The sequence below is a fragment of the Acidobacteriota bacterium genome (assembly GCA_016184105.1).
Lineage (GTDB): Bacteria > Acidobacteriota > Vicinamibacteria > Vicinamibacterales > 2-12-FULL-66-21 > JACPDI01.
This window is the reverse complement of sequence record JACPDI010000040.1, coordinates 115,343-173,013: the sequence shown is the minus strand read 5'-3', so window position 1 is coordinate 173,013 and position 57,671 is coordinate 115,343. Positions and strand designations below refer to the sequence as shown.

The window sequence follows — 57,671 nt, the reverse complement described above, 5'->3', positions numbered from 1 at the left end:
CGCGATCAGTCCAGCCGCCGTGGCGAACAGCAAGAGCGCCGACCACAGCATGTTCCCGACGAGGTCGATCCAGCGGACCACGAGGAACGACAGCGCCATGCCGACGCCCACCGCGAACAGCCGCAGATCGTCGATCCGGATGCCGGCCCGCAGCAGGACGACTGACATCGCGATCGCCAGCGCGCTGAACGCAATCGCGAATACGAGCCGCTGGGATGCCGGCAGGCCATCCGGCGAGCGGACGGCCACCACGGCGAGCACCGCCGGAACGATCGCGGCCGCAAGCAGCACGGGCAGCGCCTCACGCACGACTCGCCGTCGTGCTGCGGCCAGCCACGCGTAAGCGAGGAGCAGAGCGCCGAGGACCAGCAGTGGCCGGCGCGGGCCGCCGTCGGAGGGCGGGATACCCAGCACCTCCTTGATCATCAGCGGCAGAATTCCGACCGCCATGTAGATGGCTCCCATGCGGAGCCACGTCGGCCGGAGCCGTGAGCGCTCGCCGTGCAGCAGCCCGGTCGCGAACGCCGCACCGCCGGCGACGTACACCAGGCCGACCGCCGCAAGCGGCCACGCGTGGGACGCGATCAGGCTTTGCACGAAGAACCAGAACAGGACCACGGCGCCCCACACCGCCAGCAGCGTCGGCACCGCGAAGCGGTATGTGAGTCGCAGCGCCCCGGCGGCAAAAAGCGGGAACACCACCCCCGTGTCGCCGCTGAAGGAGATGCCCTCCATGCCTACCCACATGGCGAGGAGCACGAGGCTGAGCGCCAGTGTCAGCGGGCTGTCCAGCAGATGGGCGGTGAGGAGCGCGCCGAGCATCCACCACATCGCGGCATCGGGGTAATGGCCGCTCATGTGGAACACCTGCGCGAGGAGCCAGATTGCGTTGCCGTACAGCAGCACGCCCATGAACCCGAGCAGCTCGCCGGCCAGGGGGTGCCGGCGCGAGTACGCGAGCGCGGAGCCTCCGAACGAGGCGACGACCGCCGCGATGATCAGCGCCGCCTTCACGGCGCGCGGCATGTCGTCCCAGTTGTATCCGATGACGAGCAGCACGCCGACAGCGCCCATCAGGATCGCCAGCGCCCACAGCGCGAACTGCGTGGCGTGGCGGGCGAACCAGGTCGGCTCGTACCGATCGGCGATCCGTTGCGCCTGTTCGCCGTTGATCAGCCCGGTGGCACGCCAGGCCGCGAGCTCGCCCCGCAGCCACTCCAATCGCCGCCCCGAAAGTGGTTGTCGCGTCCCTTCTGGTCCTGCCATGGGATCCTCCAACCGCGCGGCTTCTCACGACGGGCCGCGGCGCTTCCGTTCCAGCTCTCTCTCTGCGTTCAACCTCTCGAGTTCGACCGCGGAATGGTCGGCGAACTTCATGGCGGCGGCAATCGCGTGGTGGCCGGCCTGGTCCGCGATCAGGCGATGCATCGCCTGGCAGATGCGGCGGTACGAAGGGTGTCCCTGCGGCGCCGTGCGCAGCTCGATGACGTGCATCGCTTCGCGCGCGTTCATGTCCATGTAGAAGCGCACGCGGTACGCCATGGCGACGGCGTAGGCGGCGACGGGCTGGAGCCCCTCGGCCACGATCGCGTCATACAGCGATGCCGACTGGTCCATCACCCACTGCCAGTCCTCGAGCGCGCCAGCGGTGCGGATCGCGTCGGGCTCGACGTACCCGTGGCGCGTGCTGAGGGGCTGCCATTCCAGCGTGAGCATGCGGTGGCGCTGCAGGTCGCGGAAGGCGCCGTAGTCGGCGAGCACGTCGAAGCGGTACCGCGTCCGCTCGAACGCGCGCCCCGGCTTATGGCGGCGGTTCGCGCGGTGGCCGATGTACGCGCGCAGGATCTCGGCGCGATTCTCTGCCGGCATGTCGCGCGCGATCGCCAGGAGCTGATCGTCCGGCAGATGCGACGCGGCGTACAGCGCCGAGGCGACGACCTTCGTCTCGCCGTCGGGGTCGAACTCCGAGAGGGTGACCTCCGCGCGCTCTTCGGCCACCGCATCGGCCAGCGCGTCGCGTGCCGCCCCCGCGGCCGCCTCGCGCGCGCACGCCAGGAATTCGCTCCAGCGCCCGCCGCGATCCGGCTGGTCCACGCGGGTGAGAAACGCCGGGATCACCTTGCGAAGTTCGGCGAGCATGAGGCCGGCATGGACGCGCACCTCTTCCAGAGGATGCGCGCGCATCCGGAGCAGCAGCGCCTCGTAGGCCTGGCCCGTCGCATAGATGCCGACGTTCGACCGGGTGGCGGCGGGCAGCATTCCGCGCAGCGTGTCCAGCGCCTTGGCGCGGATCGCGGCGCGATAGACGGCGTCCGAGTCTGCCTGCGCCTTCGGGTAGCGCGCCCGGAAGTGCTCCTGCATGGGGTCGATCCACCGCGCGTATCGTTCGAACGCGCCGTCGAGCGTCGACACAAACATCTGGCGCAACGCGGGACGCTGTTCGATTTCAGCAGGGACGTGGTAGCGCCAGTGTCCGTCGCGCTTCTGCGTGTAGGGGATATACCGGGTGGACTGCTCGAGATACGCCATCAGGCGCCCCCACTCGAGCACCTTCGTCAGGATGTTGGAGACGTCCTCGCAGGCGAGGTGCACGCCGCCAAGCTGCGCGACGGAATCGTCGCCGTAGTCATTGAAGACTTTCGCGTACAGCTGGTCGGCGCGCGCCGATCCGACCGATCCAGGGGCCGCGGCCTTCAGCGCGTCCCCTTCCAGGAACTCGTCCAGGAAAAGCCGCCGGAGCGACTTCGGCGACCGCGAGTAGCGCGCGAACAGCGCCCCCTTCACGGTTTCCGGCAGGTTGACCAGCGCGAAGACGGGGCCGTCGAGATTCGTGAAGTACGGTTCGAGCGCGCGGCGTTCGTCGGGCGTAAACAAGCGTTCGGATTATAGTGGTAAGAAGGTGGCAAATCACGTCTTCACCCATCGCCTCGACGTCCGCTTCCGCGACTGCGACGCGATGGGGCACGTCAACAACGCCGTCTATCTCACTTACATGGAGCAGGCGCGCTTCAAGCACTGGCGCGCGCTCTGGAACTACGCCGAGGATCGCTTTCCGGATCCCGGCGTGATCCTCGCCCGTGCCGAGTGCGACTACAAGTCGCCCGCGCGACTCGGCGAGGCCATCGAGGTGCGGCTCTCCGTCGCCGCGATCGGGCGCACGAGCTTCCAGTACGAATACGAAATCGTGAGCGGCGAGGACGGCCGGCTCATCGCGAACGCGAAGACCGTCCAGGTCGTCTACGACTACGCGAAGAACACGCCGGTGCCGGTGCCCGAGCGGTGGCGGGAGCTGCTCAACAAGAAGCTCGTCTGACAGGTGTCTTGCTGGTGCCGCGCACGGCGGCCGTCACACACCTCAAGTTCCGCCGTCGAAACCGATCGTGACGCTCGTGCCCTCGACGATGACGGGCACGCGGCGCTCGCCGTGCGAGAACTCGAGCATGCGCGTGAGCGCGGCCTTGTCCTTCTTGACGTTCAAGTACTCGAACGGGACCTTGCGCCGCTCGTGGTCCTGCCGCGCGGCCTCGGTGTACGGGCAGCCGTCCTTGCCGAAGATCAACACCATGCGGGAATGATAGCGCGAGCTGGCGCCCGGAAACAGCGCTCCGCGGGCGGCGCATCGCGGGATCCCCACGGTCTGAGATACGATCGATGCCGTGCCCCTCAAGGCGATGCGATCGCTCGGAGCGGCTCTGGTTGTCTGCTTCCTGCCTGGAGGTGGGGCCGACACGGATCCCCTGCACGCGCAGGGCAAGGTGACCGGCGAGTGGGTGGCGCGCCAGATCCAGGATCGCGATACCGGACGCGATTCCCGCGGCACGCTCCACCTGACGCTCTACGATCGCCACGGCCGCGCGCGCGAGCGCACGCTCACCCTGCTGTCCAAGCGAGGCGCCGGACGGGAAGGGGACAAGGTCCTGACGCGCTTCACGCGCCCGGAGGACATCAGGGGCACCAGCTTCCTCGTCTGGGAGCATCCGGCGGCGGAAGACGAACGGTTTCTGTACCTGCCCTCGCTCGGCCGGGTGCGACGGATCGCCGGATCGGAAGCGCAGGAGAGCTTCGTCGGCACCGACTTCAGCTACGAGGACATCGGCGGGCGCGAATTCGACGACTATACCTACGCCTTGCTCGGCAGCCCGGCGGACAACGCGACGTGGCGCGCCCCCGACGGTACCACGCAGCCCGCCTATCGCCTTGAGTCGAAGCGCAAGGACGCGAGCGCGAAGTATCCGCGAGTGGTATCGGTTGTCACAACAGATTTCGTGGTCGTAGGCGCCGAAGTGTTCAATCGCCGCGACGAGGGCGAAAAGGTGTACGCGGTCACACGGCTCGACAAGATCCAGGGCATCTGGACCGTCCTCGAGGCCGGGATGTCCAACCTGCTCGATCGGACGCGGACGCGCCTGCGGGTCGAGCGCATCGAGTACAACGCCGGGCTCTCCGACGCGCAGTTCTCGCGCCGCGAGTTGGAGCGCGGCGCAGGCCGATGAGCGATCGTCTCGCCGTCTTCCTCTATCGCTGGCGGAAACCGCTGTCGGCGCTGATCGTGCTGGGCGCCGTCCTGTCTCTGCCGTCGCTCGGCGTCATCACCAGGATCGACAACGACATCACCGCGTGGTTCTCCCGCGACGATCCGGTCTTTCAGCAGTACGAACGCTTCAGGAAGGAATTCGGCGGCACGCGCACCCTGATCGTCGCGCTGAAGGCGGAAGAAGGGACCGTATTCACCGCCGAGCGCTTCCAGTTCCTGGAACGCGCCACGGCGGACATCCAGCGCATCCGGCTCGTGCAGCGCGCCGACAGCCTCGCCACGACGAACATCGTCTCGGGTGCCAGCCAGGTCGGAGGGACGGGCGTTTTCGCAGGCGGCCGTGATCGTACACCGTCAGTTTCGGCCGCCGGCGAAAATGCTCGCCCCTCCGACCGAAGTTCCGACGACGACGCCACGCTGCTCGTGCGGCCGCTGTCCGACGTCTTCCGCGAGCAGGGCATCGCTGCCGTCCGGCGGCTCGCGATGCGGGACGACTTCATTCGCGGCGACCTCGTATCGGACGACGAGCGGGTCGTCGCGATCGTCGTGGGCTTCGACGAGGACCGGGTGGACGAGGTGCGGGCGCAGGTGGTCGACGCGGTGCACCGCGCGGTGACCTCGCGGCTGCCGGCCGGCCTGACCGCGCACTTCAACGGCAGCCTGGAGATCAGCGAAACCTATAACCGGATCACCCTCGACAACACGGCGAAGTTCACCCCCCCGATCCTTCTCCTCACGCTGGCCGCCATCTACCTGATGTTCCGGTCGTGGCGGCGCACCGCGCTGGCGATGTTCGCGGTGCTCGTCAGCGTGTTCTGGACCCTCGGCCTCTACACGGTGATCGGCTTCACCTACAACGTGCTCACGAGCATGCTCGTGCCGCTCATCATCGTCCTCGCGATCGCCGACGACGTGCACATCATGCAGCACTTTGAGCACGAGCGGCGCCACCGGGACGCGGAAGCCGCGTTCAAGGCCACGGTCAGCCACTTGTTCGCGCCGCTGCTCGGCGCGAGCGTCACCACGGCGCTCGGCATGCTCTCGCTCGCCACGAGCGACGTTGTCGCGGTCCGGCAGTTCGGGATCGGGTCGGCCGCCGGCATCATGATCGACTTCGTCATCTCCCTCGTGCTCGTGCCCTCGCTGCTCGCGTGGGTCCGCCGCGACACTGCATCGGCGGCGCCTCACGAGACGTATCTGGTCGAGCCGCTTCGGCGCGTCGCGAGGCTCTCCGCCGGCCGACCGAGGCTCGTGCTGTCGATCGCCGCCGCGATCGGCGCCGTCACGATTGCCGGCACGAGCCGGCTGTACGTGGACACCAATCACATCAATTTCTTCAGCAAGCGTCACCCGCTGAGCACGTCGGCGGCCGTCATCGACGAGGAGCTGTCCGGCATCTACAGCTTCAACATCCTGCTGGAAGGTCCGCCGGATTCCCTGAAGTCGCCGGACGCGATGCGCCGGATGGAGCGCGTGTCGGCGGAGCTGCTGCGGCTGCCGTACGTGAAGAAGGCGACGTCGGTCGCCGACTACGTGAAACGCATCAACCGCGAGCTGCACGATGGCCGGCCGGAATCCGCGGTCCTGCCGGCCGACGCGCCGGCCATTGCCCAGGAGCTGTTTGTCTTCGGCCTGTCGGACCGCGGTCGCGGCGAGCTGGAACGGATCGTGGCGAGCGATTACTCGCGCGCGCAGATGTCCGTGAAGCTCGCGTCGATGAGTTCGGACCTCGTCTTCGCGCAGATTGAAAAGGCGGAGCAGATCGCGGCCGACGCGTTTGCCGGCACGACCATCACGCCGACCGTCACGGGGTCCGGCCGGCTCTTTTCCACGCTCGACCATTACCTGGTGACCTCGCAGCTGAGCAGCTTCGCGACGGCCTTCGTCACCGTGTTCGGCGTGATCTTCCTGGTCTTCCGGTCGGCGCGTTTCGGCGTGCTCGCGATCTTCCCGAACCTCTTTCCGGTGCTGGCCGTGCTGGGCATGATGGGATGGCTCGACATCTCGATGAACGTGGCGACCATCATGGTCTCGAGCGTTGCGCTGGGCGTCGTGGACGACGACACGATCCATTTCATCAACCGGTTCCGCAGGGACCGCGCGCACGGCGCGACGGTAGACCGCGCGATCGAGGCGGCGACAGTTTTCGAAGGCCGCGCGGCGCTCACCACGGCGATCATCAACAGCGCGGGATTCGGCGTGCTGCTGGCGTCTGAATACCGTCCTACCGCGTGGTTCGGCGGCCTGCTCGGTCTGACGATGGCCACCGCGTTCCTGGCGGAGGTGTTCGTGCTGCCGGCGATTATCAAACTTGTGCCGTGGTTCCAGGGGGAGCGGGCACTCACCGCGGAACGCGCGGAAGCCGCGGGAGCATGAACACCAACGTGCGCGTCGTCCTGCCTGTCGTCGTCTTCAGCGTGTTCTGCGCGTCTTGCGGTGAGCTGACCGCGCAGACGCGCCCCAGCGGCTATGTCTGGCTGGCTGTGGATCGTCTGCCGAACGCGCCGGTCCCCGTCACCGAGCTGCGGGCGCGGCTCTTCGCCGAGGAGAAGTTCGGCCTCGGCCGCCTCACAATCCATCTGGCCGGCTTCGTGGAGGGACTCGTGGCCGACAGGGGCCGCGGCCAGACGGCGCGCGACGTCACCGCGCGGCCGCAGGAGGCGTACGTCGAGGTGGCCGGGGCTCGGGCGGACCTGCGCGCCGGCTACACGCGCGTGGTATGGGGCCGCCTCGACGAGATTCAGCCGACCGATATCGTGAATCCCCTGGACCTGGCGCGGTTCTTCCTGGAAGGCCGATCGGAGGCGCGGCTCGCCGTACCCCTCGTCCGAGGACGCCTCTTTTTCGGCGAGCGCGCGACGATGGATGCCGTGCTCGTGCCGACCTTTACGCGCGGATCATTCGATCTGCTCGACGAGCGCGCGTCACCCTTCAACCTGGAAGCAGACCGCATCGTCTGCCTGGGCATCGGCGTGTGCCGGCCGCTCGACCCCGCGGTGCTCGAGCCGCCAACGTCCCTGCGAAACGTGCAGGGAGGCGCCCGCGTCTCCGCGACGGCGGGGCGGTGGGACTGGTCAGTGGCCGCGTACCGAGGGTTCGACGCGTTCGGGACCTTCAAGGTGCAGCCGCCCGACCCGCTGGCGCTCGCGCCGCTGATGCAGGCGGCGCGGACCTTCCCGCGTTTGACGATGGTCGGCGGCGACTTCGAGACCGCGCGGGAGAACTGGGCGCTGCGCGGCGAGGTCGCCGCGATTCACAGCGACGTCGATCGGGTGGACGTGGGCGCCGGTGTCGACCGGCGGGCCGGTCGGTTCCACGTGAGCGGCACGTTGCTCGTCCATCGCGAATCGGCCGCCGGCGAACCTTCGCGGTATACAACATGACGGATCGGTCGGCGTTTGCCCGGAACATCACGTCGATGGAGCTTGTGGAAGATGTCGCGATTGAAGGGTCGGTGGGATGGTTCATCGGCAGGAGCGCCGACGCAATCGGGCGTTTCGCCGACCGCGATTTCCTCTACGCGCGCCTGCGAGTACACTTCTGACTTTTCCTGAACCCTGAACCCAGACAGTGCACTTCACTCCTCTCCCAGCCAACAACCCCAGCATCTATACCGGCCGCACCGGGAACAACACGTATCTGCTGCCCGGCGCAGAACCGGCGCTCATCGACGCTGGTGTGGGCAACGCGGCGCACGTCGCTGCCATCGAGGAGCAGCTTGCCGGCGCGGCGCTCGCCCGCGTGATTGTCACGCACGCGCATTCCGATCACGCTTCCGGCGCGCAGGCGCTCGCGGCCCGGTGGCCGTCGGCGGAATTCCTGAAGGTGCCATGGCCGGACCGCGACGTGAAGTATCCCGTGCCGTGGACGCCGCTCCGCGATGGAGATCAATTGCGCGCGGGGGGTGCCGTGTTGACCGTGGTGCACACGCCCGGCCACGCGCCGGACCATGTCTGCCTGTGGCACGAGGGCACGCGCTCGCTGTTTTCCGGCGACCTCGCCGTGCGCGGGATGAGCGTGGTGATTCCGGGGGGACGAGGCGGCAGCGTCGCCGAGTACCTTCGGTCGCTCGAGCGCGTCATGGCCATGAAGCCGTCCGTGCTGCTTCCGTCGCACGGGCCGGTAATCCGCGACGTCGAGGGGCTGCTGCGGCAGTACATCGCGCACCGGATTGAGCGGGAGCAGCAGATTGTCGAGGCGCTGGCCGCGCGGGCGCGCAGCGTTGACGACCTCGTGGCGCACCTCTATCCCACGCTCCACCCCAAGCTGAACGATGCGGCCCGCGGCAGCGTCGTCGCGCACCTGGAGAAGCTTCAGTCGGAGGAACGCGCCCGCGAAAGCTCCGGGGTGTGGATTGCCATCTCGCCCGGCTCGATTTGTTGATCCAGGCGATGGCGAGCGCACGACTCGCCTGTCGAGTCCACGAGACGCACGACGTGCCCGCCGTACGTCTCGTAGATACCGATGAGGCAGCCGCAGGGCTGTGCGTCGCTGCCCAAGGCTTTGAGGATCCGCATCACGGTCCTGACTGGAGGCGCTGGTTTGCTGCGCCGTTCGGGCGAACGGCGCATGCCGGTAAAGACTATCGGCGGGGCCGGATCGTTTAGTTTGTCGGTGTTTGTCCTACAAACCGGAAAGTGTGACTGTCACACTTATTAAGTGTGACTGTCACACTTACTTACGACCTTACGACTCAGCCGGCATCCAGCCCGGCGGGAGCGATGGGAGCCGTTCGGGTCGCCTGGTCGCTCGCGGCAACGCGTCCTTGACCACCTTCTCCAGCTCTTCCAGGTACTCGACGAATCGCCGGCGCCCTTCGGGCGTGAGCCGGCAGAGCGTCTGGGGGCGCCGTCCCTCGAACCCTTTCCAGATCTCGACCAGGCCGGCGTCGCGAAGCACGTCGAGATGACGGCTCAGATTGCCGTCGGTCAGGCCGCACAGGTGTTTCAACTCGCCGAACAGGAGCCCCTCGGTGCGCGTAACCAGCGAGGTCATGATGCTGAGCCGCGCCCGCTCGTGCATCACTCGATCGATGCCGTCGTAGGCAAACCTGCCAGGCTCGTGGTCGCTTCGCTTCTTAGTCATGGCGTTCGACATTCCAGTAGAGAACCAGCGCGGCCAGCAGCTGCCCGCCTCCGAACGTCCCTCCGACCGACCACGGCGATCGCGCGACGGGGGTTGGCGAGAGCCAGAGCAGTCCGACGCCCGCGGCAAAATAGAAGAGCGCCACCCAGCCGCTCGCACGAGGCAGGTAGGGTCGCGAGGCAAAGATTCCCAGGCCGAAAAAGAGCGACCAGACGCCCGGGAGGGTCGCCACGAGCGCGGGGCTCACGCGCAGAAACGTGAGGGTGACGAGCGCCCCTGCCACCATCGCGGGAAGGAACTGCCCGACGACCCGGCGCGTGCGGCGCCGTTCGGTCGTGCCCTCGTGCACGAGGTAGTTGTGGACGATCTCGCTGCTCGCGATCAGGCCGCAGACGATGGCGACGCCCGACCAGTAGAGGACGAAGCCGATCGGGTCGTGCCATCCGAGTGCGGGCGGCTGCATTGCCGCCGCGGCAATTCCGGCCACGCCCGAGCATGCCATCGGCAGAGGCCGGTACCCGCGATACACCTCCCCCTTGGCGAGGTGCTGGTGGATCTCGGCGATCTGGTCGAGCGCGCGGCCGACGTTCATCGCTTGTACTTTGCACTGTAAAGTGTCTCAGCGTCAACACCCCCGCTCTCGCTGTGCCTCAAGGGCCCGCCGCCCTGGTCGGCAACCCGCGGAGCGGTGGGCGGCACCGCACCCGGCCGCGCCGCTCCTGGTGTACGATCGCTCTTCTGTGACCGACCATCCGAACGCACGCCTGCTCATCGGCCCCGCCGAGCTGCAGAAGCTCGACCGCGTCCAGGTGATCGACACGCGCCCGGCTGAGCGGTTTGCCGCCGGCCGCATTCCAGGCGCCATTCACCTCGAGCTGTGGGGTCTCAGCCTCAACGACACCGACCCCGCGCCGATGCGGGCATTCCTCTGGACCATCAGCCACTACCTGACCACGCGCGGCATCGATCCCAAGCCTCCCGTCGCGGTCTATGAAGACAGCGAGACCGGCATCCGCGCGGCACGCGCCTTCTGGTTCCTCGAGTACTTCGGCCACCCGGACGTGCGCGTCCTCGATGGCGGCTTCCAGGCGTGGAAGGGCGCCGGCCTGCCGATTGAAACCGGTGAAGCGAAGACGGCGCCGAAAGGCACGTGGCCCGACGATGGGAGCACCGGGCGGCGGGAGGACACGCTCGCCGGCTGGCGCGATGTGTTCGCGGGTGCGGGCGCGCCGGGGCATCGGCACGACCTTGCGATACTCGACACCAGGTCCGAGCAGGAGTATCGCGGCACCCTGAAGCGCGCCAGTCGCGCGGGCGCGATACCGAACGCCATTCACGTCGAGTGGAGGGACAACCTCGACGCGACCGGCCGCTTCAAGTCCGCCGCCGACCTGCGGAGGCTGTACGAAGCGAAAGGCATCACGCCCGATCGCGACGTGATTTCCTACTGCCAGGGAGGCTACCGCGCCGCGCACGGATACCTCGCGCTGCGGCTGCTCGGCTACCCTCGCGTCCGCAACTATGTCGCATCGTGGGCCGAGTGGGGGAATCGGGAAGAGCTGCCGGTCGAACAGGTAAAAGGGCAAAGGTAAGAGGGAAAACGCAATGAATCGCGTGATTGACTTCATCAACACGAACCGCGACCGCTACATCGACGAGCTGAAGCAGTACCTTGCCATCCCCAGCATCTCCGCGCTGCCGCAGCACCAGGGCGATCTGCGGCGCTGCGCCGAATACACCGCCGAGGAGCTGAAGCGCATCGGCCTCGAGAACGTCCGCCTGATCGAAACCCCGGGCAACCCGGTGGTGTACGCCGACTGGCTGCAGGCCGCCGGCGCGCCGACGATGCTCTTCTACGGCCACTACGACGTGCAGCCGGTCGATCCGCTGGAACTCTGGGAGTCGCCTCCCTTCGAGGCGACGGTGCGCGAGGGGGAGTTGTACGCGCGCGGCGCCGTCGACGACAAGGGACAGATCTTCATGCACTTCAAGGCGATCGAAGCGCACGTGAAGCAGAACGGCCGCCTGCCCATGAACATGAAGATCATCCTCGAGGGAGAGGAGGAGGTCGGCTCCGCCAACCTCGATACCTTCGTGCGCGACAACAAGGATCTCCTCTCCGCCGACGTCGTTGTCATCAGCGACTCGCCGATGTTCGAGCGCGGCATCCCGTCGATCTGCTACGGCCTGCGCGGCCTCATCTACTTCCAGATCGACCTGCGCGGCACCAGGAGCGACCTGCACTCGGGCTCGTTCGGCGGCGCGGTCGCGAACCCCGCGTTCGTGCTCGCGCAGATCCTCGCGCAGATGAAGGACCGCGGCGGCCGCATCAAGATCCCCGGTTTCTACGACGAGGTGGTGCAGCTGACGGAGGAGGAACGCAACGAGTGGAAGCGCCTGCCGTTCAACGAGACGAAATACAAGAAGGACCTCGGCGCGCCGCGGCTGTTCGGGGAGACGGGCTACACCACGCTCGAGCGCGTGTGGGCGCGTCCCACCTTCGAGGTGAACGGGATCCTCAGCGGGTTCACGGGCGAGGGGGCGAAGACGGTCATCCCGGCGGTCGCGATGGCGAAGGTGAGCATGCGCCTCGTGCCGAACCAGGATCCCGACAAGATTGCGACGCTGTTCGAGGACTACCTGAAGAAGGTCGCGCCCAAGACGGTGGAGTTGAAGATCACGCGGATGCACGGAGGGAAGCCGTGGATGGCCGCCTTCGACAACACGTTCGTCCAGGCTGCCGGCCGCGCCATCGAGCAGGGCTTTGGGAAGAAGCCGGTGTTCAACCGCGAAGGGGGCTCGATTCCCGTCGTCTCCACGTTCCAGGAAGTGCTGGGGCTGCCCTCGGTGCTGTTCGGCGTGGGCCTGCCGGACGAGAACTCCCACGCGCCGAACGAGAAGCTGGATCTTTCCAACTTCCACAACGGCGTGATCTCGGCGGCTTATCTGTATGAGGAGATCTCGAAGCTGGGGTAGTGCGTTCAGTATCAAACATGCAACATCTGTCTTGACTCTTCCACCAACGGATGAGATTATTCCCATCTACCTCGACCTTTAAGCAGGCATCCTTGGCCTTGGGCTCGCGGCGCCTTTGGCCTTGAGTCAGTATGGACTCGCATTCCCGCGTTTACGTCGCCGGGCACAGGGGCCTGGTGGGCTCGGCGCTGGTTCGTAAGCTCGAGGCGGACGGCCACCGGGACCTGCTCCTTGCCACGCGCGAGCAGCTCGACCTGCGCGATCAGGCGGCGGTGAACTACTGGTTCAAGGCGAACCGGCCCGAGTACGTCTTCCTGGTGGCGGGCACCGTTGGCGGCATCCTCGCCAACTCCACGCGCCCCGCCGAGTTCATCTACGACAACATGCTCATTCACGCGACGGTGGTGCACGCGGCGCACCTGTTCGGCGTGAAGAAGCTGCTGTATCTCGGCAGCTCCTGCATTTATCCGCGGCTCGCGCCGCAGCCGATGACGGAAGACGCGCTGCTGAGCGGCCCGCTCGAGCCCACCAACGAGTCGTACGCCATCGCGAAGATCGCGGGCATCAAGTTGTGCCAGGCGTATCGCGCGCAGTACGGGTCGAACTTCATCTCGGCGATGCCGACGAATCTGTACGGCCCGAACGACAACTTCGCTCTTGCCAGCTCGCACGTGCTGCCGGCGCTCATCCGCAAGTTCCACGACGCGAAGGAGGCCGGCGCGCGCGAGGTGACGATCTGGGGCACCGGCGCGCCTCGACGCGAGTTTCTGCACGTGGACGATCTCGCGGACGCCTGCGCCTTCCTGATGGAGCGGTACGACGAGAGCGCGCACGTGAACGTCGGCACGGGCGAGGACGTGACCATCGCGGATCTGGCGGGGATGGTGCGCGACGCGGTGTATCCGGACGCGAAGATCGTGTACGACACGACGAAACCGGATGGCGCTCCACGCAAGCTCCTGGACGTCTCCAAGCTGCACGCGCTTGGCTGGCGCCACCGGACGCCGCTCCGCAGGGGCATCGCGTCAACTTACAGGTGGTTCCTCGAACATCAGCGCGCGTTCAGGGACACGGACGCCGTGCACGCATGAAAGCACTCCCTCGACTCGTGACGTTCCAGTCCGCTCGCGCCAGGGCCGGCGCCGGTGCTGGCTGGACGCTTGGGCATTTTTGCTGCCGGCGTAGGAAATGGTCCGTGTCCCGCTACTCAGCCGCAGCGTTGGTGCTCGTTGGCGCGGCGATGTCCGCCTGTGCCCCCGACCCCGAAAAGGAGCGGCTCGAGGCGACCACCAGAGCCACCTACGACCCGCAGACCGGCCGCCTCCAGCGTCTGACCTACGACAGCAACAAGAACGGCACGATCGACACGTGGACCTATATGGAGGGCACCCGTATCCTCCGTGCGGAAGTCGACACCAACGAGGACGGGAAGATCGATCGCTGGGAGATCCACGGCACCGGCAACACGCTCGAGAAGATCGGCTTCTCGCGCGCGGACGACGGCAAGGCGGACGCCTGGGCGTTCCAGCGTGCGGACGGCAAGATCGATCGCGTCGAGGTCTCGACGAAGCGCGACGGCGCGGTCGATCGCTGGGAGTGGTACGTGGCCGACGCGCTCGCGCGTGCCGAGGAGGACACCAACGGCGACGGCAAGGCGGACAAGTGGGAGACCTACGCCGCCGGCGCGCTGGAGACCGTCGCGTTCGACGAGAACAACGATGCGAAGCCGGACCGGCGGCTCACGTACGCCGCCGGCGCATTGAAGCTGATTGAAACCGATCCGGACGCGGCCGGCAAGTACACGAAACGGATTACTCCGACGCGATGACGCAGCGATTTCCGCGGACTCTGCGGTGAATCTTCGCAATGAAAGTCATCATTCTCTCCGCGGACTCCGCGGACTCCGCGGACCCCGCGCGCATCGCCGAATGGCTGGGCGCGCGCGGCTACAGCGTCATCACCGTGGGCACCGCCGCCAAGGCGACGGACGCGCTCCCGGAAGGTCCGGCGTTCGCCCTCGTCGATCTCGCCCTGCGCCAGGAATCGCTGAAGTTCCTGCGCGCCCTCGTGACGAACAACCACAGCGCCTGGACCATCGCGATCGCCGACCGCCGCGACGCCGGCAGCACCGCCGAGGCGCTCCGTCTGGGCGTCGTGGACATCATCACCCGGCCGGTGCGGGAAGCCGACATGCTGTCGGCGCTTGCCAACGTCCGCGAGTTCGCCGGACTGGCCGGACGCAAGCCGCAGCCGGTTGCCGAGGCCGCGATCGACGGCCTGTTCACGCTGTCCCCACGCATGCGCGATGTGTACGAGATCGCGCGCCGCGTGGCGGCGAGCCGCTGCCCGATCCTCCTCGTCGGGGAGCGGGGGACCGGCCGCGAGACGGTGGCGCGCGCCATCCACCGTTACGGGCCGCAGCGTGACGGCGAGTTCGTCAAAGTCGTCGCGGGCGCCGACTGCACGCGGGAGCTCGCCCGTGCGATCGAGCACCACCGGGGAGGCACCCTCTACATCGAAGACGTCAGCCTGCTGCCAGAGCCGGCGCAGGCGCGGCTCGAGAGATGGCTGCGCGGTGCGCAGGACGCGCCCGTGCTGGACAACGGCCATCCCACCGTGCGCACGGTTGCTGGAGCGCAGCCGCGCATTGACGGCTTTACCGATCGCCGCACCTTCCGCCGCACCCTCTTCGAGGCGCTCTCCGTCGTCCGGCTCGAGCTGCCCACGCTTCGCGAGCGGTCGCAGGACATCCCGCTGCTCGCCCTGCTCTTCATGAAAGAGGCCTGCGCGCGCCACGACATGGCCGCCAAGAGCTTCTCGCGCAGCGCGCTCGCGCTGCTCTCGTCCCTCCCCTGGCGGGGCAACGCCGCGGAGCTGCGCGGCCTGGTCGAGCGCCTCGCCGTCATGGTCCCGCGTGGCGTCGTCCTTCAGGAGGACGTCCTTCAGCACGTGCGGTTCGACGGTGCCAGCGCCCGGGGGGGCACCGTCGGGACCCTCCGGGAGGCCCGGCATCAGTTCGAGCGCGAATTCATCGCCTCCGCCCTCCAGCGCCATGGCTGGCGGATGGAAGCGGCGGCCTCCGAGCTCGGGATCGAGCGGACCAACCTGTATAGAAAGATGAAGCAGCTGTCCATAATTAAAGGCGAGGGAAGGGCTTAGCGGCGCGCGTCTCCCTACAACATCACGTTGCAGTTTCGATACAGATCGGCTTTCGTTCTATTGACCCAACCGCAGAGATAAACCAGACTCTGCAGCGCGAAACGCACAGAGGCTCCATGCGAAAGATTCTCTCGGCGTTGACGTGTCTCGCGGTTGCGGTTTCGGCCATTCCCGTCGGCGCGGCGCGCGTCGTGCCGCGCCAGGATCAGACGGGAGGGGTGCAGGGCGTCGCCCGGAACGCCCAGCAGCAGACCCTCGCGAACCACACCGTGCAGATCCGCAACGTGCAGACGGGGCAGCTCGCCGGCACCGGCACGACCAACGCCTCTGGGCAGTTCACGTTCACCGGCCTCAATCCGGGGAACTACGTGGTGGAAATGGTGAACGCCGCCGGCCAGATCGTCGGCACCACTGTTCCGATCAGCGTGGCGGCCGGCACGATGGCGACAGTGGCGGTGACCGCCAGCGCGGCAGGTGCCCTCGCGGCCGCCGGCGGCGCCGGCTTCGGGATATTCGGCCTCGGCTCGGCGGCCAGCGCGGCCATCATCGGCGGCGTCGCGGTGGGGCTGACCGCGGGAGTGGTTGCGACCACGAACAACGCGAGCCCGTCGCGGTAGGTACGGTTCCAGGCGGGCTGCGGCCGGAGACACTTCGACAAACCGCTCGCGCGTCGGACGCGGCTCTCGCGCCCCGGTGCGGGGTGTTCCCGCAGCGGGGCCGGTTATGAAGAGATGAGACTCCTGCGCGTTGCCGTTCTTGTGGCCGCCTGCGTGACCTGCTCGCGTCCGGCCTCCGGCCAGGCAGAACCGGACCCGCGGGCTGATGCACGCTTTCACGTCGGACCGTTATACCTGACGCCGACCATCTCCATTACCAACCTGGGCGTCGACAACAACGTGTTCAACTCGGCGGAAGCACCCGAGTCCGACTTCACCTTCTCGCTCCGACAGAATCTCGACGCCGCGGTTCCGTTCGGTCGGAAAGCGCTGCTGACCACGACAGGCGCGGTGACCGTCGACTATTACTGGAGATTCAGCAGGGAGCGCGCGGTCAGCGGCAACCTCGTCGCCAGGCTCGAGCACTATCTGAACCGCATGACGATCTTCCTGGAGGCAGGCGAGGAGAGCACGCGCCAGCGGCCGAACTTCGAGATCGACGCGAGGCTCCGGCGCGAGCATCGCTCGGGGTCGGCGGGTGTCTCCGTGCGCGTGTTTCGCAAGCTTTACCTGGAACCGTCCGTTGCCGTCTCAGAGGCCCGCTTCGACGCCACAGCGATGTACGACGGTGTGCAGCTGCGCGACACGCTGGGACGCGACACTCGAACGGGGCGTCTCGCCGCCAGGTGGCGCGCCACGCCGTTGACCAGCTTTGGGCTGCGTGTCGAGGCGGAAGCGGATCGCTTCCCGTGGGCCCCGGAAAGAAATGCCGACACGGCGCGGGTCACCGCAGGTGTCGACATGCGGCCGCGGGCGCTGGTTTCCGGGTCGGCCCATGTTGGCGTGCATCGTTTCCGGACGCTCAGCCGCAAGCTGCCCGACGATGAGGGGCTGTTCGCCCAGGCGACGCTCGCATACAGGATCGTGAGTTCGACCTCGTTGGAACTGACGGCCAAACGCGACGTCGGCTATTCATATCAGGTGCGCGAACCCTATTACGTCGTCAAGATGTGGGGACTCGTCGTGCGGCGACACCTTGGCTCGTCCTTCGCCGCCTCACTGGGAGCGCTGCGGAACTGGTACGCGTACCGCCCGTTCGACCAAGCTCCTCCGGCCGTCGAGGACGCGGCGCTGAAGCCCGGGCGCGTCGACCTGACGTGGAATTACACCGCCTCCATCTCTCATGGTTCACCGCGTGGCAGGCAGGTGGGCGTCGCCGCCTCGTACGTTGACCGGCAGTCAAGCACGAAGCGGACACTCGCGTACAACTCGACACGGGTTGGCATGTTCGTGGTCCAGCGTTTCTGACATGGCAGCAGTTCCAGCCTCCTTCGCTCGCTTCTGCATCCAGATGCAGTTGCCGCTCGTTGTCCTGATGCTGCACGGCGTCGCAGCCTCGGCTCAGCCCGCCGGCTCGTACATCATTGGTCCGCCCGACATCCTGCAGATCACGGTGTTCGAGCAATCGGACCTCACGGGCCGGTTCACTGTGGAAGCCGACGGGACGATCAACTTTCCGCTGGTCGGCCGCCTGAAAGCCGCGGGCATGAGGCTGCGGGAATTCGAGGAGGAACTGAAGCGGCGTCTCGCGGACGGGTTCCTCCGGAATCCCCAGGTGACTGTCGGGGTGGAGCAGTTCCGAAGCCAGCGCATCTTCATCCTGGGAGAGGTCCGATCCCCGGGCACGTATCCGCTGACCGGCGACATGAGGTTCATCGAGGCGCTGGCGCGCGCCGGCTCGGCCCTGCCCAGCGCGTCCGGAGAGGCGCTGGTCGTTCGAGCACGCGATCCGCGCCGTGTGACGGGGCCGACGCTGCCCCAGGCCGCGCAGACGGCAGACGGCACCGAGGTCATCACGATCGACCTTCGCGAATTGCAGAGTGGTGCGCTGTCGCACAACATCGAGCTTCGCGACGGCGACACGATCTTCGTACCGCAGGCAGAGACGATCTACGTCTTCGGCGAGGTCAAGAACCCGGGCTCGTACGGCATCAAGCCGAACACAACGGTTCTGCAGGCGCTGTCGCTTGCGGGCGGTGCGACGCAGTTCGCCGCGCTGAACCGCATCAAAGTCATCCGCTTCGTCGACGGCAAGCGTCGGGAGATCAAGGTGAAGCTCAGCGACATCGTGCGAGCGGGGGACACGCTCACGGTGCCCGAGCGCTTCTTCTGACGCGAGCCACACGTTCAGGTCACGACATGTTCAACGACACAACCGCCGCCAACGCCTCGATACCGGCTCGCGATGCTTTCCCGGGCGCGATGATTCGCGGCCCCTTTCGCTCGGAACAGCCGCAGCTGACCGAACAGCTCATGGTGCTGCACAGGCGGCGATGGGTCGCCGCCGCGGTCTTCCTGCTCGTGCAGCTGCTCGTCGTGGCCGTCACCTTCACCCAGACGTCCATCTACGAGGCGCGGGTCCGACTGCTCATCGATCCCGGGACGCCGAACTTCGTCAATTTCCGCGGCGCTGTCGAGGAAGGCCAGTTGCGAACCGACTATTACGAGACGCAGTACACGCTGCTCAAGAGTCGCACGCTTGCGCGTCGCACGTTGGGCGACCTGAACTTGTGGTCCCGTGCGCCGTTCGGAGGAGACTCCCGTCCGGCTTCCGCCAGGCTGCTCCACCGCGTGGAGGCGACGCTTATGTCCGCGGCGAGCTCCATTGGCGAAGTGTTTCGGGCGCCACGGGCCCAGGCGTCGCCACTGCCGGGCGAAACCAGCGGGCAGTCCCGCGCCATCGATGCCCTGCTCGGTTCGCTCAGCGTTTTGCCCATTCGCAACAGCCGCATGGTGGACGTGACGTTCCGGTCGCCCGACCCGGCGCTGGCCGCCGAGATCGTCAACCGCCACGCCAAGGCCTACATCGAACAGACGATGGAGTTCCGGTTCCATACGTCGAAGGAAGCGACCGACTGGCTGGCCGCCCGCCTGGCCGAGAGCCGCAGCCAGGTCGAGGCAGCCGAAAACGCGCTGCAGCGCTACCGGGAGCGCAACGACGCGATTTCCCTCGAGGACCGGGACAACATCATCGTGCAGCGCGTGACGGACATCAGCGTCGCGCTGACGCGCGCGAAGACGGACCGCATCGAGAAGGAAGCGGTCTACAGGCAATTCGCGGCGGCCCGCGGGAACCCCCCCGCGCTCGATTCCCTTCCCGCGATTCTCGGAAACACGTTTCTCCAGCAGCAGAGGCTCGAGCTGTCCAATCTTCAGCGGCAGGAAGCCCAGCTCGCCCAGAAGCTGGGGGACCGCCATCCGGAGATGGAGCGCATCCGTTCGGCGGTCCGATCGGCGCAGGCGCGCCTTCAGGTCGAGATGGCGAAGGTCGTCCAATCCGTGCACAACGACTTTCTTTCGGCGCAGGCGCAGGAACGGAGCCTCGCCGGCGCCCTCGAGGCCCACAAGCGTGAGGCGCTGGAGATGAACCACAAGGCGATCGAGTTCGGTGTGCTGAAGCGCGAAGCCGAAAGCGCGCGGCAGATCTACGACAGCCTGCTGCAGCGAGCCAAGGAGATGGGTGTCTCCAGTGAGCTGCGGACCAGCAGTATCAGGATCATCGATCCGGCGGAAGTGCCCCAGGCGCCCATCACTCCCAATGCCTGGAAAAGCCTGACCCGAAGCGCGGCCGTGGGTCTCGTGCTGGCAATCGCAGTAGCTTTCGCGTTCGAGCGCCTGGACGACCGGATCCGCCGTCCTGAGGACATCAAGCGGCACCTGGGCATGCCGGTTCTCGGCCTCGTGCCCCTCGTGGACTCGAACCCCGCCGACGCGCGGTCGGTGCTGGCGCGCGGTGTGGCACCGTTATTTCTCGAGGCGCTGCGCACGCTGCGGACCAACGTCATCTTCGCCTCGGCGGACGAGGGTTCCCGTTCAGTCGTCGTGACGAGCACGGATCCGAGCGAGGGGAAGACCCTGGTCGCTGCCAACCTCGCGACCGCGTTCGCTCAAGCGGGCCACCGCGTGCTGCTCATCGACGCGGACATGCGCCGGGCCCAGGTTCACGGGCGTTTCTCGCTGCCACTCGAACCGGGCCTCTCAAACATTCTCGTCGGGAGTCACAAGCCGGCTCACACCATCCGCAAGATTGGTGATCTCCCGCTGTGGGTGCTGCCCGCTGGAAAACTGCCACCGAATCCGACAGAACTTCTGGGCTCCCGCCCGTTCAAGCAGTTTCTGGTGACCCTCCGCGAGCACTTCGACTGGGTCTTTATCGACACCCCACCGGTTCTCGCCGTGACGGATGCGACGGTAGCGGCGCATGGATGTTCCGGGGTCCTGTTTGTGGTCGGAGCTGACATGGTCAGCCATCGCGCGGTCTCCACCGCCGTGGAACGCCTGGGCAACGTGCGCGTCATGGGCACGGTCCTGAACCGCGTCGACCTGCACCGCCAGGCGTACTACTACTCCAACCACTACCGGAAGGAATACTCGCGATACTACGCGAAGCGGGCATGAGCCACGTTGGCGCTGCGGTGTTTCAGGGCGGCAGGAGAACGGCGCGAGTGTTCGTGTGGGCTGTCCTCGGCCTGGCCGCCTGGGGTGTCCTGGCGTTCGGCGCCGTGTACTCCTGGGCGTACTGGCCCCTGATTGGTGGTGCCGCCGTGGTCGGAGGCCTTGGCCTCTTGCCGGTGCACGGCACTCGCCGCCACGGGCCGACGATCCCGATGCCGGTGGCGGCCGGCATCCTGCTGGCGCTTGCGGCTCCACTGCTGCAGCTCGTACCGCTTTCGCAGGCAACGCTGGCGCGGTGGAGCCCTGAGACCGATCGAACGTTGCGCGTGTACAGCGTTGAATACGCGTCAGGGCTGCTGACGTCCCATCCCCTCTCGCTCCGGCCGGAGTCAACCTGGCTCGCCGTCGCGCTTTTCGCCGCGCTGGCACTCCTGCTGTTCGGGGTGGCGCGGATGATGTCGCTGGTGGGTGTTCGATCCTTTGCCACGGGAGTGGTGATCCTGGGCACGTCCGTCGCGATTGTTGGCATCGTCCAGAAGCCCTTTTATGACGGTCGGATCTACGGTTTTTGGGAGCCGGAACTTGGCGGGAGCCCGTTCGGGCCGTTCGTCAACCGCAATCACTACGCGGGCTGGATGATCATGGCCCTGTGTCTGTCACTCGGGTACCTCTGCGGCCGTGTCGCCCAGGACACGCGCCACCTCCGTCGCGGCCTGCGGGAACGGATCGTGTGGTTCGGCTCGCGTGACGCGAGCCAGATCGTCATGCTCGGATCGGCTGTGTTCGTCATGGCGCTTGCGCTGGTGCTGACGATGTCGCGCTCCGGCATCGCGTGCTGTGCCGGAGCGGTCACGCTGACCGCCTGGTTCGTCGCCCGCCGCGAACGCGGTGCGCGCAAGGCGGTGCTCTCCGCTTACCTCGCCCTCGTGCTGCTGCTGGCCATTGGATGGGCCGGCGCCGAGGCCGTGGCGAGCCGCTTTCAGCAGGCGGCGGACGGATATGCCCTGAAGCGCGCAGAACCCTGGCTGGACGCGCTGGACATCGCGCGGGCCTTCATGCCGTTCGGCAGCGGTCTGAACACGTACGGGGTGGCGACGCTGTTCTTCCAGAAGCGGAGCCTCGAAGTACACTACGCCGAGGCGCACAACGATTACCTGCAGGTCGCGGCTGAGGGAGGACTGCTGCTCCTCGTGCCGGCCGCGCTCGCGGTGGTGGCGATCGTGCGCGCCGTCAGGCGGCGCTTTCTCGAGGCGGGCGACGATACCATGACCGCCTGGGTGCGAATCGGCGCCGTGACAGGTCTCCTGGCGATCGCGCTCCAGGAGGCGGTCGATTTTTCCTTGCAGATGCCGGGCAACGCCGTGTTGTTCACGGTCGTTCTTGCCGCGGCACTTCATCAGCCGGTGGCCCGTGCTCGCTGAACGCATCCTCCGCATCTCGGAGCCCTTGATCGACACGCTCGCGCGTCGCGCCCGCGTGCTCACCGCGCGCGGAGCCAACATCGTCAACCTGGGCCAGGCAATTCCCGGGGACGCGGCGCCGCGGCAGGCTCTCGCGGCCGCCAGACGCGCGCTCCGCCGCCCGGACGTGAATGTCTACACGCCGGACGCCGGCATCGCCGAGCTGCGGCACGCCACCGCCGCCTGGATCGCGCGCCACGACGGGGTCCGCATCGATCCCGACAGGCAGCTGATCATCACCGCCGGCGCGAACCAGGCACTGATGCTGGCGCTGCAGTGCTGCACCGACGCCGGCGATCGCGTTCTGCTGCCCACGCCGTACTTCATGAATCACGAAATGGCCGTGCGCCTCGTCGACGCCGTACCGATCGAAGTGCCCACGACCGCCGACGAGGGATGGGTGATTACATCGCGCCGGCTGTTCAAGGGGGACACTGGCCGCGCCGCGAGGCGCAAGACGCTGAAAGCCGTCATCATCACCACGCCCAGCAACCCCACCGGCGCCGTCGTGCCGCGGCAGGAGATAGACCGCATCGCGAAACAGTGCGCAAGTCGCGGCATGTTCCTGATCCTCGACCGCACCTACGCAGGGTTCGAATTCGACGGCACGTCGCACGTCGCACCGTCGCACGTCGCACGTGGACGGCTGCCGGAGAACGTCGTCCTTGTCGGCAGCTTCTCGAAAGTCTTCTCGATGACCGGCTGGCGCGTCGGCTATCTCGCGGGCCCGCCCACGTTGATCAGAGAGGCCCTCAAGGCGCAGGACACGACCATCATCTGCGCACCGGCCATCAGCCAGGTGGCGGTGCATGCGGCGCTGGAGGCGCGGCGCGGCGTCACGCCCGCGTATCTCCGCGACCTGCGCAGGCGCCGCGACTACGTGCAGGAGCGCCTCGCGAGCATGCCCGGCTGGTCGGCCGTGCCGGCAGCGGGAGGCTTCTTCACGTTCATCCGCATCGACGGCATGAAGGACAGCATCGCGTTTGCGTCCCGGCTGCTGGAACGCGCGCACGTGCTGATGCTGCCGGGCAGGATCTTCGGGGAAGCCGGCGAAGGACACATACGACTCTCCTACGGCGTCGCGGATGTCGCCAGGCTCGAGGTGGCGTTCGATCGCCTTCATCGAATTCCTTGACGATGAACATCGACCTGATCGTCGGCGCTCCCAATTTCACGAAGGCCGCGCCGGTCGTGGAGCAGCTTCGCGCGCGGCGGCCGGACTGGACGGTGCGCCTGGTCCACACCGGCCAGCACTACGACGAGAAGCTCTCCGAGGTGTTCTTCGAGCAGCTCGGCATGCCGGCGCCAGACGTGAACCTGGGCGTCGGATCGGGCACGCACACCTACCAGACGACGAGCATCATGATTGCGCTCGAAGCGCAATTCCGGCGCGAGCGGCCCGACCTGGTGGTCGTCTTCGGCGACGTGAACTCCACGCTCGCAGCGGCGCTCGTCGCCACGCAGCTTCGGATTCCGGTCGCGCACGTCGAGGCCGGGCTTCGCAGTTACGACCGCGACATGCCGGAGGAGACCAACCGCCTGCTGACCGACGCGCTCGCCGAGGTGCTCTTCGTGACGGAGCGGGACGCCGAGCAGAACCTCCGCAAGGAGGGCGTCCCGCATCAGAAGATCCACTTCGTGGGCAACACGATGATCGACAGCCTCGTGAAGCATCGCCGCGCGGCCCGCGCGCTGTGCGTGCCCGAGGCGCTCGGCCTCCACTCCCGGGAATACGTGGTCGTCGCGCTGCACCGGCCGTCGAACGTCGACAGCGCGGAGCAGCTACGCTCGATCGTGTACGCGCTCCAGAGCCTCGCGGATCATACCGAGGTCGTCTTCCCGGCGCACCCGCGGACCGTGCAGCGCCTGAAGGACGGCGGCCTCTGGGACGACATGGATCGCGGCGGCCGGCTTCGCGTGATGAGGCCGCTCGGGTACCTCGAGTTCCTCGGCCTGATAGACGAGGCCGCGGCGTTGCTCACCGATTCCGGCGGCGTGCAGGAAGAAGCGTTCGTGCTCGGCGTACCATGCGTGACGCTGCGCAAGAACACGGAGCGGCCGATCACGTTGCAGCACGGCGGCAACCGCCTCGCCGGCGAGGATCCACACCTTGCCGTCAGGTACGTCCGCGAGGCGATGAGGGATCGCGACGGCGCCGCGCCGATCCCGGAAGGCTGGGACGGGCACGCGGCCACTCGCATCGTCGACGTGCTTGAAAGGGAGTTCCCACGACGGGTTCTGACAAAGGGATCTGCCGTTGGGTTCTGACAAGGAAACGGTAAACTCTCACCATGCCCCTGCGTATCGCCTTCGACATGGACGGCACGCTCGCGGACTTCGATGCCGCGTTCCGCGACGTCGAAGTCCGCCTGTTCGGCGACGACACGCCTCCGCCACCCGATCAGCCAGAGACGCGCGCCTCCGAGCAGGAGCGCGCCGAAATACCACAGCGGCGCGCGAGCGATCAGCCCGCGGACGATAAGACCGGCGGCGTCGCGCCGTCGCGCCGCAAGCTCGACCGCGTGTGGGCCGCCATCGAGGCGACGCCGAACTTCTGGTCCACGCTCCACCCGATCGACCCGCATGCCGTCCGGCGTATCCGCGACATGACCGTGCGGCACGGCTGGGAGGTGTTCTTCATCACGCAGCGGCCGAAGACCGCCGGAGAGGCCGTGCAGCGACAGACCCAGGCGTGGCTCGTGGAGCAGGGGTTCGACTGGCCGAGCGTCCTCGTGATGCCCGGCTCGCGGGGAAAAGCCGCCGCCGCCCTTCACCTCGATTACCTGGTGGACGACAGCCCGAAGAACTGCGTCGACGTGATCTCCGACTCGAAAGCGCGGGCCCTGCTCATCCTCCGCGAATCGGACGAGCGGATCGAAGCCAGCGCACGCCGCCTCGGCATCGGCATCGCCCCATCGATCGGCAGCTGCCTCGATATCCTCGAAGAGGCGACCGAGGTGCGAGACCAGCCGACGCTGCTCGGAAAGCTCGCGCGCATGGTTGGCTGGCGCGCCTAGCCCTCGTGGTCCGCGTACGCGATCACCGGCAGCTGCCCGCCACGACCCGCACGTCCTTCACATCGATCTTGCGGACGTTGATGTTCAGCTCGATCTCCTGACCCTCCTTGAGCGTGCCTGACGTGCCGACGGCCTTGCCGTCGTTTGGCATCACCGACGCCCATGGCAGGCGCGTTTCCACCTTCCGGCCATCCGACGTGATCTCGATCTCCACCCAGTCACCGTCGCGCTCGATTTCCATCCCGCCACGGTCGATGTCCCCCTCGACCTCTCCGCGCACTTCCACCCGGCGCCCGGCGTAATCGGCCAGGCTGTCGTCATCTTCCAGATCGTCCAGCCAGTAGATCACCGTTGACGCACCCGGCAGCGTGCCGGAGGTGCCGGAGGTCTGCTGTCCCTGCGCCGCTCGCGTCGACATGTCGATGGACGCAGGCAACACGTTCGTCAACAAGAACCCCTTGCCGTCACCGTTGCCAGCGACGAGGCAGCCCGTCACCGTGATGTCTTCATCGCCGCCGGCACCGATCACGTCCGCGTACACCGACCGCTTCTCCGACGGCGCGAAGACGAGCGCCATCGTAAACGCGAGCGCCAGCAGGCCGAGCTTGGTCCGTCTCTGCAATGTCGTCACCCACTCCTCCCGTTCCACAGGCGTGCATTTCGGCTGCCAGCGGCGCGTGGTGTGCGGCGCCCGCGCAGACAGCACGCACACGCGCGATCGGATCGCGCGAAATCCCAAGAAAAACGCCATTCCCGGCGGGTACGGCCGTTGAACTCAGCCGTCGTGACGCACTTCACAGGAGTACGGAATGTCACTGCGTTCAACCGGCTTCATACCCGCGGCTCTCATCTCAACGGCGATCGCGCTGTGCCCGGCGAGCGTGTCCGGCGAACTATTGCCGTCACGGCCGCTCATGGAGCAGCCGCTGATCGGCCTGCGCGCGCCAGTCACGCCAACCGTCGCGGCGACCTCGCGGCCCGTCGATGCGTTCCGCGCGATGCGCTGGTCGTTCGTCGCCGTCCAGGTGCTCGATACGCACTCGACGCTCCTCGCCACGCGCGGCGGCGCGCGGGAAGCCAACCCTCTGATGCGGCCGTTCACGTCATCGGCGCCGCTGTTCATCGCGTTGAAGGGGGCGTCGACGTGGATGATGCTCCGCTCGGCAGACAGGATCGCGAAGCGGAATCCCAAGGCTGCGTTCTGGGTGCTGACGGCCGCGAACGCCGCCCTCGCCGTCATTGCGGCGCGCAACTACAAGGTCGCCGGTGAACCGGGGCGCTGAGGCGCGCCGAACGTTCGGCCTCCCCGCAAGAATCGTGATCGGCGGACCGGAGCACGACACTCGAGCGCTGTACCGCGCCAAGAGATGCGCGTTGCTTCACGGTGTTGCGCAGGCACATCCATTGAAGACGCTGGCAGTGCCTCCCCGAAGGAACCAGGTGCGACATGCGGGCGTGTTTCTCTCGGCCCGTCGTTGTGCTCGTGCTCGTTTCGTCCGGCGCCCTGTACCCGTCTCACTCCGCGGCCGACCCGCTGCGGGCACCGGTCGTCCCCGCCCTGACCATCTTTGAAACTGGGGAGGCGCACCGCGCGACGGTGTCCTCGGACCGCGACTATCAACGACTGCGGTGGTCGCTGGTTGGGATCCAGGCGCTGGACGTGCACTCCACGGTGACGGGGATTGCCTCGGGCGGGGTCCGGGAGACCAACTTCGCGATGAAACCCTTCGCGACCTCCACTCCCTGGCTGCTGGCGCTCAAGGGCGTCTCCACGTGGATTGCGCTGAAGTCCGCCGACACGCTCGCCAGGCGGAACCGCAGGGCGGCGTTCTGGCTACTCGCAGCCAGCAACGTGGCCATGTCCGCGATCGTGGTGCACAACTACCGGGCAGGCGGGCGGCACCGGTAGGGGACAGAGCAGGCACGAGGCAGCAGGCACAAGGCACAGGGCAAAGTGCCCCGTGCCTGTCAGCAGCCTACCAGCTCACCCTCACACCAAACCGGATGACGCGCGGCGCGATGACGCCGCTGATCAGGTCTGCGTTGGCCGGCGACGAGCCGGCGTTCGGGTCCACACGGCGGCGAGATGTCGTTCCACACGACACCCGAGTCGATACGCCGAGGTTACCAGAGGCGCCCCTTTCTGATGGGGCCCCCCCACCTTGAACCCGACGTCATTGATCCAGGCTGTTGGAGTCATGGCGCCGCGCGTCTGGATCGGGCCTAATTGAAGCTCGCGACGCGCCGCCTGAGGTTCTTGACGTGCTCCCAGATGGCCTTGCCCTCTTCCCGCGCTCCCTCGTCGCGCCCCGACTCATCATCATCATCCAGGGAGGACTCCGCCTTGGGGATGAGCGCAAGATATTTCTCGAGATCGCGCAGCGCGGCGGAGAAGTCCTCGAGGTGGTAGGAGAACAGGCCGCGATCCCGCAGCTCGGAAATGGCTGACGGGTCGAGCGCCACGAGCAGGTCGGCCGCCCGGCGCGCGTGCGCAAACGAGCGAAGCGCGACGTAGGCGCGCTTCAGGTTCGTCAGCATCCGGAGCGCCATCGTGCGGCGGTCCGCGGGTGCCAGCAGCGACGGGTGCCATCGCGCGTCCTCCCCGGCCTGCTCGCGCAGCAAGGCGAAGCAGTCAGCCTGCGACCGCAGCTTCCCGCCGGCGAAGGGATCGATGATCAGCGTCTCGCCCACCGGCCCGCCGCCCACCGGGTGCACCAGGAAGCGCCCGGAAAACCCCACCCCTTCGAGCGGCAGTCCGGCGCGCCGGCCGATCTCAATGTAAACGACGGACAACGTGATCGGGATGCCGACGCGGCGCTCGAGCACGACGTTCAGAAAGCTGTTGCGGGGATCGAGGTACTGCTCGCGGTTTGCCGCGAAGCCAAGGGCGCCGAAGATGTAGCGGTTGAGCGCCCTCACGCGGGCGCGTTCCCCCTCGATGCCGTCGAGACGCCGCGCGGCCTGGAGGCCGAATTCGTCAAGCTGCTCCAGATGGGGACGCGGATCGAGGTGCGGATGTTCGATTCGTGCGATGGCAAGTGCCGCCGGTGCGATGCGGTCGCCAGGCGCGCTGAGCGCGCGTTCGAGGTCCGCGGCGATCGCATCGAGCTCAAAGCGGCTCACGCGGACCATTCTAGCCTCGTACCCGCAGAGGCGGACCTTTCAGGTCCGCCCGCGCGCGACCAGCGAGCGGACAAGATCCTCCGTGATCTCATCGAGCGTGCCGACGATCGTGTCCGCGATCTGCAGCTTCGCCGCCGGGAACGTCGTCGTCACTCCGATGCAGCGGAGGCCCGCGGCTTTGGCAGACGCGAGACCCGCGGCGGTATCTTCGATCGCCACGGTGTCCTGCGGCCGCGCGCGGAGCGCCGCGGCGGCCGCGGTGTATGGGTCCGGCGCCGGCTTGCTGAATTCCGTCTCGCCCGATGCGACGATGACCGGGAAGAACGAGTCGAGGCCGAGACGCTTGAGGAGGCGCTCGATTTCAGGGCGCCGCGCCCCGGACGCGATCGCGAGCGGCGCCACAGCCGCCATGCGCCGCACGCATGCGGCCGCGCCGGGCACGAGCAGGGCGTCGCTGGCCTCGAGCGCCTCGAACCGGAGCGCTTTGGCCACGAGTAGTTCCTGCAGATCATCGCTGCACCAGTCGAGCCCGCGGTCGCTGGCGAGCGCCCGGAACATCCCGACATCGTCATAGCCGACATAGCGACCGTAGTACTCGTCGGGCGACAGCGTGACGCCGCGCCGCGCGAGCGCGTCCTGGGTCGAGCGCAGGTGCACCGGCTCGCTGTTGACGATCACGCCGTCGAAGTCGAAGACGATGCCCTGGGGACCGGCAGGCGGCTGGTGGCGGGGGAGGCAGACCATCGCAGGGTTCAGGGCTTGGGGTTCTTGTGCTTCTCACCGGCGCGGATGTGCGCCTTGAGGCGGTTCTCCGGCGGCGGGAAGGGGCAGTCGTACTGCGGGTTGTAGGCGCAGTAGGGACTGTAAGCCCGGTTGAAATCGATCTCGTAGAGCCCGGTCGGCGTTGGGTCGAGGTCGAGATACCGGCCGCCGGGATAGGTCTCTTCTCCATTCGTGAGATCGCCGAATGGAACGAAGAGGCGTTGGGCCACGGGTGAGTCGATGTCGGAAAACGCGGAGAGGCGCAGCGGCTGGCCGTGCACGGAGAACTCCAGCGTCCCGGCCCGGCGCATCTGCCGTTGCTGGCCGGTGGAGGTCGGCATCACGATCGCCTCCGCCCTGCCGGCGGGCGGCTTCAGCGCTGCGGGCACCCGATAGCTCGCGTCCACGGGGAAGTACTGCAGCGGCGGCCACGACGCGCGCTTGCCGGGCGGGATCGGCGATTCGGCGCTCTCGCGGAACATCGCGTCCTTCGCCTCGCGGGCGCGCGCGATCGACTCCTCGTAGCTTGGCGGCGGCGCCGAGCAGGCGGCGAGCGTGAACACCAGGACGATCAGGGGACTGCGAAGAAGCACGCTATCCCAATAGTAGCGCAGCCCCGCAGTCCCCCCGAACCGCCTAAGATTAGAACGGATATCCGCCTTTCGCGACCACTGCGTCCGAGATCCGCCGCCGGAGGACGATCGTGTTGACCGGAGTCACTTTCAGCACCCGGCGCAGCGCGGCGAGCAGCGTGCGCAGCGTGTCCCCCTCGGCGACGGCCGCGAGCGCCTGGCGCGCCGCGATCTCGACGCGCCCGGCCGCGTCGTTGACGAACACCGTCGCCGCATCGGCCACGAGGGGTGCCGTCGTCTGCAGCGCGCGCGTGACGCAGCTCTCCGCCGCGTACGTGTCGATGGCGATGTCGGCCGTCCAGGAGAGCAGCTCCTGCTCGTCGGTGATCTTCTCGCCGTATTTCTGCATCGCCGAGCCGAGCACCATCAGCACGACTTTCTTCATCGCGGCAACCGCGCGCACCTGCTCTTCCAGCAGCCCGTCGCCCGGCATCTCGAGCGAGCCGGGTGCGAGGAGTTCCTGCTGCAGCTTCATCGCGGCGGGGATCAGCGGCAGCCCGCCCTTGAGCGCTCTCCGCATGAGCATGCCCGGGATCAGCAGCCGGTTGATCTCGTTCGTCCCCTCGAAGATGCGGTTGACCCGTGCGTCGCGGTAGTGCCGCTCGGCGGGATAGTCCCTGACGAAGCCGTTGCCGCCGTGAATCTGGACGTTCTCGTCGAGCACGTAGTCGAGCACTTCGCTGCCGGCCACCTTGAGAATCGAGGCTTCGATCGCGAACTCCTCGAGCGCGGCAAGCACCCGGGCCGGATCGTGCGAGCCGCCGAGCATCCCGTCGATCAGGCCGCCGGTGCGGTACAGCATGCTCTCGACCGCGAACGACCGGACGGTCATCTCGGCGAGCTTGTACCGGATCGCGCCGAAGCTCGCGATCGGCTGCCCGAACTGCTTGCGGTTCGCCGCGTACTTCGCCGACTCGCCGATGGCCATCTTCGCGCCGCCGGCGCACATGGCGCCGAGCTTCAGGCGCCCGTAGTTGAGGACGTTGAACGCGACCTTGTGTCCCTTGCCTACCTCGCCCAGCAGGTTCTCCGCGGGCACCCTCACGTCCTGCAGCAGCACCGGCGTTGTCGACGATCCGTGCAGCCCGAGCTTGTGCTCTTCCTTCCCGCTGCTCACGCCCTGGAACGCCCGCTCGACGATGAACGCGGTGAACTGTTCGCCGTCCACCTTCGCAAAGACGATGAAGAGGTCCGCGAAGCCGCCGTTGGTGATCCACATCTTTTCGCCCGAGAGCACGAAGCTGCCGTCGGGCTGGCGCGTGGCGCGCGCCTTCGCGCCGAGTGCGTCAGACCCGCTGCCGGACTCGCTCAGGCAATAGGCTCCGACGGTTTCGCCGCCGACGATGCCGGGCAGGTACTTCCGCTTCTGCGCGTCGGTGCCGAAGCAGAGAAGCGGGGTGATCGCGAGACCCGTCTGCGCGCCGAACGTCGCGGCGAACGACGCCGAGCGCCCCACGCGTTCGCCGACGAGGATCGAGGAGATCTTGTCCAGCCCGACGCCGCCGTAGTCCTCCGGCACGTCGGTGCCGAGCAGCCCCACCTCGCCACACCGTTTCACGAGCTGGCGCGCGAGCGCCCAGTCCTTCTGCTCGAGCTTGTCGAGCGCGGGGAGCACTTCGTTGACGATGAATTCGTCCGCCGTCTGCATGATCATCCGGTGCTCGTCGGTCATGCGTTCCGGCGTGAACACGCTCTCCGGCGCCGTGTCTTCGAGCAACCACGCGCCGCCTCTCGCCTCTGCCGCCGCAGTACTCACTGTCATCGCTCCACCCTCAAATCCTCTAGATCCTCAAATACTCAAATTCTCAAATATTCCGGCGGCGCCCATGCCGCCGCCGACGCACATCGTGACCAGGCCGTAGCGCGATCGGCGGCGCCGCATTTCGTAGAGCAGCGTCGCCGTCAGTTTCGCGCCCGTGCAGCCAAGCGGATGGCCCAGCGCGATGGCGCCGCCGTTGACGTTGACCCGCTCCGGATCGAACGGCAGCTCCTTCAGGCACGCGAGCACCTGCGAGGCGAACGCCTCGTTCAGCTCCACCAGGTCGATGTCCTCGAGCTTCAGCCCCGCGAGCTTCAGCGCCTTGCGCACCGCGGGCACCGGGCCGATGCCGAAGCGCTCCGGCTCCACGCCAGCCGTTGCGAAGGCGACGAAGCGCGCCATCGGCGCGAGCCCCAGCTCCTTCGCGCGCGTCGCGCTCATCACGACCGCGGCGGCGGCGCCGTCGCTCATCTGGGATGAATTGCCCGCCGTCACGGTGCCCTTGACGTGGAACGCCGGCTTCAGCGCGGACAGCGCCGCAAGCGACGTGTCGCGCCGCGGGCCTTCGTCGGTGGCAAAAGGGGAAAGTGGGACAGTCACACTTTCCTCTCGTCGCCCGGAAAGTGTGACTGTCCCACTTTCCCTCTCCACCGGCACAATCTCCTCGGCGAACCGCCCTGCGTCGATTGCCGCCACCGCGCGCTGATGGCTCCGCAGCGCCCAGGCGTCCTGCGCCTCGCGCGAGATGCTCGACTCCCGCGCGTGGTTCTCCGCCACGAGTCCGGTGCTGAGATACGCGTCCGGGTAGGTGTCCACCAGCGTCGGATTGGGCGCCACCTTGTGCCCGCCCATCGGCACAAGACTCATCGACTCGGTGCCGCCGGCGACGATCGTGTGCCCGAAGCCCGCCATGATGCGCTCGGCGCCGAACGCGATCGCCTGCAGCCCAGACGAGCAGAAGCGGTTGATGGTCACCGCCGACGCATCCACAGGAATACCGGCGCGCAAGCTCGCGATGCGCGCGACGTTGAGCCCCTGTTCGGCTTCGGGCATCGCGCACCCGAGGATGACGTCGTCCACCTCCCGTGGGTCGAGGCCCGGCGCGCGGCGAAGGGCTTCGGCGATGACCGTCGCGCCCATGTCGTCGGGGCGTGTCGCGCTCAGCGCGCCGCGCGGCGCCTTGCCTACGGGGGTGCGAACGGCGGAAACGATGACGGCGTCAGGCATTGAAGTCCCCCAGCAGGTCCTCGATGGCTTCACCGACTTCCTGCGTCCTGCCTTCGAACAAATGATCCGCGTCGGGAATGACGACGAGTTCCTTCGGCTCCCTGAGCTGCGCGTAAAATCGCCGCAGCGCGGGGAGCGGGCAAATCTCGTCTTCTTCTCCCTGGATCAGAAACTTGGGCTTCCCGCTTTCCAGCGTGGCCGGAAACGTGTACCCGCGCCCTTCCACCGGCGGCGCGATCCCGATGAGCACCTTCACGCGATCGTCGGCGGCCCCCTGCTCGAGCGCGACCCAGCTGCCGAAGGAGAACCCGGCCGACCAGAGGGGCAGCGACGGATAGCGCGCGGCCATGTAATCGAGCGCCGCGACGAAGTCCGCTGACTCGCCGCGCCCTTCGTCCCAGGCGCCTTCGCTCCTGCCGACCCCGCGGAAATTGAACCGCAGCACGGCGACGCCAACCCGCGCGAGCCCTTTGACGCCCTGGTACACCGCCTTTGTGTGCATCGTCCCGCCCTCGATGGGCAGCGGATGCGCGAACACCGCGGCAGCCCGCGGCGCCCGCCCTCCGGGTGGCATGTCCAGCAGCGCTTCGAGCGCGCCCGCGGGTCCTTTAAGGTGCAGCATCAGGAAGGGGGACTGTCCCCCTTTTCTCCTTGACGAACTCCGACACGATCTCCGCGAAACGATCCGGCCGCGTGATCACGCCCACGTGCCCGGTGTTCTCGATCGTCATGAACCGCGCACCGCGGATGTACGATGCGTACTCGCGCGTGCCGCTCGCCGGGACGACGCGGTCGAGCGCGTCGTCGCCGGCCAGGACCAGCGCCGGCGCCTGCACGCGGCGCGCGTCGGCCGCGCGATCGATCGCAAGCCACCATGCAAGCCGGCGGCGCATACCTCCGGGCGACGCCGGGTGCGCGAGCACGCGAAGCCCTTGCCGGCCGATGGCGGGCAGCGCGCGCAGCCACCCACCTCGCGCGCGCAACAGCTCGGGCCACATGCGCACCATCGCCGCGCCGACGAAGACCGGAGCCGTGACGGATCCGTACCGGGCGCAGAACGCCTGGATCCGATCCGGCTCCCACGCTGGTCCCGGCGTCGAGGCGAGCACCAGCGCCGACACGCGCGCGGGGCGCGACGCCGCATAGTGAAGCGCGATCATCCCGCCCAGCGAGACGCCGCAGATCGCTGCGGCGTTCACACCCGCGTGATCGAGGGCCGCGTCGACCTGCGCCAGCGCCTCCGCCGGGTCCGCCGCGAGCGAAAACGTCAGCACGCGGCACCGGCGCGCGAGCGCCTCCACGGTGGGCGCCATCCATTCCCACCGCCCCTGGACACCAGGAATCAGGACGACGACGGGGCCCGATCCACGGTCGATCACATCAGTTCCGCAGCGGCTTGCCGGTCTTGAGCGTGTGAGCGATGCGCTCCTGCGTCTTGCGCTCGCCGCACAGGCTGAGGAACGCTTCGCGTTCCAGATCGAGCACCTGCTGCTCGCTGATCGTCGTCTCGTGCGTCGCGTTGCCGCCGGCGAGCACCCACGCCAGCTTGCCGCCGATGGTCTTGTCGTGGTCGCTCAACCGGCCCGCACGCCAGGCGAGGTGTACGCCGAGCTTCAGCGCGGCCAGCACGCCGGCGCCGCCGACGCGAATCGCCGGCCGCACGCACCGGGGAACGTATCCCTCGACCCGGGAGAGCGCGAGCGCTTTCGCGTCGTCCAGCAGGCGATCGCGGTTCATCGTGATCGCGTCCGCCTCGCTCAGGTAGCGGTAGCGACGCGCCTCCGGCCCGCTCGTGGAGACCTTGCCGAAGCCAATGGTCTCGAAAACGGGCTGCACGGCGGCGAGCAGGTTCGTGGTGTCGCCCGCGCGCTCGACGGCGCGCGCCAGCATCTCCTTCGTGCCGCCGCCGGCAGGGATCAGCCCGACCCCCACTTCGACGAGCCCGATGTAGCTTTCAGCCGCCGCCTGCACGCGGTCGGCGTGCAGCACCATTTCGCAGCCGCCGCCGAGCGTGAGGCCGGCAGGCGCAACGACCACGGGCACCGGCGAGAGGCGGAGCGCCATGGTGGCGCGCTGGAAGGCGCGGATCATGAGGTCCACTTCGTCCCAGTTCCCCTCCTGCGCCTCGAGGAGCAGCAGCATCAGGTTGGCGCCGGCCGAGAAGTTCGGCGCGTCGTTGCCGACGACGATCGCGGCGAAGTTCGCGGCAGCTTCCTTGACGCCGGCGTCGATCATCGCGACCGTGTCGCCGCCAATCGCGTTCATCTTCGAGTGGAACTCGATGGCGAGCACGCCGTCGCCGAGGTCCACGAGGCTGGCGCCGGCGTTCTTCTTCACCACCCTGCCGCGGCGGAGCGCCGTCGGCGCGTGTCGAAGCGCGAACTGGCTCTCCCCGAGGGCGAGGAGGTCGCGCACGAGCGGCGGCGCGTCGGCCTCGGCAACGCCGACGGCCTGCAGCACCTCGCGCACGCCGATCGCGTTCCATGTCTCGAACGGGCCGAGGTCCCAGGCGAATCCCCAGCGCATCGCGCGGTCCACGTCCTCGAGCGAGTGCGCGATGTCCGGCGCGACACGAGCCGTGTAGAGGAGCGAGTCGCCGAGCGTGGCGCGAAGGAACTCGCCGACGCGGTCCTTGCCGAGAAACAGCGTCCTGATCCGCCCGCCCGTGTCCTCGATCGCCTTCGCCGCTTCAATCGACGGCAGCCTGGGCTTCTGCTGCGGGCGGTACTCGAGCGTCCGGACGTCAAGCGCGAGGATCTCGTTCGAGCCGTCGGCCGCCTTCGATCTCTTGTAGAAACCCTGCCCGGCCTTCTCGCCCACCCAGCCCTTCGCGAGCATCTGCTCGACGAAGCGGGGAAGGGGCGCGGAAAGTGGGACAGTCACACTTTCCTGACGGCCGCCTGAGGAAAGTGTGACTGTCCCACTTTCCGCCAGGTTGCGCGCGACGTGCGCGAGGACGTCGAGTCCCGCGATGTCGATCGTGCGGAACGTCGCGCTCTTCGCGCGGCCGATCGCCGGGCCCGTCACCGCGTCGATCTCCTCGACGGTGAATCCACCGGCCGCGAGCAGTTCGAAGATGCGCAGCACGCCGTGCATCACGATGTGGTTGCCGATGAAGTTCGGGGTGTCCTTCGCGACGACGACCCCCTTGCCCAGCCGGTGGTCGGCAAACCGCGAGATGGCGGCAGCGACCTGCGCGTCGGTGTCGGCGGTCGGGATCACTTCCAGCAGGCGCAGATAGCGCGGCGGATTGAAGAAATGCGTACCGAGGAAGTGCCGCCGGAAGCCCTCCGAACGCCCCTGGGCGAGCATGCGCAGCGGGATGCCGGAGGTATTCGAGGAGACGACGGCGTCGGCGCGGCGGATGTGTTCGAGCCGTTCGAACAGTCCCTGTTTGATGTCGAGCCGCTCGACGACCGCTTCCAGGATCCAGTCGGATCTGGCGGCCGATGGGAGACCCTCGTCAAACGAGCCGGTCGCGATCAGCTCGTGCGCGTCCGCCGTGAAAAACGGATCGGGGCGGAGCTTTCGCGCGCGCGCCAGCCCTTCGGCCGCGGCCTGCGCGGTCACGTCGAGGAGGAGGACGGGGACTCCCGCGTTGGCGAAATGCGCGCCGATCTGCGCGCCCATGACGCCGGCGCCGAGGACGGTCACGTGGCTGACGTTGTTCATGACTTGGCGCCCTTCGTGGTGAAGCCGTTCAGGAGGATGTCGAGGACGCCGTTCGCGTCGTTCACGAGCGAGTAGCGCCGCTTGGAAAGGATCCAGTTGGTGGCCATCTCGTCGAGCGCGCCGAAGAAGACCTTCGCGGCAACCGTCGGGTTGAGTTCCTTGCGGAACGCCCCGCGCGCCTGCGCGCCGGCGATCGTGTCGCGCATCAGTCCGAGGTACTCGCGCAGGTACGTCGTCGAAAGCCGCTCCATGAACTTGGTCGACTGGCGCAGCTCCACCTGGAAGACGACCGCGAGGTCCCGGTCGCGGCCGAGCCGGCCGAGGTGCACCCGCGCGAGCGCCTCGAGGCGTTCGACGGGATCCTCCAGACCGTCGAGCGCCGCGCGCGCTTCGGCGCGGGCCTCCTTCATCGTGCGCTCGAAAATCGAGACGAGCAGCTCATCCTTGCTGCGGAAGTACAGGTAGACAGTGCCGGCGGCGACGCCGGCCTGTCGTGCGACGTCAGCCACTTGCGAATTGAAGAATCCGCGGCGGGCGAAGACGGCGATAGCGGCGCGCAGGATGAGCTCGCGTTTGCCGGAGGCAACCGGTTCGTCGACGCGGGAGGCTTCGGCGCGGGGCATGGCGGACTGAATGAATGTTCATTCATTTCGCACGGCCCTGTCAAGATCCCCTTATGTCACCGTTAGGACGCGGATGGGCCTTGCGCCCGCCCGCGCGCCTCCCTAAAATCAGTTTCTTTATCCCGTCACCCGCCAGGGCTGTACTCATTTAGGAGGAGAAGAGGCATGGGCCACCACACCAAGGCGGGCACTGTACTTGTGTCGGCGATCGCGGCAGTCCTGCTCGCGATCGCGCCGGCATCGGCACAGGGCCCCACATCGGGCAGCATCAACGGGACGGTCACGGATAACACCGGCGCGATTCTGCCCGGAGTGACCGTTACCGCGACCAGCCCCGCACTCCTTGGAGCGCAGACCGCGGTCACCAATGAGCACGGCCTTTATCGATTTCCTGCCGTACCCCCGGGTGTGTACAAGCTGACGTACGAGCTCACCGGGTTCTCGTCGGTCGTGCGCGACAGCGTCCAGGTGCCGCTCGGGTTCACCGCCACGATCAACGTGCAGCTCGCCATCGGCACTCTCCAGGAAAGCGTCACCGTTTCCGGCGAGTCGCCCGTGGTGGACACGCAGAACACCACCGTTCAGAACAATTTCAACTCCGAGATGTTGAAATCGATCCCGAACGCGCGCGACATCTGGTCGCTGATGGCGGAAGCGCCGGGCATGACCGTGAGCCGCTTCGACGTCGGCGGATCGACGGCCGGCACGCAGACCGGCTACACGTCGTACGGCACCGGTGGGCAGAACCGCGTGCAGATTGACGGCGCGAACACCACGGAAGGCACCGACGCGGCCGGGTTCTACTTCGACTACGGCGCGTTCGAAGAGATCTCGTTCGGCGCCTCGAACGCCTCCGACGCGCAGATGCCCACGCCGGGCGTGATGATCAACACGGTCCTGAAGTCGGGCGGCAACGAGGTGCACGGCGACGTGTACGTCGACTACGAGAACGAGAGCCTGCAGGGAGACAACACGAAGGACCTCAAGTCGCTCGGGGTCGGCGAGGGCACGCGGATCAGGAAATACTACGATCCGAACCTCAACCTTGGCGGGCCGATCCGCAAGGACAAGCTGTGGTACTTCACGTCCTTCCGCAACCAGGAGATCGCGACCTCAACCACGGGATGGCCGTTCGACGGCGACCCGTCGAGCGCGCCGGACTTCCTGACGCGGCTGCAGAACATCACGTACAAGCTGACGTACCAGCTCAACCAGAACAACAAGCTCACCCACTTCCTGCAGTGGGGGCGGAAGTACCAGCCGTACCGCGATGCTGAAGCGACGCGATCGGTGGACGCCGTGTACTCGCAGGACAGCTTCTCGTGGGCCGGCAAGGTCGAGTGGAACCACATCGTGAACCCGACGCTGTTCTTCGACGTGCGTGTCGGCACCTTCGGGTACAACTGGCCGAACCTGCCGTACGCGCCGAATGGAAGCGTGGCCAAGAGCAAAGGAGAGCTCAACTACCGCTGGAGCGACCAGATCACCGGCAACGTGGCTGGTGGTTTTGCGGGCGATCGTCGCGATCGCCGTCGCTACCAGTACGAGGCCGTGGGCAATTGGTACCGGGATGGGCTGCTGGGCGCGAATCACTCGCTGAAGTTTGGATGGACGAGCGAGTGGGAGGCGATCGAATTCGAACGGTTCGGCGCGCGCGACAGCCTGGAGTTGATCTTCAGGAGTACGAGCGGCGTGGACTTCACGACGCCGTTCCGCGTCACGCTGCAGAACGGGCCGACGACCGCCGACGACTCGCTGTGGCACCACGGCGCCTTCCTCCAGGACCAGGTGTCGATCGGATCGCGCCTGACGCTGAACGTGGGCGCCCGGTGGGATTACTACAACGCGTACGAGCCGGAGCAGGACGTCCGCGAGGGGCCGTGGCGCGACTTCTTCTACGGCGGCCAGCCGCTGCAGACCTCGGCGGGCGCCTACTCGATACCGGCCTCTCCCTTCGCCGGCGCCTGGATGGTGCCCGAGCGCAAGGACATCATCGTCCTGAAGAACGTCGCGCCGCGCGTCGGCCTGTCGTGGGACGTGCGCGGCGACGGCAAGACCGTCGTCAAGGTGAACTGGGGCAGGTTCTACTTCAATCCTGGCGTGAGCTTCAGCGATGACGTGAATCCGCTTCAGCTGACGACCGCCACTTTCGGCTGGGCCGACCGGAACAGGGACCGGAAGTTTGAGCTCGGCGAACTGGGCCCCTTCGTCAGCCTTGCGGGTGGCGCGCGGAACACGGTGGAACAAGGCATCAAGAGCGCGTACACCGACGAAGCGAATGTGTTCTTCGAGCGCCAGATTATTCCGAATCTCGGGCTCCGCGTCGGCTATGTCTGGAAGAAGCAGAACAACCAGTGGGACCTGATCGACGTCGCGCGCCCGTTCGAGCTCTGGAGCGTGACCCGTGCGGCCACGGATCCCGGCGTGGACGGCCAGAGAGGTACGAGCGACGACGGGCAGGTCACCGCCTACGATCTGGCGCAGGTGACCACCAGCCGCTTCGAGTGGCAGGCGCGCGACGACTACGACCAGAGCTACAAGAACGTCGACCTGACGCTCAGCAAGCGGATGTCGAACCGGTGGTCGGTCGTCGCGTCGTATCTCTTCACCTGGAGAAACGAGAGTTGGAACGGATCGCCGCAGAACCCCAACGAGGCGCTGAATAACTTCACGGACGACACGATCTGGACGTTCAAGCTCTTCGGCACCTACCAGGGGCCGTGGGGGGTGAACATCTCGCCCGTGCTGCGCCACCAGTCGGGTGACCCGCTCCCGCGCCGTGTCAGCGTCACGACCAACGGCGGGACGTTCAACGTGCTGGTCGAGCCCTCGGGGACGTACCGCGAGACGAACGTGACGATCTTCGATACGCGGTTCGAGAAACTGGTCCAGCTGCCCGGCTCGAAGCGGCTCGGCCTCTTCTTCGACGCGTACAACATCAACAACTCGAACGCGTTCCAGACGCAGGACAGCATCACGGGGCTTCGCACGGTCACCGTGGCCGGCGCCAGTTCGCAGGTGCCGCGCTTCCTGTATCCGACCGTTGTGATCTCGCCGCGGATCTTCAAGTTCGGGGCGAGGTTCTCTTTCTGATACCGTAAGGGTCGCGGAGGGGGTCCGGCCCCCTTCGCGACTCGGAGGTATCCCTGCGTCGCACCCCCGGCCGGTCTGCCGCGGCGCTGCTGTTCGCCGCCCTGTCTGCGTGCGGTGGCGGTTCAGGCGACGGCGGATCGCCGCCCGCCCCATCGCCCTCGCCGGGACCCACGACACAAAATCCCTGCGCCGCCGTCGCCGTCGAGGACGCATTCCTCGAATCGCGCGTCGAAGAGGGCGAGCGCACGGAAGCGAAATCCCGCATCGACGGCTCCCATCGCTGGAGAGTGCTGGACGATCTTTACGCGCATCGCGCGGCGCGGCTGCGCGGGCAGACGCTCGTGTCCCCCTCGCCGGCCGGCGCCGACGTGGGCCACATCGCGGTGCTGCAGGACCAGGGTGACCTGGTGCTCCGCGCCAACCGGCTCGACCTGTCCGACGTCGGTCTCAGGTTCACGCAAAACGGCAGCGGCGGCTACGACGTGCGCAGGACGGAGGCACCGTTCCGCGCGCCGCTCGGCTCGAGGCTGACGCTGTCCGACGATGACAGTCGCGCGGCAACCGTACCCTTTGCCTTCCCGTTCTTCGGACAGTCGCAGACCTCGGCGTTCGTCAACTCCGACGGCAACGTGACGTTCGGCGAAGGGGACAACGCGAGCAGCGAGCGCAGCGTATCGCGCGTGCTCACGGGAGCGCCACGCGTGGCGGCGTTCTTCGCGGATCTCGACCCGAGCGCCGGCGGATCGGTATGGCTCAACGCCACCGCGACGGAGTTCACCGTGACGTGGTGTGCCGTCCGCGGGTTCGAGTCCAGCCGTGTGGCGACCGTGCAGGCCACGATGCTGCCCGACGGCACCGTCGACGTGAAGATTGCCGGGGCGACGACGCTGAGCGACGCGATCGTGGCGGTGTCTCCCGGCCGCACCGGCGTATTCACGCCCGTCGATCTGAGCGCCGATGGCCCGACGGCGGGCGGGAACGGCGCGGTAGGGGAGCGGTTCTCCGAGACGGGCCAGTTGGACACCGTCGCCGCCGCCCGCCGGTTCTTCCAGACGCATCCTGACACGTTCGATCAACTCGTCATGTGGACCGACACGCGCCTGCTGACGAGGTCGTTCGCCTTCGAGTCCACGGTCAAGAACGAGGTGCGCGGCATCGGCCTCGACGTCTTCGACGTCGCGCGCGAGTTCGGCAGCGCGGGCACGCTGCGCAGCGTGGTCGTGATGGATGCGCTCTCGAAGTATCCGGATGACCCCGCGCAGCGGTTTCTGGGCGAGAACAACACGCTCAGCCTGCTCGGCCAGGAGTCCGGCCACCGCTGGCTCGCGTTCCTTCAGTTCCGGCCGCCCGGCGGGACACGATCGAACGCGCTGCTGGGGCGCGACGAGGCGCACTGGAGCTTCTTCATGGATTCGGACGGGTCCGTGATGGAGGGGAACGACATCGAGGATCTTGGCGGTGGATCGTTCCGCACCGGGCCCGCCGGGCGCCGCTTCAGCCGGCTCGATCAGTACGCCATGGGGCTCGTCCGCGAGAGCGACGTCCCCCCGTTCTTCTACGTGGAGTCGCCATCGGGCACGGTCCGCGAGCCGGACAGCGCGCCGCGGTCCGGCGAGACGTTCACCGGCACGCGCCGTGACGTGTTGATTCAGGATGTCGTTGCCGCGATGGGCGCGCGGAGCCCCGGGCCCGGCGAGTCTGCGCGCGTGCATCGCCAGGCGTTCACCTACGTCATCACGACCGCGGCCCCCGACACCGCGCAGGTCGCGAAGCTCGACCGCATCCGCACGGCGTGGGAGCCGTTCTTCCTCGCGGCCACCGAGGGTCGCATGCGCCTCGAGAGCCGCCTGGTCCCCTAGCCAGCCCGCACCTTTCGCGAACGCTGCGCGTTCGTTCCTAACGCGCGTCGAAGCCCGAAGGGCTGACAGTCCGGGCGCCCGGCCTGCTTCTTTCAGTTCAACCCCTTGAATCCCTCGAATGTCCGAATACGTAAACTTGGAGATCAGACTGCACAATATGGCCGTAAATTGCTGAAAACAAGGTGTTGACGGCACGCTGACATTCGGGCACAGTGTTCGCTGCCGTTCAGCGTTCGGATTTGAGAAGGGAGGCTCCCAGGCCCTCAATTCCTGTGACTCGTCCCCGGCCGTCATTCCGCTCTGTCTAGTCCATGGAGGATGGAGAAGATGAGATTGAGAACGACTGTACGGGGGGCCGTGTGCCTGGCCATGCTGGCCATGTTCAACGCCCCCGCCGCCGCGCAGGTTTTCACCGGACGCATCGAGGTCACGGTGACAGACACGACCGGCGCGGTGCTTCCCGGCGCCACAGTGGACGTCAACGGTCCCCAGAATCGCTCGACCGAGACGGATGCGAAAGGGACTGCGGTGTTCCTCAACCTCGCGCCCGGCACCTACGCGGTGCGAGCCGCTCTGGCGGGCTTCAGTGGCTACAACAACCCGCACGTCCCGGTCAGCGCCGGCGTCTCCGTGCCGCTGAGGGCCGTGTTGGCGATCAGTGGCGTCACGCAGGAGGTCGAAGTCACGGCGGAATCGCCGGTCATCGATCCGAAGAAACTGACGACCTCCACCAACGTGACGTACGAAGAGCTCCAGCAGGTTCCCTCGGCGCGCGATCCTTGGGTCGTTCTCCAGACCGTCCCCGGCGTCGTGGTGGACCGCGTGAACGTGGGCGGCGCCGAGTCCGGACAGCAGTCGAACTACCAGGCGAAGGGCGCCGCGAGCGCCGACAACACGTGGAACATGGACGGCGTTCCCATCACGGACATGGCCGCGCTCGGTTCCTCGCCGACGTACTACGACTTCGACATGTTCCAGGAAATGCAGGTCACGACGGGCGGCGCGGATCTCACGAACGCGACGCCGGGCGTGGCGCTGAACTTCGTGTTGAAGGGCGGCGGCAACACGCCGCACGGTTCGGCCCGCGTGTACTACGAGAACGAGGACATGCAGTCGAACAACATGCCGTCCGACCTCGCGAAGACGATTGGCGGCAAGACGGGGAAGGGCAACCGCATCGACGAGTACACGGACTACGGCTTCGAAATCGGCGGCCCGATCCTCCGCGATCGCCTCTGGGGCTGGGGCGCGTACGGCAAGACGGACGTGACGCTGCTCACGCTCGCCAATACGCCCGACCAGACGATCCTGGACAACCGCTCGCTGAAGTTCACGGGGCAGGCGACCAGCGCCGTCCGCGGGTCATACACGTACTTCCGCGGCGACAAGGTGAAGTTCGGCCGCAACGCGGGCCCGACGCGTCCTCCCGAGACGACGTGGAACCAGAGCGGTCCGAGCCCGGTGCACAAGGGCGAGGGTAACTTCGTGCTTGGGAACGACCTGTTCCTGACGGGCCGCTACTCGTACGTTGGCGGCGGATTCCAGCTCACGCCGCAGGGCGGCCTCGGCACCAACTGGTACGTCGACGACGGCGGCATCAGCCGCGGCTCGTACTACCACTACGAGACGACGCGGCCCCAGTGGGCGACCGCGGCGGAGGGCAACTTCTTCCGAGGGAACCACGAGATCAGGTTCGGCTTCGGCTGGCGCCGGGCCGACGTGGACTCGAGCACGATCGTGCCCGGCAACGGGATCATCTCGTACCACATCGGCTATCCCCAGATGTACGCCGAGGTCACGGCGTGGAATCACTCGACTTCTGCGAAGGGCGTGTACACGCACGCGTACGTGGGTGACACGCTCACGTGGAACCGCCTCACGCTGAACGTCGGTGTCCGGTGGGATCGCCAGGCGTCCTCGGTGAACGAGTTCACGCAGCCGGGCAATCCCGCGCTGCCGACGCTGCTGCCGGACCTCACCGGCGCGGCGGCCGACGACGTTGTCGTCTGGAACTCGGTGACCCCGCGCATCGGCCTTTCGTACGCGGTCGACGAGAGCCGGCGGACCCTGCTCCGCGCCAGCTACGGCGCCTTCGCGTCGCAGCTCAATGCCACGGCCGGGAATTTCCTCTCGGCGGTGCAGTACAGGGGCGTGTACTTCTACGCAACGGACACGAACGGCAACCGCTTCGTTGATCCGGGCGAGCTGGATCTGGCCGGAGGCCCCGTCGACTGGTACGGGCTCGACCCGGCCAAGCCGTCGGCGTTGACGCCAATCCACCGGGTGGGAGACTACAGCACGCCGATCACCCACGAAGTGCAGTTCGGCGTGGACCGGGAGCTGATGCCGAACTTCGGCGTGAGCGGCACGTTCTCGTGGCGCCGGTTCACCAACTTCAACTGGCGGAACAACGGTCTCACCGGCGTCGACTACGTGCAGATTGCTACGCTGACGGGCAGCGCGGAGCCGATTGGGTCGTACGACGCGCCGATTTACGGCCCGACGCGCCTGCCGGAGAATCGCGCCGCCACGATCTACAGAGACCGCGACGGGTACAGCCAGCGCTACCTGGGATTCGAGGTCGCCGCCACCAAGCGGCTCTCGAACCGGTGGATGGCCCGTCTGGGCTTCTCCACGAACGACCACCGGGAGTACTTCGACACCGCCGGGGCGATGACCGACCCGACGCCGACGCCAACCAATCCGAACAAGGACGGCGGCCTGGTGATCCGGCAGAGCACCGGCAGCGGCAAGAGCGGCATCTACCAGGTGCTGCCGAAGTATCAGTTCGTCGCCACCGGCCTGTACCAGGCGCCCTGGGGCATCAACCTGGCGGCGAACATGGTCACACGGCAGGGCTTCTCGACGCCGTACTTCCGTAACCTGGTACCGACCGCCGACCCGATCGCGCCGAGAAAGACCGTGCTCCTGGTCGACGACGTCGGCGACCTGCGCCTGCCGACGGTGGCTTCCCTCGACGCCCGCGTCGGTAAGGAGATCGCCATCAACCGCGCGCGGATCAACGTGGACCTCGACGTGTTCAACGTGATGAACTCGAATACGGTGCTGGGCCGCGAGTACAACCTCCGCCTCACCACGGCGAACCAGGTGCGCGAGATCATGAACCCGCGTGTCCTGCGTCTGGGGCTCCGGTTCAATTTCTAGCCGGAAGGGCGCCGGCCTGAACGAGGCGGCGTCTTTGAGTATCATGACCCCGGGGGCTGCTGCGGCGGCCTCCGGGGTTTTTTCACGTACGGGAGCCATCCTCATGATCCAAAGCAAGCTTGCAGCAACGACGGCGCTCGTGCTCGCGCTCGTCTTCGCGGCGGCCTCCGCCGCCGAGGCGCAGGCGTGGCGCGGGATGGGCCGTGTCGCCGGCAAGGTCGTGGACGAGAGCGGGAAGCCGATCGAGGGCGTCGTCGTGAAGGCGGCGCTTCCGGCCGCTGGCAACGCGGGGCCGTCCGAGGGGAAGACGAACAGGAAAGGGGAGTGGGCGTTCGGTGGGATCGCGCGCGGCAGCTGGGCGCTCGATTTCGTCAAGGAGGGCTACGAGACGAAGAGCATCTCGATCTCGGTGAGCGAGGTGTCGCGCATTCCGCCGATGGAAATCGTCATGAAGAAAGCGGCGGTCGTGGTCGATCCCAACGTCGAGATCAAGGAACAGCTCACGAAGGCGGCCGGGCTGCTCAACGAGAAGAAGTTCGCCGAGGCGCGGGCGATCTACGAGGGGCTGTCGGCGAAGTACCCCGAGGTGAAGCAATTTCAGCCGCTCATCGCGCGGGCGTACTACGGCGAGGGGAACAAGGAAAAGGCGATCGAGTTCCTGCGGGCCGCGGCGGAGTCCGATCCTGAAAACATCGAGGTGCGCCTGCTGCTCGGGAACACCATGGTGGAAACCGGGCAGGCCGAAGAGGGACGGAAGATTCTGGAGTCGATCGACGAGAGCAAGGTGACGGATCCGACCTTTTACGTGAACGCCGGGATCGAGATGATCAACAACGGGAAACAGGCGCAGGCGGTGACGTGGTTCGACAGGGCGATCGCACGCTTCCCGGACCACCCCGATGCTTACTACTACCGCGGCATCTCGAGGGTGGCGCTCGGAAACGCCGCCGGCGCGAAGGAAGACCTGGAGAAATTCGTTTCGATCGCGCCGCCCGACGCGCCGGAGCTGGCCACGGCGAAGAAGATCCTGGAGTCACTCAAGTAATTGATGAAGTCGGGCCTCGTCTGTGTTCGGAAGCGTTCGACACAATCGAATCACCGCAAGCGACCATTCGTGCAATCGCGACTGGATGTTGTCGGCTTTACCTGCTCCAATCGAGCCTGCTGAGGGCCTCGGAGGCCTGAGCCGCGTACGGGCCTCCGAGCTTCACGCATCGCTCGTAGGCCTCCACTGCGCGCCGACGGTCGCCGGTCGGTGCCACCCAGCGGCGCTGGCTCTGCACCCACCGGCGCCCCCGCGTGTAGCGCAACTCGTAGGCGCGACCGAGGTTCAGATAGCCGAGCGCCTCGGCCCGCGCGGAGGCGACGGCTTTCTGAAACGACGCGATCGCGTCGTCCAGCGCGCCGCGCGACACGTGAATGACGCCGATGGCATTGTGCACGTCGTCGCTATCCGGCCAGCGCTTCTCGGCATCGCGAAGCACGGTGAGCGCGCTGGTGGTGTTCGAGAGCTGCACGTAGGTGTCCGCGAGATCGATGTACACCGGCTGGAAATCGGGTGCCGCCTGTCGGACGCGCTCCCACGAGAGCGCGGCATCCGCGGGCTTTCCGAGGGCAGCCTGCGACAGGCCCAGCGCGTACAGCACCCAGGGCCTTGCATCGGGAGCGGCCGCGGCCTCCGAGAGCGGCCCCAGCGCCGCTTCCACGTCCCCTCGTTGATACGCGTCCCATCCCTTGCCGGCCAGCGCGCCGGCATCCGTGGTGTTCCCCGCGGAAAGGGCAGCGACGTTTCCTGCCGCATCCGGCCGAAGGCGCGCGGCGCCTGACGGTGCGCCCTTTCCGGCGACGACCGCGCCCGGCGTTGTCGGCGCAGGCGAGGAGGCCCGCACCGCGGTGGACTCAGGTGCCGCCGCCGCGCCGCCGCCGGCAGCGTTGCCTGCGCCGCCTTCTGAGGGAGCGGCGATCGGCCTCGGGATGAGCATCCTTGCCGGCTCGAGCGCCAGGTACCCGCGTCGCGCTCGGACGCGCACGCCGGGGCGCCTGACACGAACCTCGATTGCCCTGTACTTCCCGTCGAAGTTCGTGTTGGCGGGCTGGTACGCGAGCACGTAATAGCGCCCCGCGTCCTGCGCGATCCGCTCGAGCGCGCGGCCGATGTCGTTCTCGTTGCGGATCATCATCCCGCCCGTGTCCACCGAAAGGCTGTTCGGCGCGTCCTCGGCCCAGTCGAGCTGAATCGGCGGGGGACCGGCCGGGTCCTCCACGGCGCGCTGATTGAGAATCTCCGGGTTCGCGCCGCGGTTCAGGCCGCGCACGTCGATGGCGTAGAAGCGCGCGCCCGCCCTGGCCGCCTGGCCCACGACGCTTCGCAGCGTCGTCTCGACCTCCTGCGTGATGAAACCGTCGGTGAGAAACACGACGGTCTTCGGTCCGGGCATCTTCGCCAGCCCCGCGGCGAGCCCGTGCACGGCGTTGAGCGTCTGCATCGAGCTGCGCTGCAGCTCGCTGTGTACCCGCTGCGCCTTCGCGCGAATCTGCGGCTCCGGATCGACCCGCCCGCAGGCGTTCGGGTCTTCCGAGCACGCGCGGATAACGGCGCGCTGGAGGGCGTCGCGATCGTTCCGGCTGATCTGCCAGACCTCGTATTCATCCAGCAGTGGAGGCCACTCGCGCGACATCTCCATGTAGAGGCGGCGCCTCTCATTCAGCGGCTTCACGCTCGAGGCGGCGGCCACCAACTCTTCGCGAACGCTCGTGAGCCTGTTGTTGACCATTCGCGTGCCGTCGACGACGCCGCCGAGGTCTCCCTGCTTGAATCGATCGCGGATAAAGTCGTGGACCGCCTGGCGCGCCCGATCGAAGCCGCCGCCGGGAGTGAGGTGGTTGAGATCGAAGAAGAAGATCCAGGTGTGGCGCGCGCCGGGAACGGCGGCACGCGCGGGCGGCGTGGCCGGCTCGTCGGCGGGAGCCGGTGTGGCGGGCAGCAGCGTGGCGCCACCCTCGTCGACGAGGAACACCGTCTGGATCTGCTGCGCGGAACCCCCCTCGACCAGCTCGAAATCGTCTTTGGTGAGATCGTGGACGAACCTGCCGTCGCGGTCGAACACGCGGACGTCGACTTCGACGACTTGGACGCCGGATCGAAAGAGAGGCTGCTGCGGTTGTTGCGGAGCGGTCTGCGCCGAGAGCACGCCCGCCACGGCCAACACGCACATGGCCGGGCCGCCAATTCTCCACTTCACCAATTCACGATCCCAATTCACCAATCCACCAGCCCACTAATTCACCAATCGCACCCGGCTCACGCGCAGCGAGTACCTGCTGCGCCCTTCCCTCTGCAGCCACGCGATGTGGCCGAGATCCTGCGACCACGCGGGCAGGACCGCATGACCCGATCCGGGCACTTCCTTGCGGCCTCCCGTTGCGTCCATCACGGTGAGGTGGCCGGTCTTCTGCGCCGCGTACGCGATCAGCCTCGTGCCCTCGGGGGCCCACCCGTAGGTGAGTCCCGGCACAATCACGGTGTTTTCGAACTGGCCGATCGTCTGTCCATGCAGCAGCATGCTGTGCACGCCGACGACCTGCGCGCCGACCACGCTGAGCTGATCGTTCTCGCTCATGCCGGGATTGATCCCGCCGCGGGCGAGGTCGCCGCCCATCGGCAGCGACGTGGTGCGCTCCCTGCGGCTCTCGCTCTTCAGCTCGATCCGGAGTGGCGCCTCGCGATCCGGGGATGTCCGCCCGCTCTTCGTCTTCCAGTATTCCGCAGCCCAGTCGGGCTCCGCCTGCAGGTCCCGCCGCTTGCCTCGATCGGCAGTAAACACGTAGTGCCGCAGAATGGCGTTGGGGCGGCCGAAGCCTCCCTCGAGGGTCTGCACGTAGAACTGGGTACCATCCGGCGACCATGCCAGCCGCGATGGCTCTCCGTGAAGCTCGTCGACGTCGATCGAGGCGACCGTCTGTGGTCCGGAAAAGGCGAGACTCTCCGCGCGGAACGTCATCTGCGCGGCCAGCCGCGCCGAAAGGAACAGCAGCGCGGCAGCGAACCACACGCGCCGCACGCTACGATGTCGTGACATTCGCGACCCTCAGGCGAACCTTCCTGCGCCCTCCCTTCTCCAGCCAGGCGAGCCGCTGGGCATCCTGGGACCACGCCGGCAGCAGGGCATCCCCGGTGCCATCGACGTCGCGCTTCCTGCCCTCGTAGTCCATGACCACGATGCGCCCGTCCTTCGGCGCCGCGAAGGCCATCACCTGCGAGCCCTTCGGGCCCCAGCCGAACGTCAGCCCGGGGACGATGACGGAGTTGACGAACTCTCCGATCGTCTGTCCCTTGAGCACCATCGAATGCACGGTGGCGCTCTGGGCGCCGTACGCCGCGCTGCCGGCGTCGCCGGCTGATGTCCCTGCCTCACCCGGCGTAATGCCACCGCGGGCGAGGTCACCCCCCATCGGTGCCGACGTGGTGCGCCGCTCGCGCGTCTCGGTCTTGAGGTCGATCTTCAACGCCGGCATGTCCGGGGGCGCCTGCCCGCTCTTGCCCCTCCAGTAGTCGGCCGCCCACACCGGCTCGGCATCCAGGTCCTGTTTCCTGCCGCCGTCGACCGAAAACGAGTAGTGATGGTTTTTCGCGTCCGGCCTGCCGCGATTCTCCGTCGTCTGGAGGTACAAGAGCCGCCCGTCCGCCGACCAGGCAAGGCGGGAAGGCTCGCCTTTGAGCTTGCCCATGTCCAGCTCCGCGATGGTCGTCGCCGGCGAGAACTGCAAGGCCGCGATGTCGAGCGGCGTCTGCCCAGCGGCGACGAGCGGACGGGCTGCGAGCAGGAGGACGGCGGCGCGTAAGGCGCGGTGCGGTATCTCCATGGTTTCCTCCATTCACCGATGAATGCCCTCGATCTGCCGGAGGCGCGACTGCAGTTCGGGCGACGAGGGGATCGCCGTCAATCCGGCCCGCAACGCCTGCATGGCAAGCGCGGGTTGCGAGATCCGCAGGTAGCCGTCGGCGAGCGCGAGGTGCGCCGACACGAGCGCCGGGTCCAGGTGCGTTGCGCTGCGCCAGGCGCTGAGCGCGCCCGAGCTGTCGCCCGCTCCTTCGCGCGCCCATCCGAGGAAGAAGGCGGTGAGCGCGTTGCGCGGCCCGGCGGTCCACGCGCGCTCGAACGCGGCGGCGGCGCCCTTGTAGTCCTCGCGCACGAACAGGGCAAGCCCGCGCAGCGCCTCGGCTGCCATGCTCGTGTCGGACGCGAGACGGCGCAGCTCAAGCTCCGCCTCCTCCCACTTCCCCTCGGTCGCGCGCCGCGCCGCCATGGAGATGACGGTTCCGTCCGCCTGCCGCATCAGCGAACCGACGTACGCGCGGCCGAGATCGCCTCGCGTGACGTCCAGGGGAGAGACGGACTCCAGCGGCAGCACCGGATCGTCGGTCGCCGACGGCGCGGGCGCACGCCCCGGGAGGACCTCGACCTGGCGTGTGCGCTCGGCCACGATCTCTCCGCGCGCCCGGACGATCGCGTGCGCGAGGTAGTTGCCCGGGGACACGTCCTCCAGCGGCAGCAGAAAGCTGGCGCGCCGGCGAACGCCGTCGTCCTGCCGCTCCGCGGGCTGCAGATCCGCTTTCAGCGTCGTGACGCTCGAGCCGCCGGCATCGCGGAGCTGCACCGTGACATCGAGGTCTTCGAGCTGTACCGCCGTCCGCCCGAACGTCTCCAGCACGCCGGACAGCCCATCGCCGGTGTAGGCGCGCGGCCGCACGGGCAGGCCGGCGACCGACGAGCCCAGCACGAGGTCGCTGACGGCCAGGTCGGGGCCGTCGAGCGGGCGGATGTCGAGCCGGCGGTCGGCGCTGCCCACCAGGCCACCCGGTTCGCGGACGACCGCGCGCATCAGGTACGCGCCCGCCGGCACGTCGAACTGCACGCGCCAGGCGCCGGTTCCCATCGGGTCCCCCGGGCGCGGCGAGGCTGGCAACGGGATCGTGTCGGTGCCGCTCGCCGCGACGCGGCCGTCGCGCACGCTGCGAACGATGAAGACGACGTCGGCGGCGTCGGCGGGCGTCGAGCGGACTGGAAGATCCGCATTGAGACTCAGCACGACGCGCTGGCGGCCGAACTCCGGCGACTTCATCACGTACGTCGTGTAGTCGATCCGCAAGCCCTGTTGCACGAACGGTGCACCGAGCACGCTGTCGATCGCACGCCGGCGATCCGCGGGTGCGGTGGCATCAGGCGGTAGCGCGCATCCGGTGCGCGTGCTGGCGCGCGCGCCGTCACGCCTCACCCTGACGCTCAGGCGGCGGTACTTGCCGCGGTCGGCCCGCGCCCGCTCGGACGGTATGAAGCCGATCAGGTAGTAGTCCTGCGCTTGGTCGGCCAGGCGGTCCAGCGCCTGCACGCCACGGCTCGCCGCGTCGACGACCATCATCCCGTCGGTCTCTGCCGCCAGCGTCGAGAGCGGCGCGATGCGCGCCTGTATCTCGTTGGCGAGCGTGCTGTCGGCGGCGTATGCGTCGTTCAGCGTGTTCGTCCGCTGGTTGAGATCGAACGTGTAGAAGACGCAATAGCTCTGCGCGGCCGCGGCGGCCACGGTCTCAAGCTCCCGTGACAGGTTGTCCTGGAAGAAGCCCTCGGAGAAGAGCACGGCGGTCTTGCGCCCCTCGATGCCGCGAAAGCCCGCGATCACGTCCGCGAGCCGCTGCAGGAACTGCCGGGTGGCGCTGTCGCTCTGCGCCACCAGCGTGCGCGCGTTCTCCTGAAGGACGCGGCGCACGATCTGCGGATCCTCGGCGGCAGCCGCCGCGCGCGTGTTCACCGTCTCGTCGGCACGGCCGGTGGAGATGTCTGCCGCCGGATCCCGGTTCAGCCGCATGACCAGCTCGGTGAGCAGGCGCTCGTCGCCCTGGACGACCTGATGCGCCTCGTACACGCTCATCGTGCCGACCGGGCTGGAGACGACACGCTCACCGGAGCCGCGGATCGCCTCCAGTTCCCGGATGGCGCGCAACTTGTCCGCGGTGAAGCCGATCTGCGGGCCGGGTCCGGGAATCGCAAAGAGCGCCACGCGGTCCGACGGCCGCACGCGCCGCCGGATGAACCCTTCGGCGGCCCGGCGCGCGCGCTGCTCGTTGCCCGGCGTGATGTGCTGCTGGTCGAAGATGAGGATGTACAGGTGCCCGCGCGGGAAGGCCTCGTTGGAGGAGACTTCCGCGGTGACCGCCCGAATCGCGGCGTCCACGTACGATTCGGCCGGCTCGATGAGCCTCTGGAAAAGCACGATCGGAAGCGAGACACCGTCCTCGACGATCTCGATCTCCTCCTGCCGCAGATCCGTAATCGGCCGTCCGGCGGCATCGGTGATGCGCACATCGAGCCGCACGACGTCGATGCCGGATTTGAACGTGGGCCTGGAGTCGGCGGGCTGCTGCGCGGTTGAGGGCGCCGCGTGCAACAGCAGCAGAACCGCCGTGAGGCGGACAGGTAAGTTCACGGGTGATCCCCCTGAGGCTGCGGAGCGCGCTGGAATTCCTATCTTACCTCGGGAGGCGGCCGGCCTCGGCGCGCACTTCGGCCGCGCGCGCCGGCTCTCCGAACATCGTCCAGAGCTGTGCGGCCACGTCGTAGCCCTCGGGCGTCGGGGCGTGGCGGATGAGGTCCGCGATGGCACGGGCGGCATCCGCGTCGCGCCGCTGCGCTTTGTAGAGCATCGCGAGGCCGGCTCTCGCGCGCACGTGACCCGACAGGAGGTCCAGCTCGGCCAAGAAGAACCGCTCGGCCTCGTCGTATCGCTCGAGGCGTGCGAGGGAATCGCCGATGTAGTAGTGGACATCGGGCATCTGGACGGTGCGATCTGCGAGTGCCTCCTTCGCCGCCATGAGCTGACCGAGCGCCGCGGCAAAGCGGCCCTCCCGGTGCAGCAGCAGCCCTTCGGCGAACGCCGTCATCGGCAGGCCCGGGTCCGCAGCCTGCGCGAGCTTCGCGTGGCGCCGTGCCTCGGCGGGGTCGCCGCGCTCGATCGCGATCCGGGCGAGCAGTTCGTGCGCCCCGGCGGGCGCGACGTCCAGCGCCAGCTCCGCGTGCGCGCGCGCCTCGTCCAGGCGTCCCAGCCGCAGGAGTCCCGCGGCTGCGCCGGTGAGGCCGGCGGGGTCCTTCGGGCTTCGCTTGAGCACCTCGCGATAGGCGGCGACTGCATCCACGACCAGTCCGCGACGCCCGTAAACTTCGGCAAGCTGGAGCCAGACGTCGGTCAGCTCAGGGTCTTCGCGCAGCAGCTCGCGGTACAGCGCCGACGCGTCCGCGAACCTGCGCGCGCCGGCCAGATCCGTCGCGCGCCTGTACTTCTGCAGCACCGCGACCTTGTCCTTGGGGTCCGGGAGTCGATCGGCCGGAAGCAGCAGTGGGGCGCCGGTCTGCGTTCCGACGTAGCCGAGCGCGGCAAGCCGGCGGCGATCCTCGTCGGACACCGCGGAGGGACGCCCGACCGCCGCGGCCCCGATCAGCCCGTCGAGCGCGCGGCGCATCGCGCTGACGACCTGGGGGCGATCGCCGGCGATGGAATGCCGCTCGGCCGGATCCTGCGCGATGTCGTACAGCTCGTCACGCGGCGCGCGGATCAGACGGTAGCGGCCGTCGGTGAGCGCGTACAGCTCGCTCCAGCCGAAGTGGTAGCGCGGCGAGAGGGATTCCGCATACAGGCTCGTCTCGGCGATTGCGCCCGTGCCGTCGAGGATCGGCACGAGCGACCGGCCCGGCAACGCGTCGCGGGGTTGCGACCCGGCCGCGCCCGCACTGCCCAGATCGAGGAGCGTCGGCGCGAGATCGATCTGCTGCACGGGTGTCGAAAGGCGGCGGCCCGCGCCGCGCGATGCGGGCAGCTTCACAATCAGGGGCACTTGTATCGTCTCGCGATACAGGAAGATCCCGTGCTCGTCCTCGCCGTGATCGCCGAGCCCCTCGCCGTGATCCGAGACCAGGACGATCGTCGCGCGGTCGTACAGGCGCTTGGCACGCAGATCGTCCAGGAGACGGCCGACAATCGCGTCGGAGTATTCGATCTCGCCGTCATAGGGGTCGGCGGCGGCAAACCGCTGCGGCGGCGAGTACGGCCTGTGCGGTTCGTAGATGTGAACGAAGAGAAAGAACTTCGGCGATGCCCGGCCGTCGATCCAGCGGATCGCCGCGGCCACCGTGTCCCCGCCCGAACGCTGCACCTGGCCGAGCGGCTTGTCGGCCGACGCAGGCGGCAGGCGGTCGTCGTACACGTCGAAGCCGGCGCCGATGCCGGTCTGGCGGCGCAGCACGTAAGCCGAGACGAACCCGCCCGTCTCGAAGCCCGTTTCGTGAAGGGCGTGCTGCAGCATGCGCTCGTCTTTCGCGACGGAAAACCCGATGTTGTCGCGGACGCCATGCGCGAACGGGAGCCGTCCGGACAGGATCGATGTGTGGGCCGGCAGCGTCTGCGGCGACTGCGAGTAGGCCCGTTCGAAGAGCGCGCCGTCGGCGGCGAGCCGGTCGATGTTGGGCGTCCGGATGCGCGTGTAGCCGTAGGCGGGCAGACGGTCGGCCCGCAGGGTGTCGATCGAGATCAGGACGATGGGTCCGTCGGCGCGGACAGTGCCGGCAGCCTGATGCCGCCACCAGACGAGCAGCGCCGCGGTCACGATCGCGGCGGCGCCCAGCCACGCGGCGAGTCTCCGCCCGGTCACCACGTGCCTGTCCGTCCCTCGGCGAGCAGCCGGCGGATTCGCGCGATGTCGGGGCCGTAGAAGGCCGGCGGCGCGGTTCGGACGAACATCTCGAGGTACGGGCGCGCCTCCGCCGCGCGCCCGGCGTTCACAAGCTCCGTGGACAGATTGTAGAGCGCGTCGAAGTTTCTCGGGTCGAGATCGACCGCGCGACGCCAGTGCGCGATCGCCTCGTCGCGCCGCCCCGACTTGATGGCGACCACGCCGAGACCCGCGCGCGCGCGCGAGGACCGCGGGTCGTTCCCGGCCGCGCGCCCGAACGCGGCGCGCGCGGCGGCCAGATCGCCGCGATCGAGGTGCACGATGCCCGCGTTCTCGAGCGCGAACGCATTGCGGGGGTCCAACTCCAGGATACGTTCGAACGTGCGCAGCGCCTCCACGTTTCGCCCGGCGCGCGCGTACGCGATGCCGAGCGCGTTGAGCGCTTCGGCATTGCCCGGTTCGGCGGCCGTGGCGCGGCCGAGCAGGACGAGCGCCTCCTGTATCGCGCCGGTTTCCGCCAGGTAACTGCCGAGCCTGATCTCCGTTTCCACACGCGGCCCGAGCTTCGCGATGGCCGAGCGCAGCGTCGCGATCGCATCGCGCGTGGCGCCGCTCTCCCACTGGATGTAGGCGAGCCGGCGATAGGCCAGCTCCATGTCCTGGCGGCGCGCGATGACGCGCCGGTAGGCGCCGATGGCTTCCGCGCTCCGCCCCGCGCGCTGCAGCTCGATTCCCTCGATCATCAGACGATCGACATCGATCAGCCGCTTCGGGTCGTCCTCTTCTGTGTAGCGCGGCTTGCGCGGCGCTGAGCCGGAGAGATAGCCGAGCGACTGCAGCCGCGCGCGCACCTCGGCGGTCTCCGCCGACTGCTCGCCAGGAAGCGACGCGCCGAATGCCGACAGCCGGGACGCCAGCGCGCGGACGCGCTCGCCCGCGGAGGCGGCGAGATTGCGCTCCTCGTGCGGGTCGGCGCCGAGGTCGTACAGTTCCTCGACGGGAAGGTCGAGGTACTTCTCGCGGCCCGCGATCACGCCGCGCAGCGGCGCCCACCCGCGCTTGAGCGTCGCGGTCATCGCCTCGAAGTACGTGTGGCGCGGCTCGCGCTCGCCAGGCACGGCGGCGAGAAGCGTACGGCCGGGCAGGTCGCCCGGCACGCCGATGCCAATGAGGTCGGCAATCGTCGGCAGGATGTCGATGTGGCGCACGGGGACGTCGCTCGTCGCACCGCGTCCGCCGGATTCGCCGAGCACCTGCGCGACGAGCAGCGGCACGCGCAACGTCGTCTCGTACGCGAACACGCCGTGCGTGGGCTCCCCGTGAGCGCCGAGCCCTTCGCCGTGGTCGCCGGTGACGATCACGGTCGTGGGGCGGTCGCTCGCACGCGCGAGATCCAGCAGCGGCCCGAGCGCCCCATCGACGTACGCCACCTCGCCGGCATAGCGGTTGCCCGCGTACTCCGTTTCGAACGGCGGCGGCGGCGCATACGGCGAGTGCGGATCGAAGAGGTGGACCCACGCGAGCCACGGCTTGCGTTGCTGCCCGATCCACGTGGTGGCGGCCGATACAACTTCGCCGGCGGGCCGCTCGCTGAACGCGAAGTCGTCGGGCGCCACTTCGCGGCCGGACAGGTCGTCGTACGTGTCAAACCCCTGCGCGAGCCCGAACTGCCGATCGAGGGGGAAGGCGCCGACGAACGCCCCGGTGGCGAAGCCCTTCGCCCGCGCCGCCTCCGCGAGCGTCTCCGCCGAATCGGCGAGGCGGAAGCCGGCGTTGTCGCGGACACCGTGCTCGAACGGGTAGCGGCCCGTCAGGATGCTCGCGTGAGAGGGAAGCGTTACGACCGCGTGCGCGTGCGCGAAGGTAAAGCGCACCCCCTCGCGGGCCAGGCGATCGAGGTTCGGCGTGCGGGCGCGACCTCCATAGCTGCCGAGCGCATCGCCGCGCAGCGTATCGATCGTGATGAGCAGCACGTTCTGGTCGGCCGTCCTGACAACGGGCGGGAACGTGGACCGCGGGCGCGACACGAACCACGATGCGAACGCCGCCACGAGGACGACCGCCGCGAACGCGATCCAGCGCCGGCGCGACCGTCGGCCGGCTGCGCCACGTGTGCCCACCGTCTTGGCGGGGGAAGGGCGGCCCATGCGGATGGAACCAGTATGTCACGCTCCTGAACGGCGCTGGATCGTGTTATGGCCTATTGAGCCGTGCGAGCGCCTCGCGGGAGCGGATGCTCGTGGGGTCCGTCCTCAGCGCGGCCTCGTAAGCGGCGATGGCCGAACGCCGATCGCCTGTGACTTCGTACAAATAGCCCAATTGCAGGTTCACGCTCGTCAGTGCCGGCGTGGATCGCGCGATCCGCCCGTACGCGGCAATCGCCGCCTCGATCCGGCCCGCGGCCACGAGCGACGCGGCCTCATCCAGCTCTGTCTGCAGCCGTGCCGCGTCCGCGTTGGCGAGCAAGGGCGGCGGCGCAGGCTCGAGCGAACGCACAAGCTTGAGGTCCAGGGCGGGATTCCGCGGCCCGGAGACAACCGGCAGATCGAAGGTGACGGTCTCGAAGCCGGCCGCTCGGATCGTGACTTTGTAAATGGCCCGGCGCAGTCCAAGGATGCTGAACCGGCCTTTGTCGTCAGTGGCGGCGCTGAACGAGCGCGGGAAATACACGTCGTTGGCCGCGACGACCGTGGCCC

At 67.9% G+C, this 57,671-nt stretch carries 47 protein-coding genes (2 of these 47 running past the window's edge); 25 read left to right on the top strand and 22 right to left on the bottom strand.

Going from position 1 to position 57,671, the window contains the following annotated elements; translation table 11 throughout:
• Both HYU53_14815 and HYU53_14810 read right to left on the bottom strand, forming a co-directional pair.
• On the bottom strand, positions 1-1,266 hold the 5' portion of the coding sequence (locus tag HYU53_14815; GenBank protein MBI2222465.1) for a DUF2157 domain-containing protein. 54 nt of this gene lie to the left of the window's left edge; the window shows 1,266 of its 1,320 coding nt (coding positions 1-1,266); it begins with the start codon at positions 1,264-1,266; its stop codon lies off the left edge, out of view.
• 24 nt (positions 1,267-1,290) lie between these two features.
• Positions 1,291-2,874, bottom strand: a complete 1,584-nt coding sequence (locus HYU53_14810) for an FAD-dependent thymidylate synthase (protein MBI2222464.1) — start codon at positions 2,872-2,874, stop codon at positions 1,291-1,293.
• Between the two features lie 25 nt (positions 2,875-2,899).
• On the opposite strand from HYU53_14810, the gene HYU53_14805 reads away from it, so the two are divergent.
• Complete coding sequence (locus HYU53_14805) at positions 2,900-3,313, top strand: acyl-CoA thioesterase (GenBank protein MBI2222463.1); 414 nt, start codon at positions 2,900-2,902, stop codon at positions 3,311-3,313.
• A 42-nt stretch (positions 3,314-3,355) separates the two neighbouring features.
• Here HYU53_14805 and HYU53_14800 read toward each other — a convergent pair whose 3' ends face one another.
• A complete protein-coding gene (locus HYU53_14800) occupies positions 3,356-3,565 on the bottom strand; it encodes a glutaredoxin family protein (GenBank protein MBI2222462.1) in 210 nt (69 codons plus the stop codon).
• Positions 3,566-3,656: 91 nt separating this feature from the next.
• Between HYU53_14800 and HYU53_14795 the strand changes: the two genes are divergently transcribed.
• Genes HYU53_14795 through HYU53_14775 form a run of 5 tightly spaced genes read left to right on the top strand, consistent with a single transcriptional unit; the run spans position 3,657 to position 8,917 of the window.
• The gene (locus HYU53_14795; protein MBI2222461.1) at positions 3,657-4,493 is read left to right on the top strand and encodes an outer membrane lipoprotein-sorting protein; all 837 of its coding nucleotides are present in this window, start codon (positions 3,657-3,659) and stop codon (positions 4,491-4,493) included.
• On the top strand, positions 4,490-6,910 hold the full coding sequence (locus tag HYU53_14790) for an MMPL family transporter (GenBank protein ID MBI2222460.1): 2,421 nt from the start codon (positions 4,490-4,492) through the stop codon (positions 6,908-6,910). The genes HYU53_14795 and HYU53_14790 overlap by 4 nt, the downstream gene beginning before the upstream one ends.
• Positions 6,907-7,917 (top strand): hypothetical protein, encoded by a 1,011-nt coding sequence (locus HYU53_14785; protein ID MBI2222459.1) that lies wholly within the window; start codon positions 6,907-6,909, stop codon positions 7,915-7,917. Before HYU53_14790 ends, HYU53_14785 begins: the two co-directional genes overlap by 4 nt.
• Positions 7,914-8,078, top strand: coding sequence for a hypothetical protein (locus tag HYU53_14780; protein ID MBI2222458.1), 165 nt, complete (start codon positions 7,914-7,916; stop codon positions 8,076-8,078). Before HYU53_14785 ends, HYU53_14780 begins: the two co-directional genes overlap by 4 nt.
• A 26-nt stretch (positions 8,079-8,104) precedes the next feature.
• Positions 8,105-8,917: an MBL fold metallo-hydrolase gene (locus HYU53_14775; GenBank protein ID MBI2222457.1), complete on the top strand. Its 813-nt coding sequence runs from the start codon at positions 8,105-8,107 to the stop codon at positions 8,915-8,917.
• 303 nt (positions 8,918-9,220) lie between these two features.
• On the opposite strand, the gene HYU53_14770 is transcribed toward HYU53_14775, so the two are convergent.
• On the bottom strand, positions 9,221-9,619 hold the full coding sequence (locus tag HYU53_14770) for a transcriptional regulator (protein MBI2222456.1): 399 nt from the start codon (positions 9,617-9,619) through the stop codon (positions 9,221-9,223).
• Entirely contained in the window at positions 9,612-10,211 is a 600-nt protein-coding gene (locus HYU53_14765; GenBank protein MBI2222455.1) for a hypothetical protein, read from the bottom strand. The genes HYU53_14770 and HYU53_14765 overlap by 8 nt, the downstream gene beginning before the upstream one ends.
• 148 nt (positions 10,212-10,359) lie before the next feature.
• Here HYU53_14765 and HYU53_14760 point away from each other — a divergent pair, with 148 nt between their 5' ends.
• From HYU53_14760 to HYU53_14700, 13 genes are all read left to right on the top strand, one after another.
• Positions 10,360-11,211, top strand: a complete 852-nt coding sequence (locus HYU53_14760; protein ID MBI2222454.1) for a sulfurtransferase — start codon at positions 10,360-10,362, stop codon at positions 11,209-11,211.
• Positions 11,212-11,224: 13 nt separating this feature from the next.
• Positions 11,225-12,595: a dipeptidase gene (locus HYU53_14755; GenBank protein MBI2222453.1), complete on the top strand. Its 1,371-nt coding sequence runs from the start codon at positions 11,225-11,227 to the stop codon at positions 12,593-12,595.
• A 131-nt stretch (positions 12,596-12,726) separates the two neighbouring features.
• Positions 12,727-13,686, top strand: coding sequence for a GDP-L-fucose synthase (locus tag HYU53_14750; protein MBI2222452.1), 960 nt, complete (start codon positions 12,727-12,729; stop codon positions 13,684-13,686).
• Between the two features lie 104 nt (positions 13,687-13,790).
• Positions 13,791-14,423 (top strand): hypothetical protein, encoded by a 633-nt coding sequence (locus HYU53_14745; protein ID MBI2222451.1) that lies wholly within the window; start codon positions 13,791-13,793, stop codon positions 14,421-14,423.
• A gap of 38 nt (positions 14,424-14,461) precedes the next feature.
• Positions 14,462-15,754, top strand: coding sequence for a sigma-54-dependent Fis family transcriptional regulator (locus HYU53_14740; protein ID MBI2222450.1), 1,293 nt, complete (start codon positions 14,462-14,464; stop codon positions 15,752-15,754).
• Between the two features lie 116 nt (positions 15,755-15,870).
• Positions 15,871-16,371 carry a carboxypeptidase regulatory-like domain-containing protein gene (locus HYU53_14735; protein ID MBI2222449.1) on the top strand — a complete coding sequence of 167 codons (501 nt, stop codon included), beginning with the start codon at positions 15,871-15,873 and terminating at the stop codon, positions 16,369-16,371.
• Between the two features lie 114 nt (positions 16,372-16,485).
• Positions 16,486-17,718 carry an outer membrane beta-barrel protein gene (locus tag HYU53_14730; GenBank protein ID MBI2222448.1) on the top strand — a complete coding sequence of 411 codons (1,233 nt, stop codon included), beginning with the start codon at positions 16,486-16,488 and terminating at the stop codon, positions 17,716-17,718.
• Between the two features lies 1 nt (position 17,719).
• Positions 17,720-18,583, top strand: a complete 864-nt coding sequence (locus HYU53_14725) for a polysaccharide biosynthesis/export family protein (GenBank protein ID MBI2222447.1) — start codon at positions 17,720-17,722, stop codon at positions 18,581-18,583.
• Between the two features lie 26 nt (positions 18,584-18,609).
• Entirely contained in the window at positions 18,610-20,868 is a 2,259-nt protein-coding gene (locus tag HYU53_14720) for a polysaccharide biosynthesis tyrosine autokinase (GenBank protein MBI2222446.1), read from the top strand.
• A complete protein-coding gene (locus HYU53_14715; protein ID MBI2222445.1) occupies positions 20,865-22,286 on the top strand; it encodes an O-antigen ligase family protein in 1,422 nt (473 codons plus the stop codon). Before HYU53_14720 ends, HYU53_14715 begins: the two co-directional genes overlap by 4 nt.
• Positions 22,276-23,460: a pyridoxal phosphate-dependent aminotransferase gene (locus HYU53_14710; GenBank protein MBI2222444.1), complete on the top strand. Its 1,185-nt coding sequence runs from the start codon at positions 22,276-22,278 to the stop codon at positions 23,458-23,460. The genes HYU53_14715 and HYU53_14710 overlap by 11 nt, the downstream gene beginning before the upstream one ends.
• Before the next feature lie 2 nt (positions 23,461-23,462).
• On the top strand, positions 23,463-24,593 hold the full coding sequence (gene wecB / locus HYU53_14705; GenBank protein MBI2222443.1) for a UDP-N-acetylglucosamine 2-epimerase (non-hydrolyzing): 1,131 nt from the start codon (positions 23,463-23,465) through the stop codon (positions 24,591-24,593).
• Positions 24,594-24,616: 23 nt separating this feature from the next.
• Positions 24,617-25,342, top strand: a complete 726-nt coding sequence (locus tag HYU53_14700; protein MBI2222442.1) for a hypothetical protein — start codon at positions 24,617-24,619, stop codon at positions 25,340-25,342.
• A gap of 22 nt (positions 25,343-25,364) precedes the next feature.
• Here HYU53_14700 and HYU53_14695 read toward each other — a convergent pair whose 3' ends face one another.
• Complete coding sequence (locus tag HYU53_14695) at positions 25,365-25,973, bottom strand: hypothetical protein (protein ID MBI2222441.1); 609 nt, start codon at positions 25,971-25,973, stop codon at positions 25,365-25,367.
• A 178-nt stretch (positions 25,974-26,151) separates the two neighbouring features.
• Here HYU53_14695 and HYU53_14690 point away from each other — a divergent pair, with 178 nt between their 5' ends.
• Together HYU53_14690 and HYU53_14685 are read left to right on the top strand one after the other, a co-directional pair.
• Positions 26,152-26,625 carry a hypothetical protein gene (locus HYU53_14690; GenBank protein MBI2222440.1) on the top strand — a complete coding sequence of 158 codons (474 nt, stop codon included), beginning with the start codon at positions 26,152-26,154 and terminating at the stop codon, positions 26,623-26,625.
• Positions 26,626-26,825: 200 nt separating this feature from the next.
• Positions 26,826-27,251, top strand: coding sequence for a hypothetical protein (locus HYU53_14685; GenBank protein ID MBI2222439.1), 426 nt, complete (start codon positions 26,826-26,828; stop codon positions 27,249-27,251).
• 314 nt (positions 27,252-27,565) lie between these two features.
• Here the strand turns inward: HYU53_14685 and HYU53_14680 are convergent, their stop codons facing one another.
• The 9 genes from HYU53_14680 to HYU53_14640 are packed head-to-tail and all read right to left on the bottom strand — an operon-like array spanning position 27,566 to position 37,140.
• Positions 27,566-28,465: a tetratricopeptide repeat protein gene (locus HYU53_14680; protein MBI2222438.1), complete on the bottom strand. Its 900-nt coding sequence runs from the start codon at positions 28,463-28,465 to the stop codon at positions 27,566-27,568.
• Positions 28,466-28,504: 39 nt separating this feature from the next.
• Positions 28,505-29,209: an HAD family phosphatase gene (locus HYU53_14675; protein ID MBI2222437.1), complete on the bottom strand. Its 705-nt coding sequence runs from the start codon at positions 29,207-29,209 to the stop codon at positions 28,505-28,507.
• An 8-nt stretch (positions 29,210-29,217) separates the two neighbouring features.
• Positions 29,218-29,820, bottom strand: coding sequence for a DUF1684 domain-containing protein (locus HYU53_14670; protein MBI2222436.1), 603 nt, complete (start codon positions 29,818-29,820; stop codon positions 29,218-29,220).
• 49 nt (positions 29,821-29,869) lie between these two features.
• Complete coding sequence (locus HYU53_14665; protein MBI2222435.1) at positions 29,870-31,621, bottom strand: acyl-CoA dehydrogenase family protein; 1,752 nt, start codon at positions 31,619-31,621, stop codon at positions 29,870-29,872.
• Between the two features lie 27 nt (positions 31,622-31,648).
• Positions 31,649-32,845 (bottom strand): acetyl-CoA C-acyltransferase, encoded by a 1,197-nt coding sequence (locus HYU53_14660; GenBank protein MBI2222434.1) that lies wholly within the window; start codon positions 32,843-32,845, stop codon positions 31,649-31,651.
• Complete coding sequence (locus HYU53_14655; protein ID MBI2222433.1) at positions 32,838-33,467, bottom strand: alpha/beta hydrolase; 630 nt, start codon at positions 33,465-33,467, stop codon at positions 32,838-32,840. The genes HYU53_14660 and HYU53_14655 overlap by 8 nt, the downstream gene beginning before the upstream one ends.
• Positions 33,454-34,224 (bottom strand): alpha/beta hydrolase, encoded by a 771-nt coding sequence (locus HYU53_14650; GenBank protein MBI2222432.1) that lies wholly within the window; start codon positions 34,222-34,224, stop codon positions 33,454-33,456. Before HYU53_14650 ends, HYU53_14655 begins: the two co-directional genes overlap by 14 nt.
• Position 34,225: 1 nt before the next feature.
• On the bottom strand, positions 34,226-36,517 hold the full coding sequence (locus tag HYU53_14645) for an enoyl-CoA hydratase/isomerase family protein (protein MBI2222431.1): 2,292 nt from the start codon (positions 36,515-36,517) through the stop codon (positions 34,226-34,228).
• Positions 36,514-37,140, bottom strand: a complete 627-nt coding sequence (locus HYU53_14640; GenBank protein ID MBI2222430.1) for a TetR/AcrR family transcriptional regulator — start codon at positions 37,138-37,140, stop codon at positions 36,514-36,516. Before HYU53_14640 ends, HYU53_14645 begins: the two co-directional genes overlap by 4 nt.
• Positions 37,141-37,305: 165 nt before the next feature.
• On the opposite strand from HYU53_14640, the gene HYU53_14635 reads away from it, so the two are divergent.
• The 4 genes from HYU53_14635 (at position 37,306) to HYU53_14620 (ending at position 46,302) form a co-directional block, all read left to right on the top strand.
• On the top strand, positions 37,306-40,233 hold the full coding sequence (locus tag HYU53_14635) for a TonB-dependent receptor (GenBank protein ID MBI2222429.1): 2,928 nt from the start codon (positions 37,306-37,308) through the stop codon (positions 40,231-40,233).
• Positions 40,234-40,520: 287 nt separating this feature from the next.
• Positions 40,521-42,092, top strand: a complete 1,572-nt coding sequence (locus HYU53_14630) for a hypothetical protein (GenBank protein MBI2222428.1) — start codon at positions 40,521-40,523, stop codon at positions 42,090-42,092.
• 333 nt (positions 42,093-42,425) lie between these two features.
• Entirely contained in the window at positions 42,426-45,257 is a 2,832-nt protein-coding gene (locus tag HYU53_14625) for a TonB-dependent receptor (protein ID MBI2222427.1), read from the top strand.
• 103 nt (positions 45,258-45,360) lie between these two features.
• Positions 45,361-46,302 (top strand): tetratricopeptide repeat protein, encoded by a 942-nt coding sequence (locus tag HYU53_14620; protein MBI2222426.1) that lies wholly within the window; start codon positions 45,361-45,363, stop codon positions 46,300-46,302.
• Positions 46,303-46,399: 97 nt separating this feature from the next.
• Here HYU53_14620 and HYU53_14615 read toward each other — a convergent pair whose 3' ends face one another.
• The 7 genes in view from HYU53_14615 to HYU53_14585 are tightly spaced (at most 46 nt apart) and all read right to left on the bottom strand, a layout consistent with a single transcriptional unit that may run on beyond the window.
• The gene (locus HYU53_14615; GenBank protein MBI2222425.1) at positions 46,400-48,499 is read right to left on the bottom strand and encodes a VWA domain-containing protein; all 2,100 of its coding nucleotides are present in this window, start codon (positions 48,497-48,499) and stop codon (positions 46,400-46,402) included.
• Between the two features lie 36 nt (positions 48,500-48,535).
• Entirely contained in the window at positions 48,536-49,336 is an 801-nt protein-coding gene (locus HYU53_14610; GenBank protein ID MBI2222424.1) for a hypothetical protein, read from the bottom strand.
• Positions 49,320-50,120, bottom strand: coding sequence for a hypothetical protein (locus HYU53_14605; GenBank protein ID MBI2222423.1), 801 nt, complete (start codon positions 50,118-50,120; stop codon positions 49,320-49,322). Before HYU53_14605 ends, HYU53_14610 begins: the two co-directional genes overlap by 17 nt.
• Positions 50,121-50,132: 12 nt before the next feature.
• The gene (locus HYU53_14600) at positions 50,133-52,739 is read right to left on the bottom strand and encodes a VWA domain-containing protein (GenBank protein MBI2222422.1); all 2,607 of its coding nucleotides are present in this window, start codon (positions 52,737-52,739) and stop codon (positions 50,133-50,135) included.
• A gap of 43 nt (positions 52,740-52,782) precedes the next feature.
• Positions 52,783-54,954, bottom strand: a complete 2,172-nt coding sequence (locus HYU53_14595) for a sulfatase-like hydrolase/transferase (protein ID MBI2222421.1) — start codon at positions 54,952-54,954, stop codon at positions 52,783-52,785.
• Positions 54,951-57,122, bottom strand: a complete 2,172-nt coding sequence (locus HYU53_14590; GenBank protein ID MBI2222420.1) for a sulfatase-like hydrolase/transferase — start codon at positions 57,120-57,122, stop codon at positions 54,951-54,953. Before HYU53_14590 ends, HYU53_14595 begins: the two co-directional genes overlap by 4 nt.
• 46 nt (positions 57,123-57,168) lie before the next feature.
• On the bottom strand, positions 57,169-57,671 hold the 3' portion of the coding sequence (locus HYU53_14585; GenBank protein MBI2222419.1) for a carboxypeptidase regulatory-like domain-containing protein. The gene runs 127 nt beyond the window's last position; only the last 503 of its 630 coding nucleotides appear in the window; its start codon lies beyond the right edge, outside the window — the gene reads right to left on this strand; its stop codon occupies positions 57,169-57,171.

What these genes read in the sequence shown, in the direction of transcription:
- HYU53_14800 (MBI2222462.1), bottom strand. Translation starts at nt 3,565, where the DNA reads ATGGTGTTGATCTTCGGCAAGGACGGCTGCCCGTACACCGAGGCCGCG.
- HYU53_14790 (MBI2222460.1), top strand. Translation starts at nt 4,490, where the DNA reads ATGAGCGATCGTCTCGCCGTCTTCCTCTATCGCTGGCGGAAACCGCTG.
- HYU53_14785 (MBI2222459.1), top strand. Translation starts at nt 6,907, where the DNA reads ATGAACACCAACGTGCGCGTCGTCCTGCCTGTCGTCGTCTTCAGCGTG.
- HYU53_14780 (MBI2222458.1), top strand. Translation starts at nt 7,914, where the DNA reads ATGACGGATCGGTCGGCGTTTGCCCGGAACATCACGTCGATGGAGCTT.
- HYU53_14770 (MBI2222456.1), bottom strand. Translation starts at nt 9,619, where the DNA reads ATGACTAAGAAGCGAAGCGACCACGAGCCTGGCAGGTTTGCCTACGAC.
- HYU53_14765 (MBI2222455.1), bottom strand. Translation starts at nt 10,211, where the DNA reads ATGAACGTCGGCCGCGCGCTCGACCAGATCGCCGAGATCCACCAGCAC.
- HYU53_14755 (MBI2222453.1), top strand. Translation starts at nt 11,225, where the DNA reads ATGAATCGCGTGATTGACTTCATCAACACGAACCGCGACCGCTACATC.
- HYU53_14750 (MBI2222452.1), top strand. Translation starts at nt 12,727, where the DNA reads ATGGACTCGCATTCCCGCGTTTACGTCGCCGGGCACAGGGGCCTGGTG.
- HYU53_14740 (MBI2222450.1), top strand. Translation starts at nt 14,462, where the DNA reads ATGAAAGTCATCATTCTCTCCGCGGACTCCGCGGACTCCGCGGACCCC.
- HYU53_14735 (MBI2222449.1), top strand. Translation starts at nt 15,871, where the DNA reads ATGCGAAAGATTCTCTCGGCGTTGACGTGTCTCGCGGTTGCGGTTTCG.
- HYU53_14730 (MBI2222448.1), top strand. Translation starts at nt 16,486, where the DNA reads ATGAGACTCCTGCGCGTTGCCGTTCTTGTGGCCGCCTGCGTGACCTGC.
- HYU53_14725 (MBI2222447.1), top strand. Translation starts at nt 17,720, where the DNA reads ATGGCAGCAGTTCCAGCCTCCTTCGCTCGCTTCTGCATCCAGATGCAG.
- HYU53_14720 (MBI2222446.1), top strand. Translation starts at nt 18,610, where the DNA reads ATGTTCAACGACACAACCGCCGCCAACGCCTCGATACCGGCTCGCGAT.
- HYU53_14715 (MBI2222445.1), top strand. Translation starts at nt 20,865, where the DNA reads ATGAGCCACGTTGGCGCTGCGGTGTTTCAGGGCGGCAGGAGAACGGCG.
- wecB (MBI2222443.1), top strand. Translation starts at nt 23,463, where the DNA reads ATGAACATCGACCTGATCGTCGGCGCTCCCAATTTCACGAAGGCCGCG.
- HYU53_14700 (MBI2222442.1), top strand. Translation starts at nt 24,617, where the DNA reads ATGCCCCTGCGTATCGCCTTCGACATGGACGGCACGCTCGCGGACTTC.
- HYU53_14690 (MBI2222440.1), top strand. Translation starts at nt 26,152, where the DNA reads ATGTCACTGCGTTCAACCGGCTTCATACCCGCGGCTCTCATCTCAACG.
- HYU53_14675 (MBI2222437.1), bottom strand. Translation starts at nt 29,209, where the DNA reads ATGGTCTGCCTCCCCCGCCACCAGCCGCCTGCCGGTCCCCAGGGCATC.
- HYU53_14665 (MBI2222435.1), bottom strand. Translation starts at nt 31,621, where the DNA reads ATGACAGTGAGTACTGCGGCGGCAGAGGCGAGAGGCGGCGCGTGGTTG.
- HYU53_14660 (MBI2222434.1), bottom strand. Translation starts at nt 32,845, where the DNA reads ATGCCTGACGCCGTCATCGTTTCCGCCGTTCGCACCCCCGTAGGCAAG.
- HYU53_14655 (MBI2222433.1), bottom strand. Translation starts at nt 33,467, where the DNA reads ATGCTGCACCTTAAAGGACCCGCGGGCGCGCTCGAAGCGCTGCTGGAC.
- HYU53_14645 (MBI2222431.1), bottom strand. Translation starts at nt 36,517, where the DNA reads ATGAACAACGTCAGCCACGTGACCGTCCTCGGCGCCGGCGTCATGGGC.
- HYU53_14640 (MBI2222430.1), bottom strand. Translation starts at nt 37,140, where the DNA reads ATGCCCCGCGCCGAAGCCTCCCGCGTCGACGAACCGGTTGCCTCCGGC.
- HYU53_14635 (MBI2222429.1), top strand. Translation starts at nt 37,306, where the DNA reads ATGGGCCACCACACCAAGGCGGGCACTGTACTTGTGTCGGCGATCGCG.
- HYU53_14620 (MBI2222426.1), top strand. Translation starts at nt 45,361, where the DNA reads ATGATCCAAAGCAAGCTTGCAGCAACGACGGCGCTCGTGCTCGCGCTC.
- HYU53_14610 (MBI2222424.1), bottom strand. Translation starts at nt 49,336, where the DNA reads ATGTCACGACATCGTAGCGTGCGGCGCGTGTGGTTCGCTGCCGCGCTG.
- HYU53_14605 (MBI2222423.1), bottom strand. Translation starts at nt 50,120, where the DNA reads ATGGAGATACCGCACCGCGCCTTACGCGCCGCCGTCCTCCTGCTCGCA.
- HYU53_14590 (MBI2222420.1), bottom strand. Translation starts at nt 57,122, where the DNA reads ATGGGCCGCCCTTCCCCCGCCAAGACGGTGGGCACACGTGGCGCAGCC.